Origin of the sequence: Psychrobacter urativorans, assembly GCF_904846695.1 — a bacterium.
Classification (GTDB): Bacteria; Pseudomonadota; Gammaproteobacteria; order Pseudomonadales; family Moraxellaceae; genus Psychrobacter; species Psychrobacter urativorans.
In genome coordinates this window covers 115,344-166,989 of record NZ_CAJHBR010000005.1, presented here as the reverse complement: position 1 = coordinate 166,989, position 51,646 = coordinate 115,344, and the positions used below count along the sequence as shown (strand labels likewise).

Below are 51,646 nucleotides of genomic sequence, written 5' to 3'. Positions count from 1 at the left end.
GCTTCTGCTTCTTTTAATATTGATACTATTTGGGTCTCAGTCATTCGTTTGCTCATATCAAAACTCCTTATGGGTATTTTATAAGAAATTCTACGTTTGAGCTGTGTTAGTTTAGGGGATAGTTACAATACGCCTTACAATTACAGGATTTATAGTAATGCTAGGGTTCTTCTTGGCATTTATTGCTACGATGGGTCCACCTATCGCACCTCATATTTGGAATGGGGGTCTGGATGGCGGTATTAGAATAAGCACTATTGTTATCGGCTTGGGTTCATGTGCTGCTATATTGCTTTGGTTTTTCTGGACATTATGTTGTGATATTTATCGTCTTATTATTCGTACCACATAAACTATCAGTGGGTTGACTTGTGAAAGAAGGATTACAAAATGCGTTTTTTATATCGCATGCCTATTTTGATCATACTATTTTTGTCGATGCAAACGGTATGGGCTTGTATACCGCATTCACCAAATGATGTATTTATTGCTCGTCTGCAATCATCTCAGCCCACACTAATGGATAATCAGCAAAAAGGCTTCGACTTGCAATTTAGCAATCCACGCTTTGTCTTTCGTACCCTTAGAATGTGGTTTTTTTACTCTAAGCCTGAACATTGGCAAAGTGATTTTGAGTTAAAAAATATCAAGACAAATGACTTGATTATTGGCTTGGCTTATCCTACAAGTGATTTTAAGTCTACAGATTACGCATTAGCATCACTAGCGACCTTAAGCTGTAAAGACGATAAATTAATAATTGGCAAACCTTTAGTGTCTTTTTTAGCATGGAACCGAGAAAACGGCAGTTGTCGCCATGATAGCCACGATGGTATCGGCATATTAGATGGGTTTATAGGAGAGGATCAGGAATATTATTTACAGAAGCTGCAAGCCAAATATCCTACCTGCAATAAGCTGAACGCTGCGTTCCCTAGCGGCGCTGATAAAAGGGGGTTGAGTAATAGTACCGATTCAGTTAATACTCATAGTACATCCAAACAAGACAGCCATCCTCAAATATCATTTTGGGAAAAGGTTAAGTTTTGGTTTAGGCAGTGGATATAACGCCCCATATTTAACGACAGACTGTGAAAACGTAAGCTATATAAAATAAGGAGCTGCAATGAATGTTCTATATAAAGTAACAGGTTTAATGATACTTGGGTTAAGTTTGATGTCTTGTGATGCGCTATACAGTAAGAGTACAGCTAAGAGCGCATCAGAGGACAATCATCTTAATACAGCCACGAGCGGATTAGACCAATCACTTGCCGCAACAGATATGAGCGACAGTGATTTCAATAAGTTAACCCACGGCATAAGACCAAACTTTTCAAATAAGCCGCTGCCACAATCTGACTTAACGTTGGCAGATAAGAACAAACGCTCTGATTGTGGTTTTGATATGCGCGTGGCTGATAAAGCAAAGCAGCTGACTTAAAGGGATCTGTTAATCTAATACCATTGCTGATATAGTCGGTCTTTCATAAATAAGATACAATCGTTTTAAAACTGATGAGATGCCAGAACAACACATGACCTATTCAGCAGATTTTGAGCACAAGTGATTAAAAGTGTCGAAAACAAGGATATGAGTATTCGTCAGGCTTGTACTTTCTATAATATTAGTAAAACCACATTACAACGTTGGTTGGAAAATCAGGTTATCAAACAAACTCGGGATAAACCACCAAATAAAATAACGAATAAATTACTTCTTAAAGAAGTCACGCAATATCCGGACGATTACATGTACGAGCGAGCACAGCGTTTAGGCTGTAGCAAATCAGGCATTGAGATCGCGCTAAAGCGCCTTGGCATCAGTCAAAAAAAATACCTTGGAACATCCAAAAACGTGTCCGATGAAAAAAGCGACGTATCAAAGTAAGTTTGATAGCTTTACACAGCAAGGTTATCCCATAGTGTATATGGATGAAATTGGCTTCGAAGCCGAAACTATTCGTCCTTATGGCTATGCAGCGATAGGCAAACCCTATATTTACAGCTACAATCGGCAAAAAAAAGCGAATTAACGTTATTAGACCTCTTGCAAAAGTGATAAGCCAAGCTCGAAATTAACGATACCAGCGAATAGCTTCATTCTAAGATCGTAGCGCTGACGACGGTTACGATATTTATGGGCGACGATTTTGAACCGTTTGATTAAGCCTATTTTGTGTTCAACCATAATGCGAAACTTAGCGAGATACTGATTGGCTTGTTTGCAGAGCTCTAACAATTGACCCCCACGTGGCTTTTTAAAGGGGGTGAAGCTCTGTTCATGTAACTTTGCAATGCCCTGATAGCCACTATCTGCTAGTAATTTAGCATTGTCAGGAAGCCAATAAGGACAAGTATCTTTATACAACTTAAAATCGTGAATAGAGCCTTTAGACGTTTGAACATCTAATATTAAGCCTGTTTTCCAGTGGACGATCACCTGCGCTTTTAAGGTGTGTTGTTTCTTCTTGCCGCTGTAGTAGTTTCTTTGGTTTTTTTTGGACGCTCAATAGGGGTTTCGGTTGCATCGACAATGACGACTGACCAATTAATATCGTCATCAACTCTACTAGGGAGCTTTTTGGGCAATTCAAACTTGCCTGAATTGATAAGAATATATTCTACTTTACGAATAATACGGCTAGCAGAATACTCATGAATACCAAAGTCCATACTGATGTGGTACAGCGTCCGGTATTCACGCCAATAAGTAAGGGCTAGTAATATCTGTTCCTCAAGACTAAGCGCGCTTGGTCTACCTTATTTGGTCTTTTGTGCTTCATGGCAGCTAACATTTCATAAAAGGTGGCTTTATGAATGCCCGTGTAGCGTTTAAAGCCTGCATTGCTTTGTTTGAGAAGCTTATCTATGTTTGGCATGGTTCCTAGCCAGTTGTGAATGTATTGGTTATTGTAAAATTCTCTGATACTTTTGCAAGAGGTCTATTGGTGTGCTCTATAAAGAAATGCTGTTTGCGCCTGATTACTTTGAGCAGAACATCAACAGCAGCATATTCTATGATTGGTGCAAGTACACGTTGATTCCAAGCCTTAAGAGAAAATGTGTGATTGTTATGGATAATGCCCGCTTTCATAACAGCAAGCGTATTCAAGAATTACTAAATAGGTACGGTCATCGTATTTTATGGCGGCCACCCTATAGCCCTGATCTGAACGCTATCGAGAAAAAATGGGCACAGGTAAAATTTCTACGCTAGGGCTATATGGAGAATAATCCGCCTAAACTCTTTAAGGATATGGGTTGTATCTCTTTTATTGCGAATTAACTATACTTTCTATGCCTATGATGCAATGAAAGCATAAACCATAGGCATAGAAAATCCTGATTTCTGCCGAATTATTATTGAAATGGCAGTTTCAAAAATGCTAATAATTCTAGAGTGGCTTAGCCTATTATCATACTCAGCTATTTATGATGAGAGTTTTTTATATGTATACCTATCGAATACTTCTAAGGCATATCAGGCACCTCATGATTAAATGAGTCAATAGAATCATACCTATCGTAACTGGTAAAAAAAGAGAACTTTGTACCACCGCTTGTGCCGCAGTCAATTCGACCTCTTCCATACTAACCGCATACCAATTAATCGGATAAAAAATCTCACTAATCAGAAAAATTATCGCAAAGGGTAAGGCAAATAGTAAGCCATAGACAGCTGTATATTGATAAGACGACGGAGATAATTTATCAATGACACAATATACTATGGAGACCAAGGCTTGGTACAGCGCTGTAAAGATTAGTGCCAATGGCCACCAACCTTTAACGTCAACATTATTAGCGATTGTCATTTCATAAATTAAATATACAATATAAATAACCAGATACGGCATAAAAATCATCATAAATTTTTTAAGTGGCATGAATTAATCCGAGTTATTTAGTGATTTTTTATTCTAATCTTTTCCGCATAGATCACGAATAGAATGTATGTACACCTTGAAGTACACTGCGACTATTTCAATGAGTTAAAACGCTGATACTATTAGCCTACAGATTCACATTCAAGTCCTAACTAGATAGCAGCCGTTCCAAAATCTTACTCAAACCTAATTAATATTAACTATTGGTTAGGTTTGATGTTTTTTTCTGCTTCATTGTCACGCGCTACCTCTCGTTTGAGACTTAGACTGACCACGACTCCACAGACTTTTTTAATTGGCGATGGAACTCACCGTCCAATAAAAGGGGGTTATGCGGCTGTTAAGATGACAGTCGCATTATTTAAAATATTGATGCTGGCGTTGAGGTCGCGGTTATGAGAAACCTGACATACAGGACAGATCCAATCGCGCATTTTCAACGTTAGCTCATCTTTACCAAGGATATGATTGTAGTTTGAACAGGTTTTTGAGCTGGGATAAAGGCGCCCAACCGATTTAACTGTCTTACCTTGCTCATCGGTTTTGTAAATAAGCTGTCGCTCAAATTCGAAGAAACCCAAATCACTAATGGCCCGTGACAATCTGCGATTTTTAACCATGCCTTTGACGTTTAAATCCTCAATTGCAATCACATCAAACTCTTTAACTAGCTTTGTTGTGATCTGATGGAGAGAATCCTGCCTAATACACCTGATTTTGTAGTGCAAACGAGAGAGCTTAGTTTTTGCTTTTTCTCTGTTTTTGCTACCTTTCTTGGTACGATTTAGGTTTTTATTGAGTGTTCTTAGTTTTCTTAAATACCTACCCAATGGTTTTGGTGCTTTGATTTTAGTACCATCTGATAAAACCAATAAATCAGTAATACCAAGGTCAATACCCACGCTTTTACCTGTCTTTTTAGCAGGAAGTGCGACTTCTTGCATCTCAACGGCCATGCTGACAAACCATTTGCCGCCACGCTTAGAGATGGTGGCCAACATAATCTTACCGTCAAAACGTAGCAGTTCTTTTATACGAACCCAGCCTAAACTGGGTATGCGAATGGACTTGCCTTTAATGGCAAATTGGTCATTGGATAAGCTAAACCTATCGTCATGTCCTTTCTTGCGAGCTGTTGGATATTTCGCCAAGCCCTTAAAAAAATTATTATAAGCATCACCCAGTTGCATGATTGCCAGTTGCGGAGCACATTTGGTCACTTCTAACATATAAGGGAATAATTCGCGCTTAATGGCATTCAATTCGCGTCTGAGCTTCGCCTGTGAGGGCTTATTTAGCTTTTTAGTATCAATCTATATGCCAGCCGCTAAACACGCATCACGATACGCCTTATCAAGCGCATACTGCCGTTGCCACTCATATAAAGCCCAGTTATAGGCTTTTCTCGCCACACCACAAGCACGAGCAAAGTGATTCGCCTGTACGTTGTTTGGTTTGAGTTCAATGATATGATCACGGATCATAATGCTTGTTTAGCCTCTTTTTATTGATATAGAAATTACTTATTTTGATAATAAATGGCTAGGATTAGATATATCTTAGGTAACTGTTATCGAACCCTTCTTCCCATAACAGACGTTATGGAAAATAACGTTAGATAGAAATATTGGGTTTCATTGATTCCCTATACAGACATCGAACTGTAGGCTATAACCTTAATTTTTTAGAAAGTATTTAAGTTTTATATATCTATTTTTGATAAAGTCTTCGATACTCAGCACAGGCAAACTGATATCCATTGCTGCAAGACTTTTGATACCATTCTAGCGCTTTGTTTTTATCCTGCTGTACATTGATACCTTTCTCATAGAATACTGCCAGCCCTGATTGAGCCATGGGAAGATCTTGCAAAGCTGCCTTGCGCGTCCACTCAAAAGCCTTCGCATCACTTTGAGTTGTACCTTTACCTTTAAGGTACATATCTCCAATTTTTGACTGGTATAAGTCAATACCGTCATTGGCTAAATCTTTATATAACTCAAACGCTTTAGCATCGTTTTGATCCACGCCTTGACCCTTCTCATACATCAATGCCAGCATCCCCTGCATTTCTTTGTCTCCATGGTTAGCTGCTTGTTGTAACCAATAAAATGCTTTTGAATAATCTTGAGGAACGCCTTTACCATAGTAATATATAAGCCCTAATTGTCCTTGGCTTGAAGCGTCTCCTAGATTAGCTTGTACTGTGAGATCTTCAAAATCCTTCTCAACATCGGATTTCACGGTTGGAACATTGTTTTGAATGCTATTCATCTGAGTATTAGTGGCTTTATTACACCCTGTCAGCATAATGCTAGTAAGCAAAAATACTGCTAGTTTCTTTTTCATAACGGCTTGTCCTTTTAGTTAATCAAGGTAACACTAACCTTTTTTAACTGCCTTTGAGTTTGGAAATATCGTAACTATTATTAATACAATGCTAGCTACAACTAAAATTAATGGACTCAATTGCAGAATATGGACTGAACCAAATATAAGAAAATACATACAAACCGCTATAACCTGAAAATCGTAAGTATGGTTTTTAAAGAATTTAAATATAATAATTAAAAGAAGCGCTATACCTACTATGAGGAAGAAAGTTCCATCAAGAAACATGTCTTTCATAAAAAAATAATAGATCAAAGCAAATATAATATAAATGCCTAAACCAATTTTTCTATGAATTGAGTTTTTCTGTGTGGACTTAGTATTTTCTAATTCATCTCTCATAAAGCTATTAACCCCTATCACCTAACATAAAAATATAAATTAACAATTTTTACTGTTGTTGGAATACGTTCGATCCCTATATAGGTAACCAAACCAGTGAAAGGGTCTAATTGGTTATTTTGACAAATTTTTCATGCCCAAGACTATGCAATATAATCACTCTCATTGGTATACGTTGGCTGCCTCCTATGTAGGCGCAGTTTCTATTGCACCAGCAACAGCACAACCCTGATATGTTTTGCCTGCATAACTTAGTGTCGCAGTAAATTCATTTTGATAGCCATTATCATCGATACAAATGTTTTTTAGTATATTCAAAATAATAGGTTGCCCATTTACTGTACTCGCGTATTCAACACCTTGAGTATCGGTAGAACCAGAGCCCACGACCATAACGGTTGTTGGATTTAAGAAATCTGCTTCTACACTTAATTTATTTCCTTCAACCACTGTCCGCCAACTTTTTTCTTTATTGCCAAAAGCGGTAAATGCCGCTGACGCTACCGGTACTTCTATTGTCGGTTGCTTATTATTATCGGTGGTGTCGGCTCGATAGTTACTACAAGCCATTAGAGCTAAACTGCCCGTTAAGCACATTGTCGTTAGAAGCAAAGAACGCATAATTTTCCCTTTAAATATAATAAGAGAACACTGCTATATAGCAGTGTTCTCTTTTTTACGTGATGAAATTCAGGTTTCTACTACCATAGTTTGGTTTGCAGTAGGCTATTAGCTAGTGCATTGATTCATACTATTCAGTACGGGTAGCTCTAATTAGTACCTTACAAACATACCCTTTATGTTAGTAGTGCTAATGTAACATATCTATAAAATTTAACAGTGTAAAGTAAGTTAAAATCGGTGTTTTTTATTGCTTGGGTGTTTAAAATATGAAAAACTTAACTGCTGCTATCCTAATTGCGCTTCCTCTTCTAGTGGTAAGCCCTACAGTCATGGCCGCATCTTCAGATGCAGTGGCTAAAACTGTTGATGTTCAATTTAAAAAAGGCGCCAGCTCAGCTAACTATTATGGGAAATTAAAGGGCAATAAGTATGATTCCTATACATTTTATGCTAAAAAGAATCAAAAGCTTTCTGTCAAAACAACGGGAGGGAATGTAGATCCTTATTTATTCCATAAGAATTTAGCAGACTCTGTTAACGTAGGAGAGTCTGCGCCTGAAGTGGATGATCAAGGTTATTACACGCTCCCATATTCAGGTAAATATGAATTACGTATTCTTCAGCCACGTTCTCAAGCTTCTAGAGGAAAAACACCTGCGTATTGGCTAGAAGTATCTATTTTATAGTGATATAAGCTTAAATTGTGATACTGAGCTACGCTATCAAATATATAAACAACAATAATAATCAGCATGAGTATTGTTGCCTGTATAGCGCATCGAAAACGACTAGAATATGTATGGTAGGTACATCACGAAGTACACTGTGGCTATTTTAGCGAGTTAAAACATTGATACCATTAGTTTAAAACCTAATGTCTAAGTCCTCACTAGTTAACCTAAATTACTGAATAAGGTAAGACTTATTGGAGGGCTTTAATTGAGTTAAATCCCTATACTGGTATCGAACTGCTAGTGTTAGATATAACGTTAATAATTATGAAATCGACAGCATAAATCAAAAAGCGCTATGAACACATTTATGATCAGCAGGCTATTATTGATAATAGGTATACGTTGTTAGATTCAGTAATTGTTCTAGGTGGTTCTGCGAACTTCTTCGTTAAGTTCTGAATTGAGCACACTAATAATCAGCTGTCTCAGCCAATTATGCGCCGCATCGCCCTCACGGCGTTGATGCCAAAGTAATTTAAAGTCGAATGATTCAATTGGAAAAGGCGGTTCAAATATTTTAACCTGTGAGTTGCTATCAGTCATATCAAAGCTACGCCGCGCCGCTGTCAAAATCAGGTCAGTACCAGCCACTAATTGATTAGCAATTCCCCAATGTGGCAAAGTCATTACAACATGGCGACTTAATCCTGCGCCACTAAGTGCACGTTCAATCTCATTATTGGCACCTGATTGCATCGCAACGAGGATATGCGGTCGAGCCAACCAACTATCTTGATCGAGAATACCAGTCTCTGGCAAAGTTTTTTTGTCTGCTAAACAAGCAAAAGACTCAACAAACAGGGTGTGCATACAAAGCGCTTCTGGCACTTTATCTGAGAAGACACCGAAAGCCATATCAGTTTCACCATCGAATACATCCGCCATCATCGCTTCGCGGCTTCCTTGACTCACCTCAAGCTCAATGCCAGGCGCAAGCATTCTTAATGAGCGCACTAAACTGGGCATAAATACACGCGCACCATAGTCAGACATAGCCAGACGAAATACTCGCTTCGCACTGAGAGGATTGAATTCTGGGGTCTCAATCAACGCACCGAGCTGCTCTAGAACATCAGTCAACGGCAGAATTAATTCGCTCGCTCGCGAAGTCAATTCCAATCTTCCTGAACGTCGAACCAATAGAGGGTCATCAAATAGGGTACGTAAATGGGCCAGTGCGTGGCTAACTGCCGGCTGACTTTTATGTAACCGGAGAGCGGCTCGTGATACGTGCTTTTCTACTAATAATGCGTGCAACGTCACGAGCAAATTAAGGTCAATACGTCTTAAGTTATTCATATAACGAATAGTGAAGTAAAAAAACAATAATTTCAATTCAAATTTTTAATATGAAATAATTCCTCTAGAGAATTAAATAAATCTGGAGCAAACGTATGAATCTATCACTTACTGGCATCTCTTTTGCCATTATCGCCCTAGTTGCCGGCGCTTTAGTCCCTCTCCAAGCTGCAAGTAATGCTGAATTAGGCCGTGCTCTTGGACATCCTCTTTGGGCAACGGTAGTGTCGTTATTGGTGAGTGTACTTATAGCGATACCTGTCATTCTTTCTCTGCGTGTCCCTACGCCCATATTGAGTGAAATCGGACAATTACCAATGTGGGTCTGGTTTGGTGGCATAGCTGGCGTTATCTATATTACGTCCGCATTAATTCTAGTCCCTCGTTTAGGCGCAACTCGCTTTATTGTTTGCGTGATAGCGGGTCAAATGCTCATTTCATTAATATTAGACCAATACGGTCTTATGAATTTACCAGTGAAAGAGATAAATGCTGGGCGTTTAGTTGGTGTCACTTTCGTTCTAATAGGCATGATTATGGTGCTGTGGCTTACTCCTTCATCTCCCAATTTAGGTGACGTTAAAGCTAACATAACGGACAATTTAAATACGACAGAAAGTACGTCGACAAGCAGCGCTAATTCTGTTTCTCATTTTGAAAGTTAGTGATGCCTAGCTCAAGGCATAGGCAATGGAGATTAATTATTCAAATACTATTTGGTGATCTTGTTAAGCTTGTATTTGAAAAAAGATAACAGCCATTTAGTGAGCGTATTAAAGTTTTTGGATTGTAATGAATACAGTAGATAGGTCGATACCTGTACAGTAAAACAATCACGGATTAATGCAAGTTCATACGATCTTCAGGAAATTTCGAGCGCACCAAGCCTAATAATCAGTCTCATTTGAGCATAGCCAACTACTCAAGTCCCAACTAGAGAGCCACACATTGTCCCCACAAGAAACGTTATGGAAAACGCCTCTAAACATAAGAAATAGCCTTATCCTCTGCCATAAAATCAGAAGGACGTTGACCAAAAAAATCTTTAAAAGCGGCGCTATAGGCACTATGGCTATTATAGCCAAACTGGAAAGCGATATCGATGATAGGAAGCCCTTCACTAAGGGCTTCTAGTGAATAGAACAGTCGCGCTTGTTGTCGCCATTTCCCAAAGGGGATACCTGTTAACTTAAAAAATTGACGTTCAAAGGTTTTAGCTGAGATATGGAGCTCATTTGCCCATTGAGGAATAGATCGAGAGTCGGTGGGATAGTGTATTAGGTATTCACAGATGTTGTGATAACGGGCATCCTTAGGCCAAGGAAGAAGTAAGTTTAAAGCAGTATGACGTTTTAGTTCTTCTAACAACAGATTCACCAATAAATTGGCGTAAGTATCTTTTCGATAATCAATGGGAAGTAAAGTGGCTGCTAATATCAGCTCTTTAAGTAGTGGTGATACGTTGATTACATAACTCGTATCGGGTAAGTCCGTGCGGATAGCATCAGTTTTAATAAATAAACTACGCACCTTGGTATGACTACGCATCACAACGGTATGCTCTTCTTGAGCTGCTAGCCAAACGGCGCGATTTGGGGGGATAAGCCATCTTCCTGCGTGGGTTTCAACCAGCAGAGTACCAGAGATAGCGTATAAAAGTTGGGCACTATTAGTATGGATATGCGGCGCAATAACATGCCCTTTTGAATAATCTACTGCTATACCATGTAAAGGCAATTGTGACGATTCAAATTGGTTAAGTTTTTTTAGATCTTCTACTGTTTTGCTCATAAATGTCTTTTTCTCTACATATATAGCTCTATTATAGATAGTAGGGCGGTCATGTAAACCTCTAACATATCAATCTATCTTTGATTGTTAGGGAGTTTGCTATGTTGATGGATCCTAGTCATAAATATGTTCCATATCCTCGTGTTCAGTTAGTGGATCGTCACTGGCCTGATCAGAGAATTACAAAGCCTCCAATTTGGTTGTCCACCGATTTAAGGGATGGGAACCAGGCTTTATTTGAGCCAATGAATCTATCTAAGAAGCACCAACTTTTCCAGGAATTGGTTCGGGTGGGGCTTAAAGAGATAGAGGTAGGGTTTCCTGCAGGCTCACAAATTGACTTTGATCTTTGCCGGCAGTTGATTGAACAAGATTTAATCCCTAGTGACGTAACTCCTATGGTTATGACTCAGTTACGCTATGATTTAATTGATCGTACAATAGAGAGTATGCGTGGTGCTCAGCGCGTTATTGTGCATTTATATAATGCCATTGCACCTGCTTGGCGTGAGATGGTTTTTGGATTATCTGTAGAGCAGATTGAACAGTTGGTACGTGAGCATGTCAGTTATCTAAAAAGACGAGTAGCCGATTTTCCAGAAACAGAATGGGTGCTACAGTATTCGCCAGAGACGTTCTGTATGGCAGAATTAGACGTATCTTTGCAGATGTGTCATGCGGCGATGGATGAATGGTTAGAGAATGACACTCAAACCATGATTATTAATTTACCTACTACGGTTGAAGTCAGTACAGCAAATGTGTTTGCAGATCAAATTGAGTGGATGCATCGCAAACTACAACGTCGTCATCAAGTGGTTTTATCCGTACACCCTCACAATGATCGTGGAACTGGGGTTGCTTGTGCAGAGCAGGCTCTATTAGCGGGTGCTGATCGCGTCGAGGGCTGTTTATTTGGCAATGGTGAGCGTAGTGGTAATTTGGATCTAGTGACGATAGCCTTGAATATGTATACACAAGGAGTGCATCCAAATTTAGATTTTTCTGATATTTCAGGGTTAGCATTAACTGTAGAAGAATGTACGGCTATTGCCCTACATCCACGTCATCCCTATGCTGGGGATTTAGTGTTTACTGCTTTTTCAGGCTCTCATCAAGATGCAATAGCCAAGGGTTTTAAACAGCAAAAAGCCGATGCAGTGTGGCGCGTTCCGTATTTACCTATTGATCCTAAAGATATAGGGCGTACTTATGATGGTATTGTGCGTGTAAATAGTCAATCGGGTAAAGGGGGCATCGCTTACCTATTAGAGCAAGACTACGACATTCAGATGCCTCGTCGAATGCAGGTTGAATTTAGTTCAATAGTACAAAAACTAGCAGATAGTGCTGAGGCTGAGCTATCAAGCCAACAGCTTTGGGAATTATTTGCTCAAACGTATCTACATCCTGAGTTGTCTTCAGGTATCTATGGCTATCAGCGACACTCATTGTTTGAAACCTCATCAGGTCAAGAAATTGTATTAGACTTGAAGTCTACACAAGGTGAGTATAGGCAAGTGAAAGGTCGAGGAAACGGTCCAATTGCCGCAACACTTAATGCCTTATCTATGCAAGCATCGGTAATGTCTTATGAAGAACGTAATTTGAGTCAAGGTAACGATGCCGAAGCCGTTACAATCATAGAGCTGTCAGTCGCGGATTTACCTGGTTCTTATTTTGGTGTGGGCATACATACCAATAGCACCACAGCAGCTATACTTGCTATTTTAAGTGGATTGGCGCGAATTAATAATTAGAATTAAAATAGTAGTAGGCTGCTTGGAAGAATTGAGGATATTAATCATATTCTTCTGAGCAGTCGTGCTTAAGCTGCTTCTATTTTCTGCAGCTCATTTGACAGCTTTACTTTCAATTCTTACTGTAACTTTGCATCCTCTTGGTCATGTGAGCTACTTATTGATTCGTTAGTTTATCTCTACAGTTTCTTCAGCATAGCTCACAATCGCTTGTTAAAACAACAATTTATTAGTCGCCAAAATAGCTTTATTGCTACACTCTTCAAAACCTAATTAGCCACAAATATTTCAGACAGTGAATAGACATCATGAAAGATACTGAGTTAATAAACCATTTATTTATCAGAACATATGACAGCCAGTTGGAAGGTCATACTCATGATTACCATCAAATTCTCATACCATTAATGGGTGACATTAGAATGATAATTGGTGATCAGGCTATTAAAGTTTCTTATGGAGAGGCTTTAGTTATTAGAAAAGGTGTTTATCATCAATTTCAGGCAAGAGAAGACTTTCGTTTTTTAGTAGCAAATATAGAGAATATCGAATTTCTACAGATGCCACTAGACGAGATTCATTTTGCAATGGACGAAAAAACGTTGTTATATATCTCTTTTGTTGAAAAGCAATTGATTTCTGCTCACAACCAAAAGATAGAAGGGATGATGTTTGAGTTATTAAAAGCCCTTTTTGGAAATATGCAGATGAGCAAACGATTAGATACTCGCTTAACTGCGGTCATTCATACTTTAAAAACGAATATTGCTACCAACCATACGGTGAAATCACTTGCTGAAATCGCCTGTCTGAGTGAGAGTCAGTTCAAATTCTTATTCAAAGAACATATTGGCTGTACGCCTAATGCTTATATTACCGACCTTCGTATGCAAGCTGCTCTTGGTCTCATCCTAAATACCGATACACCTATTACGATTGTGGCTGAGAGATGCGGTTACGATAACGTGTCTGCCTTCATACGTCGTTTTTCTACTGTCTATCATCAGACGCCGTATAGACTTCGCTGTCATAATCAGAATATGAAGCACCCAACAATCAGCTGATCAGCACATATTTCAATCTATTTTGGCAAACCTTTGAACGTCAACTTTATTATCATAGCCAGATGATATAAATATACGCTAGGTAAGGAATTGCCATTGAATATTCATAGCCAATCAAAGCAGGACATTGTAAATATTGCTGCACCTATAGGATTCTTAGCAATATGGAGTGGTGGTGCCATCTTTGCAAAAGTTGGTTTGCAATATACAGACTCTTGGAGCTTTTTATTTTTAAGATCAGCGATCGCTTTGTCACTACTTTTAGCCATATATCTAAAATCTACCCATAAAAAAATAGCTATCACTGAGATTAATAAAGATCAGCTCAAAGACATTATATTTTCAGGTCTGTTGCTACAGGTATTCTATTTAACGTTTTACTTCTCCGCTATTAATACGGGACTATCCCTCGGCATCATTATACTGGTGCTTGGTATACAGCCGATTATAACGTCACTACTAAGTGCAAACACGGTTAGCGTTAAAAACATTATCCTATTAGCATTTTGTTTTTCAGGCTTGGTTCTGTCCACACTAGGCTATCATAGCGTTGATAAAATCAATGTATCAGGTATCGTACTCTCCGTACTTGCATTACTCTCTATCACGTTTGGTACTATCGCTCAAGCCAAGGTTAAAACGCCTCCTATTTTAACGCTATTAATCCAGACTATATTTTCATTTTTGATATTCTCAATTGTGATTGTTTATCAAGGATTGTCTTTTGAAGTCAATGCTTACTCTTTGCTGTCATTGGTATGGATGGGCGCAGTGGTTTCCGTAGGGGCTTATTTATTATTGATGCTTATGCTCAAATATAGCTCCGCAGATAAAGTAAGCACTCTATTCTTTTTACTACCTTTGCTGACGATGATTTTGGAGAGTCTGGTCTTTGACACTACTTTGAGTACATTAACTATTTTTGGTGTCCTATTAGTCTGTGCAAGTTTGTTCATTTATCAGACTCAAAAATCTTCTTGAAATAGCAAATAATATATTTGAAAAACTGCATACCTAGAATGAGCTGACATTAAATCTTTGAAATTCGAGTAGGGAGCTTTTTAAAATGTGAATGGTCCTTTTTTAAGGCGGATAACTATCTCAGACTCTCACATACTGGGGTACGTCTAATCCAAATAGTGTCGAAATATTACAACATAATTGTTGTTTGCAATTCAGAGTTCCATAGACTGCATTTTGCTATTCAGCATCTCTTTTTTTAACCAATCTTTAAACAACACCTTTCTCTCATCTTCGTAAAAAGGGTGATAAGACCATAAGTGATAGGACGAGTTGTCTGCCACGGGAGGATGAATCAAGCCCCGACTTTTAGGAGGTCACCTGACAAATATTATTATTAGCAATTTGTAGTGCAAGCTTTATATAAGCAGGTTTAGATGGATTATCAATATAGCGTATTTATATTTTGATTAGTAATCAATATATCTATAAATGCTATCTGTAGACCCGTAATATTGTAGGTAATGGCATTTAGTAATAATTGACTCATAGATATAAATTAATTCTGTAGAAGTTTATTATTTCAAAATCACCTTGCCAGCCGCACCATCCATTCGATAGTCTTTAATGTCCCCGGCGATAACCAGATTAATGGCTTTCTCAATCTCATCAAGGGGAACGTTGAACCACTCTGTCGCATTGTAGAGGTTATCGTTTGCTGCTTTTAAGGATACTTTGACTCTTTGATCATAGAAGAAGGCATGCAGTACACCCTCCACGCTCCGAGCATTGGCATCATAGATCTGCCACTCAGCAATGATATCTACGGGCTGTTGCAAGAAAGCGGTATCCCTAATCGAATGTTTAGTGCGCGCCTCTCCTGTAAGGGTTGAGAAGCCAACTTTATGCAGGTGTTTATAGTGCGCTAAGTTGTTTGGCGTATCAGTCAGCTTAGCAACATAAATGACACCAGTAAGCTGTCGATCATCTCCGAAGTTTTTTGCTAATTCATCGTCCATCCAGCCAGGATCAGTAATTAATAATTGATAGCTGTTTTCATATTTATATTGAGCGGTAGCCAATGAGCGGATGAGCATATTGGACTCAGTACCGTTAGCAAATACCAAACGAAGTCGCTGCTGGTTACGCTCATTCTTTCGATTCTCTGCTTGGTATATATCTGCTACATAACATAAAATCCCGTTTAAGACGAAGACGCTGCCAATGCTGATGTCTTTCACTGATGAAAAGTTAGTTTTAGTAAAAGCCCCCGTTTGAATGGCTTGAGATATACGCTCAAAGGTTGCCTCAAACTTATAAAAGTCCTTACATTCAAAACGAGTTGCTATTTCTTCATCATCGTACTGGTCATAAGTAGTGCGAGAATTGAGCTGACTATCACTGACTAAGATTTCAGAATGAATGTTGTCAAAAATCCCTAGGTCATCGCTGTTAAAGATATCATCTAGACTATTAATAACAGGTGGCTCGCTAACAGCCTCGTTGATCGCCTTTTCAGACCCACCACTATTATTGCTCATACTCTTGCCTGAAAGTGTCGGTTTGCCGTCAGATAGGGTGGATGCAGTACGTTGAGCCGTTAGTAAACCATGCTTATCTAAAGCTAGCAGTTCTTGCGAGTTTGCGTGGTTGGTTTGTATGGTAGCTAATAGGCGAGCATTTATCTTTTCACTGATATCGTTGGCACTGCTACTAGGCACGCGTCCCTGTTGATCGATAAAAAGGTTGATAGTGTCAAACTGCTGCGCTAAAACGCTGTTATTCGCCAAGCTTTTGGTGACAGGCTTTATATCATCTAATAAACCGGTACTGTCATTAGAAAAGATATCTTCTAGTGTCTTGTACTCACGACTTTGATAGATCTCATCAAGTTTAATCATGACTATTGGCTTCTCGCTTGGCTTTTTGGTTTCTGACATAGGAGATGACTTCAGTCATACGTCGCTCGATAGCATCTTCTGAGTTTCTATTAGGCTGACGCCCTTTATTCTTGATAAACGCAACTATCTTTGGCCACATCAATACCGCTTCTGCCTCAGTGACGGTCGAACGGCTGGCATGCACGACGTCATTGATGGTCTGCAAGACTTCTTTATCGACGGTTCTAGAGAGGACTTCATACGCATCATGAAAGGGGTTGACTGATTTAACAAGGTCGATGGGAAGGTTGTTTACATTGACAAACTTGCTGCCAACCTTCACAAAGCCGTTGCTAGGATTTGAGTCATTGCTACTGCTTGATTTGGTTTTAGGGTTATATATTTTTGCGTCAGCTGGCAGGTGGCGCTCTTTAATAATGTCGTTTTCATTGAGCTGACTTTTTCGTTCAGCATTTAGATTAGCGATATCTACATACTCAGTGCCTTGCTTAATGAAACAGCGTTCATTTTCGATGATGGCATCTTCAGGAATATTCTTACCTTCAACCACGCCGCCTTGGCGGTTGATGGCCATATACTGCATGACGCCTTCTTGTACTTGCCGTACTTCATTGGCATCTAGTGATGGATACTTGCTACGAATAATACTTGGGATGACGGTATCGGATACAGCCTCGGTCTCGACGTTATTGGTTTCGGCGGCGATATACTTTTTTATATGATCTGCGTTCTGGCATAGCTGAGCCAATATCTCTTCACGGTCTTGGTTAAGTATATTCATCACTCGATCAGAGGGAGGATTGACAGTATCATCAATAATAATAGTACCTGCCGGCAAGTCGAGCGTCCCTAATATGTCTAGCTCACTACGACGTTTAAAGTTGATATTAGGTTTAAGTACTTGCTCCATAAGCAGCGATAAAGTAATGGCTTTTAATAACTCATTGACAGAGCTTGTTACCTCAGACTTATCCGCTTCTGGCTCAGCGATTAGATTGGTAAACTGAGCATGGTGTTTGCCCGCGCTGTCACGTGTTGAGCGTCCAATAATCTGCACTACCTCGGTTAGAGAGCCGCGATAGCCAATGGTTAATACGTGCTCACAATACTCCCAGTCAAAGCCCTCTTTTGCCATCCCAAGAGCTACGATGATATCCATCTGATCGCGAGAGGTAATATCAGCCAAGTAAGCCTGTGTATTCACTCGTATGGCGTCATCAGTGACTAGGTCTGCGAGTAGTAAGCGTCTGCCATCATGCGTACGTATGGTAATAACGCCAGTATTCTCATCACGAGATTCACTTTCACCGATAATATCTATAATACGACCAACAGTCTCATACTTGTCTGTCTCAGCGGTTAGGCTATTGACGTTAGGGATGTGAATGATGGTCTTTTTGCTAGTATCTAAGCATTCATCTAAGGCATCAAAAAATGACTTCTTATAAAAGTGATAGCCGAGTCCTAATGATTTTAGGTGCTCATAACCATTCAGCTGTTCGTAATAAGTGTAAGTTACCTTATCGAACTTTTCTTCATCGCTATCTGACAAGATAGGCACTGAGTCACCACGGAAATAAGAACCCGTCATTGCCACAATATGCGCGCTAGTCTGCGTCATAATGCTATCGAGTATGGCTCCCAAGCGGTTAGAGTCATCTGCTGATACATGATGGAATTCATCAAACCCCGATAATTATCATATTACCTAACAATTTAATAAACCCTTAGAAATAATTAAGAGCTATATCATACAACGATTTCGGAATTCTGAAGTCATAGAACTAGAGGTAATAAAAACCTTAAAGTATATTCTTCTGAGCAGACTGATACTATTAGTTTTACAGGTTTTTATACCTAAGATTTTCTGAGAACACAGTTTATTCAATCATTTAATCTATAATAATTTTTTAATAACATCCTCCTGACTCAGGTTGATACGTTTGCAGTATAAGGCTTCAATTTCATTTAAAGCATCTCGAAGTTGGCGCTGCGATACTTGAATGTATTGTAATGTCACATCATCGCTAGACTTCGCCTCACGATGATTTAGTAATCTTTTTAGTACAGGGTAGTTCACGTTTAAACTATTAGCCACTGTTCCAAATGTACGGCGCAAATCATGCGGTGTAATATACAAGCTAGCCTTTTCAGAGATAGCTTTGTAACTACCGCTTAAGTCTTTGACATGATCATTACTTCTTTTCAAGTCACTTGGGAACACCCATTCTTCACCACTACTGAGTCTTTTACGCTCTTTTAAAATAGCCTGTAGGATGTCACCTGTAGGCATGTGATAATCAGAACCGTTTTTTGTGGCCTTAAATACAATACGGCCTGCATCAAGATCAACATCCTCCCATCTTAATGTTTGGGCTTCATTTAAACGAACACCAGTAAACATGAACAGTAATAGTATGTCACGGGCATTATTACTGTAAGGTGCCTGCTTGAAAGAGCCACCATCCCTATGTTCAATTAGAGTTTGGAAGTATGTACCAAGGTATTCTTCCTCGACATGTCGAGTTCTAGGTTTGATTTTATTCCAGTCTTTTTTTGCATTCAGAATACGTATAGGCTGATCTTTGATGATATATTCTTCATTTTCATCTAAAAAACTATCCTGACAATAGTTCCAAACTGAGCGAAGAGCCCTCATAGTAGCATTAGCTTGTGCTTTACTATGCTTACTAATTTCCTTATGTTTTTCACTAACCATAGTTTTGGTAATATGGTTTAGGGACAGCTCAAGCCAATCACTAAGCCGACCCAGTATTTGCTGATCATATGTGTCGATAGTACGACTAGCAAGATTTGGCTTCATAGTTTTAAAGTACTCATACGCCTCTCTTAAAGTAGGCACGTCAGCGTTTGAAGGAGGTTGTTCAACTGGACCAGCTTGATAGCCATCATAAACATGCAAACCTTTCTTGATATTAACCATCATGGTACTGGCTTTTTCACGAGCTTCAGTCAAAGTGATTAAATGTGTCTCTTCTACTTCCTCTCTATAAAGCTTACCGTTGATTCGCTTATGTAGAGTATATTTTTTAGATTGCTTGCCTACTCTTAATGCGAAACCTGTCAATACTTCATCCATATAAATATCGGTACCATTTATTGCATACTTAACAGAGTCTACAAATCGCTTAGTGAGTTTAACTTTCATACTGGCCTCTTAATAGATCTTCTAATAGAACTATCATACGGTAATAGGCAGGGGAGGCAAAGTATCAAGATAGTATCAAAATTATTTTGTTACAGGTTTTGATACTGTGTGGATGATATAATTTATAGGCAAGAAAAAACCCTCACAGACTATGATCTGTAAGGGTTTTTAGTATTGGTACCGGTGGTCGGACTTGAACCGACACGCTTTTAAAGGCAACGGATTTTGAATCCGTCATGTCTACCAATTCCATCACACCGGCGTGTTAGGTAATAATGTCGTTGCTGCTTAACATTATTGAATTGGGCTACAGGGTTAACTGTATAGGTGGCGTATTATAGCAGGCTATTTTTAACCGTCAAGCTATTTTTATCACCTATTATTGATTTTCACAGCATTATTGTATAAAAGGTTTGTCAAAACAATATTTTAGCCAGTTTTTGATTAGCCTACAAAGGCACGCTCAATAACATAATCGGCTTGTACGCCCATACGTGGCGATAAAGTCAGACCAAAGCCATCTAGTATCTTGGCGACATCAGCATTGAACGGCATACTACCGCAAATCAATACACGGTCATCTTCTTTGTTAATAGGAGGTAGCCCTATGTCACTAAACAGCTTACCTGATTCCATTAAGTCAGTGATGCGTCCCGTATTGCGGAACTCTTCACGTGTGGTGGTTGGATAGTAAATGAATTTTTCGCGGTACCATTCACCAAACAGTTCATCATTAGGTAACTGCTCTTCGAACATCTCACGATAGGCCAAATCATCAACGTTACGTACAGCATGGACTAAGATGATTTTTTCAAAGCGCTCATAAACTTCAGGGTCACGAGCTAAAGACAAGAATGGCGCAAGGCCAGTACCCGTAGATAGCATATATAAGTGTTTGCCTGGTAACAGATCATCGAGTACTAACGTCCCTGTGGGCTTTTTACTAACCAACAGCTCGTCACCGACTTTGATGTGTTGCAAGCGTGAAGTGAGCGGACCGTTAGGTACTTTTATCGAAAAGAACTCTAAATGCTCTTCGTAATTGGGACTAGCAATTGAATAAGCACGTAACAGTGGTTTGCCATCAATGATCATACCGATCATCGCAAACTCGCCATTTCGAAAGCGCAAGCCATCATCACGAGTAGTCTTGATACTAAACAGAGAGTCATTCCAATGATGAACTTCGGTAACCGTTTCAGTGCGCAATTTTGACATAAAGTCCTCGTTACTGTTTATTTTTATAAAAATAGTATTATAAATGATTATAACGCTAGCTATAAAAAGCTATTTTTTTTAAATATTTAATCAAAAAAATGGCATTATAACCAGTCAAAGATTGGCTAAAAACTATCTGTATAGCCAATTATATAGATGCAAGTTATTCTCAATATATAATCTTGGCTATGATAACAAACTTTAAAGTAAAAATCCGCCTAACCAGCTAGCGCTAGCATGATAAAATAGAATAACGTTAGTAGATAATTATCTATGCTGGCTTAGTTGGTATCGATTGCTTAGGTTTTATAACCTTTTAATAGACTGTTTTCTCTGACATCCGAGGATTTTTTATGGCTAAGCAGCAAGGCTTTTGTAGATGAAATGTATTGATGAACAGCAATTAACTCATGTAGCGCCGATTATAGGCTATCACCGTGCGCCGCTATCGCAGAAGTTCGGTGCCCCGCGTCAGCCTAATTTAGTAGCCTTGCTTAGTGTCATTGAGATGCTCACCCCTTATGCTAATCCAGCAGCTTTTGCAGGCTTAGAGGCATTTAGCCATATTTGGCTCAGTTGGCAGTTTCATCATAATTATATCAATAAAAAAAGTGTCCATAACTCTGAGAAAGACCAGCAAACTAAAGCGGCGCCTGCTGCGGATAAACCTGCCTTTCGACCTCAAGTAAGACCTCCTAGACTCGGTGGCAACAAAAAGCTTGGCGTATTTGCCAGTCGCAGTATGTATCGTCCGTCAGGTTTAGGATTATCAGTAGTCAAGCTTGAGGCTATCGAAGTGCTTGAGGGTAGGGTGTTATTATTGATTAGTGGCGCTGATATGATCGACGGTACTCCGATCATCGATATCAAGCCTTATGTTAGTTATAGCGATGCCTATAGTGACGCTGCTAGTGGCTTTGCTCCAAGCGCTCCTGAATCATTGATAGTGACGATGTCTGAGCTAGCGGAGCAGCAGTTCGAAGCGCTTATTGATATAGAGCCGATAGATTGGGAAGATGAAACAGTGGCGGCTAAGGTTTATAGCTTACAGCAGCAATTAATAGCAGCTGATAAAGTATTAATAACAGCCTTGATAGCGCAAGATCCGCGGCCTGCTTATCGTCGTGAGGAGCTAAATAGTAGCTTTGTTATGCGTTATAAAGCCGTTGATATTAGCTTTACACAAATAGAATTGGGTACCTTACTGATTAATTCAGTCATAAAAGTCTACTAGATCATAGCTTTAAAGCGTGCAGGTTACTAACGTCGAAGCATTGTTGCATTGTTGCATTGTTGCATTGTTGCATTGCGGCGACAATACTAACCTTGATGCTAGTAATCAGCACTTATTTAACCTAGTCGATTGGCTAGTGTTACAGCGCTATTGAAAAATCGCTTTACTAAGGCAATAGTCATAACTTAACGACATTTTTAATTTATAACTTAAACACATTTATAGCTTGTAAAGATTTCCAATACATTTGCCCTAGCAAATTTAAATTTATATAGCATGACCAATATAACGAGAGTATCTATGTTTACTGATAGCCATTGCCATCTTAATCGTCTTAATCTAGAGAAATATGACGGTCAATTGTCCGGAGCGATTGCCGCTATGAAGGAGGCCAACGTCACCCGTGCGATGGCAGTCATGTGCGACTTTGCTGAGTATGATGAAATTGCCAATATCGTTAATACTTATAGCGACGACACACTGAACTTAGGGATGAGTGTTGGTATTCATCCTTGTGAGGATATTGCTGTATTGCAGTCTGCTACAGTTGAGCGGCTGATCGAGACTGCTAGTGGCGATCAAGTTTGGGCAATAGGTGAGACGGGGCTGGATTATTACTGGTCAACTGAAAATAAGCTAGCGCAGCAAGCTAGTCTAGCTCGTCACATTCAGGCAAGTCAGCACCTCAAAAAGCCGCTTATCATCCATATGCGTGATGCTAAAGACGACACTATCGATATCCTAAAAAGTGAGGGCGCTGAGCATGGCATTATTCACTGCTTCACTGAGGATTGGGATACTGCTAAACGTGCTTTGGACTTAGGGTTTTATATCTCGTTTTCAGGTATTGTAAGCTTTAAGAGTGCACAAATGATTCAAGACGCTGCCAGAAAAATGCCTAGAGATCGTTTGCTTATCGAGACCGACAGCCCTTATTTAGCGCCAGTACCTAAACGTGGCCGTCCCAATGAGCCAGCTTACGTACCGTATGTCGCCAGTTACTTAGCTGATATGTACGGCTGTAGCAGCGATGAGGTCGGAGAGTTGACTGCAAAAAACTTTGTAAATTTACTAGCGCAGTATCATTAAAATCGTTATGCTATGACCAGTCAGTCATTTGTTAAACAGGGTAATTGTGGATATAGACGGTACATTAAGTGGTCAAAAATAGTGGCCATAAGTGTGATGATCTACCCATTAAAAACCCTTAATTAATAAAATTTATTAACAAATGTAAGCACATTCAAACTTACGTAGTAGTAAGCACAATAGGGAAAATTCGTGCTTATTATTAGGCAGTTAAGATTGTGTGTTTAACCTTATTGGGTCTTAGGAGAAGTTATGAGTCGTCAGCACCAGTTCAAAGTACGCGAAGAAAGCATCTTAGCCATGGCTGAGCAGTTATTATTAGAATCTGGTAATGGTGATATCACTCTCGACAGTTTGGCGGATCAGCTAGATTTAGCTAAAGGTACTTTGTATAAGCATTTCTCTAGTAAAGACGAATTGTACTTACGTATTATTATTCGCTATGAAGAACAACTGTTTGTGATTAATCTTATCGATGACTGCCCTTCGGCAGGGGTGGCTAGAATGATTTTTCAGCAGCTACTCAATCCACAAAAAGCCATGTTGCTCAATCAGATAGAGGAACGTTTAGCCGCCTCTTCGACTGGTCTTAACCGTCTGTTTGGTGAGCTTTACGATATCCGTCGTCAGCGTATGAAACGTTTGATCGATATCATCAGCGCTCATCTAAAAGATAAGCACAGTAGTATGAGTACCAGAGATTATCTATCCTCTATTTGGGCGATGGGTCAAGGCGGTGCTGGCTTATTGAATTCTAGCTTTTATCAGCGCTACTTAGGGTGTCGTGAGACGCTACGCTATGCTCTGATTCAGCAGATGTTGGACTTACCAGGTCATTACCTAAGTAAAGATATTGATGAGAGTGCACTGGATGAGGATATGCAAGAGCTGGTCGAACAGATTGATACTGAATCAGAAGAACATCGCAATACTACTTATTAAAAAGTTAAACTTGTACGATTCGCTGCTATAACACTTCTTTATAATAGGTGCGCCATGCTGGTTACTCGCAAGATTATACCTCGTTTGGTGGTCACCTATTTTTTATGCTTACGCTGTTTATCACTACTAATTCATCTATTAAAGCGCAAACTATTGACCCCTCTGCTCAGCCATTACTCATCAAATAATCCTATCGCAGTCAACCCTTCCGCTACCAATCAACTATCGATAAGCCATTCTGTGCTACTAACTAGGCGACAGCCAACATTGTCACGCTCACAAGTAGGCTTTACCTTAGTCGAGATTATGGTAGTTGTCGTTATCCTATCGATATTTGCAGGCATGATGAGTCTATCCGTTGGCAGCAGCGACTCACGAAAAAACCGTGCTTTTTATGAGCACCTCACTGATTCGCTAAGCTACGTACGGCTACTGTCTGCCGAGCGTATGCAACCGATGGGATTAATCCTACAAGCGGATAAGCAAGGCCAAGTCACCCCCGTTATTGTCACCTTATCCAATCCTTATCTAAGCTATCAGCAAGCGGCTAACTCTACTGCTGACAGCGGCAAAAACTCGATGGAGCTCTCAGCAGATATTTCAGGGTTATCCGCCTCCGGTAATGAGCAATCCCCAACACCGAGCTGGACAGTTGAGCCAGAGGTGAGCTTGCCAACTATGCCTGTTGGGGTCAGTTTAAGCATTGCCAGTTTAGATAGCGCTGATAGCAATGAGGAGGAAGGGCGAGTGTTGCAGCCGTGGTTTACGGGTCAAACTGTACCGCAAGTTTTATGGTTTGGTACCGGACAGGCAACCCCTGTCACTATAGAGGTGCGTCATGATTCGCGCTTAGTAGGTGAGGTAATCACTATTTTACCTGATGGCAGCATGAGCGTTGGACAGGAGTCGTTATAGATGAGGCATTCTTTATCTAAGTCTCAAAGCGGCTTTACTTTAATAGAAGTGATGGTAGCGCTGGCTATCTTAGCGGTGGTTGCGGTAGCCGCTAGCCGTGCCAGTAGCGCTTATCTAAATTCAGTCGATACCCTGCGTACTCGGACCTTAGCGCACTTTGTGGCACAAAATGTAGCTGCCGACTTACGAATACAGCAGACAGTATTGACGGCTAATAGTACCCAAACTATCTCTTCGCAAGGGCGTGAGTGGCAAGTGGCGATGACTACTAATGCAGCTTTGGCTCCTGGCTTAACAGCGATCAATATCAGCATTGCGCCTATAGTAGATGGACAAACGCGTGCCCCCGTGACCGATATCGATGTGTTAATGAGCGATACTAATACTAATACTACTGGTAATAAGCAACGGCGGGGTCAATCGTGAGACAGCAGCGAGGCTTTACGCTATTGGAGCTGATGGTGGCGATGGTGATATTCGCAGCGCTTGCCATTTCTGGCTGGCAAGTATTCGACAGCGTTAACCGGGCTCGCGAGCGTGCCCAGCTACAAGCTGACAATCTAGCAGTACTGCAGTACGCTTATCTACAGTTACAGCAGGATATGGGTCAAGTCATCGCTTATCAAGCGGCTAGTAGCCAAAACAGTCAGGTTGCTAGTAACGCTAATAACGCTAATAACAATAACAATAACAATAACAATAATAGCAACAACAACGCTAATGACACTAACAACGATAATCCAGCAGCTGATGAACAGGCTGCCGCTATGCCTGAGCCATTTATGAGCTTGAGCAATGAGCAGGTTAGCTTTATGCGTTATGCTGATCCCGACCCACGCTATCAAACTAGCCCTAGCATCCAGCGTGTTGAGTATCTGCTCAGTGACCAGCGTTTGATACGTCGGCAATACACTAATAATGAAAAAGAAAGCATTGGCCTAGATAGCGTCTTGCTAGAAGGGGTGACAGAGGTAAGCTGGCAAGCGTATTTACCAGAGCCAGTGTCCAAGTTTCCGGATGCCGACAGTCGAAATAGCCCCAATGGCAATAATAGCTTAGGCCAAGCAAATAACACGTCTAATAAGCCTAAAGTACGGCTACTGCCTAGAGGGGTTAGTCTCAGTTTTACTTACCAACAGCTGCCTATCACTTGGCAATTTGCTTTAGCAGCACAGCCAGCGCCTAATACTAGCAAAGCCAAGAGCGATGATGTTAGCAATGGCAATGGCAGTAACAATAACAATAATAGTAATAACGGCAGCAATGACAACAACGATAACAATGGCAGTAATGGCAGTAATGGCAGTAATGGCAGTAATGGCAGTAATGGCAGCAACAGTGATGCTGTAAATAGACCAAGCGCTCAATAACTAGGAGAAGTGTATGCTTGCCTCAGCAAACTCTCAGCGTGGGGTTGCGCTACTGACGATATTGTTATTAGTCGTCAGCATCACTATTGTGGCAGGCTCAATGCTGGCTAGTCAAAAAGTGGCCATTCGTCGTAGTGGGCTGCTATTTAAGCAGGATCAATTATTACAAGATATAGAAGCCGGTCAACAGCTAGCGATGACGGCTATTCGCGCGGACAATAATCTAAATCAGACTGACAGCACGCAAGATGTTTGGGCGCAGCCACTACCACCCTTTGAGTTAGGCGGTCATAGTATCAGTGCTGAGCTGCGTGATGAGGCCAGTCGATTCAATATCAATAACTTGTATCATGACGGCGCTACTGATGACGCCGCCCTAGCAGTGTTTCAGCGTCTTTTGACTCAGCTAGCGCTAGAACCCGAGATAGCCATTGCCATATTGGACTGGCAAGATACGGATAGTGAAGTCTATAAAGATGGTGGTGATGAGGGCAGTGTGTATAGTCAGCAATCTCGTACAGCCGATCAGCGCTTGGCCAATCAGCCCTTTGTGAGTGTTGAGCAGTTAATAGAAGTACGTGGCATTGATGCTGAAGTGTTGGCCAAGCTACGTCCTTATGTCAGCGCCGTGCCTTATTACTTGCCGATCAACGTCAATACTGCCAGCCCAATTCTGCTTGCCGCTTTAATGGATGGTGCTACTAGCGAACAGCTGCGCAGCTTAACTGATAAGCGTAGCACGCAAGTGTTAGAGACTATAGCCGACCTTTGGCAGCTGCCTCCTTTGAGTACGCTTAGTGCCGAACAACAGCAAGCGCTAACGCCATTATTAGCCGTCGATAGCCAAGCCTTTATGGCGCTAATCACAGCTACTGATGGTGATGATCAACCGACGGCTAAGCAGCGCTTCGCTACGGTATTGATCAGCAAGACTATTGACGACAACTCTGCTGCTGTAAGCAATAACAATCCTAATGCCGATACGGCTGACAATAAAAAACCCAAACAAGTAACGGTTATCAGCCAGCGACTTTGGGCATTTCGGCCTAATTTTTAATGAGTGTATTTAATAAGGAGTAATATCAGAGGGGAAGGTTTTTAATATTGCTGTGATGACAGTCTCTATTGGTGATAATAGTCTCTATTTAAGTTTGGTATAGCGTGGGTATAAACCCACGCCATCATTAGGTTTTGTAGCAATATATTTAGGTATTTAGGTATTTAGGTATTTAGGTATTTAGGTATTTAAGTATTTAGCTACTTGATTATGATTTGCCAAGATGGGATTTATTACAAGCACCAGTCTCAGATACGGCAAGCTTTATTTCGTCCAGCAGACCTTTGTTTTCATCATTAGTATAGATTTGAGTTTTTGTTACTATATTTTTGATGCCTAGAGGATTTTTAATTTTGGCAGGTTATGATTACCGTAGAGCAGGCTGTTTGGGTCGCAAGCTCCCAGCGCTTTTATCTAAGGTTTAATCATTAATCATCGAGCAAAGTTTCTTCGCTAGATTTCCAGTTATAAGCCCCATAGAACAGCATCTGTGCTTGGCGGGTGCAATTGTGTAGCATCAATTGTTTGCGCTCTTCAATAGCGGTTATATCAGCTTCGTCATCATGCGCCTCAGAGTAAGTCAGCTCTAGCCAATCAATAATCCAAGAAAAGAACATGTTTATACCAGCTTCAGAGAGTAAGCGTAGATCATAATTATTGATATGAGCGAAAGCGGGTTGTAACGCCAAATCCTCAGCCAAAATTTCTGTATGCATCTTGATCAATTCACTAATCGCTTTACGTACAGACTCTGAGCCACCGAAGCGTTCGCTAACTAAAAACTGCCAATAACGTGGCTGCTCACTGACGGTCTGCAAGAACAGCTGAATACTTTTGGCAATTTGTCGATCGTAGCTGCGTTTTCGGCCAATTTGCAAGCCGTCACGTAAGGTTGCTAAAGTGTTACCCAATTCTTCAAGTACTAGCGCTTGACCCAGTGATTCCATATCGTCGAAATGTCGATAAAATGCGGTCGGTACTACGCCAACTTCGCGAGTTACTTGGCGTAAACTGATCGAGCTAAAGGCTTGACCAGTGATACACAAGTCTAATACTGCATTAAAAAATGCGTGCCGAGTTTGAAGTTTCTTTTGTTCACGACTACTCATAATCATTCAGAAATTGCCTAGTTAAGGGTCATCATACTCATTTCACTCTAAGAATACGAATAAAAACCACAGTTATCAGATAAAGAGCTTATTTATTTAAACCATTGTACCCCAATTACCCTGCAATTCTTGCGCCAACCGATAAGCTTCATGGTCATTCATCCCAGTGATAAAGTCCAAGATATTAAGAATGTTATGATAAGTATCTGCTGTCAATGAGCGCCGATGCTCATTAAGATGGGGCAATAATAAGCTTAACAAGCGCTGATGCTCAAAGGGTTTTGGGGCCTTGCTCACCGCTGTCCAAGCCAACGGCATAAAGGCATCTAGTAGCCGATGCAGACATTGATTAGCCATCAGTTCCATACGTACTTTGGTAGGATGGTTGAATATTTTTTCACGAGCCAACTGTTTGGCTTGCATAATACCGTTTTGAACAGGCGCATCGCAATGGTCAAATAAGCTGCCTTCTAGTGTTCCTGCCAGCATCGCTTCACTATTGGCGACGAAAGCATCAGTGACGGTATTGACTAGGCGCATCATAGCTCGGGCTCTGAGCGAGGCGAGACTCTGTCTTATTGAGACTTGGGTCGGTGCAGCAATAGCCTCAGGGCGCTCACCAATCAGCTCATAAAATATAGCCGCAACCTCCGGATAACTGAGCATATCTAGATGAATACCATCCTCCAAGTCTATTAGCGCATAACAAATATCATCCGCCGCTTCTAGTAAATAGGCAAGGGGGTGGCGACAAAAGCCGTCATGCTGCGAGGAGTAAGGCAATTGCAAGCAAGCGGCCAGTTGCTCCAACTGTTGCGCTTCACTAGCGAAGCAGCCGAATTTTTGTACGCTAATTATTTTACTATCCGCCTGATTGTCAGGGGATTTCCCAAGGTCATTATCAGCAGGGTTGTCACTGCTGTCAGAGCCGTTAGTAGATCGTACTAAGCTTTGGTCGGCCAGCCAAGGGTACTTCATAAACGCCCCTAAAGTTGCACAAGTTAGGCGCATGCCGCCCTTATCAGGGTGATGCTCGTTACTAACTAATAGTCGAAAGCCTTGCGCATTGCCCTCATAGTTGGTGATATCTAAACGCTGATTGGTAGTTAGTTTTTGCAATACGCTGTGGCGATCAGGATGCAAAAACCAATCTCGAATGGCGTACTCACCAGCATGACCAAAGGGTGGGTTGCCGATATCATGAGCTAGGCATGCCGCTTGTACTATGACGCCGACATCAGCTGGCGATACACCAGCTGGCAAGCCATTAGCGAGCTTGTTATGCAGTTTTTCAGCGGCCATCATACCTAATGAGCGACCAATACAAGACACTTCTAATGAATGAGTCAAACGGGTGTGAATGCCTAACTGGTTAGTCAAAGGGTGTACTTGGGTCTTTTGATTGAGCTGACGAAACGAGTGGGAAAAGACTAGACGATCATAGTCTTTATGAAACGAGGTACGAGCGCTGTCTTGTGCGGGCGCTTTTTTGTCACTGCCTAGGCGTTGAGCGTTGAATAATCGGGTCCAATGTTCAGCAGTATTTTTTGGCTTAGTGAATGGCGTGCTCATAGATTATTATCCCTTATTTATTATTGTTGTTTTAAAGCGGCTACCTAGCTATAGGCTGTTAAAGACTATAAACAATAGCGCTGGGTTAATGATACTAGCATTCACAGTCAGCCTACAGTACTGCTAACTATGTAAAGTGAGTTTACCTAAAATCATACGCTATAAGTTAATATTTAATGGCAACAGCACAATCCTAGACTAAAATAAAACCCATAAAAAAGCCAGCATCGAGGCTGGCTTTAGTTATAGGCTAAAGGGGTTAAAATAAGACGTTATATCATTGGTTTAAACGTTAAAGCGGAAATGCATCACATCGCCATCTTGCACGATATAAGTCTTGCCTTCTAAACGTGATTTGCCTGCAGCTGCTGCACCTTTTTCACCGTTATGTTCGATAAAGTCGTCATAAGCGATGACTTCAGCACGGATAAAGCCACGCTCAAAGTCAGTATGAATTACGCCAGCTGCTTGTGGTGCAGTGGCACCAACCGCTACAGTCCATGCCCGAACTTCTTTAACACCAGCGGTAAAGTAAGTTTGCATATCGAGTAGGTCGTAGCCGCCACGAATCACTTGGTCAAGACCAGCTTCTTCCATACCCATATCAGCCAAGAAGTCTTTTTTATCATCCTCGTCAAGTTGTGCAATTTCAGATTCAATTTGATTGCACAAAGCAATCACGATAGAGTCATCGCCAGTGGCATAATTGCGCACAGCGTCAAGATAAGGGTTATTCTCAAAACCATCTTCAGCAACGTTAGCGATATACATAGTAGGCTTAAGCGTTATTAAACCGTAGCTTCTGATAAGTTTTTTCTCATCGCTATCTAGGTTAGCGGTACGTGCTGCTTCACCTTCTGCTAATATAGGCTCAATTTTTTTGAACACATCTAGCATAGCTTGGGCGTCTTTATCGCCGCCCTTGGCTTTTTTGCCCAAGTTATGAATAGCCCGCTCAACCGCTTCTAGATCGGCCAATGCCAATTCAGTATTGATAGTTTCGATATCATCAATCGGGCTTACGCGACCATCGACGTGTACGACGTTATCATCATCGAAGCAACGTACCACATGGGCAATCGCATCGGTCTCACGGATATTAGCTAAGAACTGGTTGCCCATGCCTTCGCCTTTTGAGGCACCAGCGACTAAGCCTGCGATATCGACAAATTCCATAGTAGTCGGTAACACGCGCTCAGGCTTGACGATATCAGCCAATTTCTTTAAGCGTGGATCAGGTACTGGAACGATACCAGTGTTAGGATCTTTAGTACAAAAAGGAAAGTTTTCAGCGGCGATTCCCGCTTTGGTCAAGGCATTAAATAATGTAGATTTGCCCACGTTTGGTAAGCCGACGATACCGCAGTTAAAACCCATAATGGTCTCTCAAAGTAGTGATGAAGCAGTTAAATAATATAGAAAAAATTGGCGCTATTGTAGCAAAGTTTAGCTAATAAGGGGCGCATAGATATACTAATTTCTGAATAACGCCTTTAAAGTAATAATACATATCCAGAGGGAGCTAGGCGTAATCTGAAAGTCCAAATAAATGAGTATATAGCTAGGCAGGTTGCCCATTTGGCTAGGCAGAAAAATCCCAGCCGTATGCGAGCATTTGCAAAAATGACTAGCAATAGATTATACCACTCTAAATTATGGCTAAAAATAAAGCTCTATAAGGCTTTTATCAAGCAACAGTGGATAAAATTATTCACGGGAATACAACTATTAAAGCAAGCTAAGTCCAGCGTTATGGGTTAAAGATAAATAACTCCTTAATTCCAGCGTCTACTGCGTTACGGATTATCTGCTACTACACCAATGATGACCCCCATATCTTTTTTATCGTGTTTATCGATACTAGGGGCATAGAGAGCTGAGGCAATACCTCCATCCAAAAACAGCGCATTTGGGCATTGTAGCTGGTCTTTAAATAAACTGGCAAACTGATAGAATGAAACGGGCTCATCACTATTTACAAACTGCATACTGCCATCCGAACAAACCCCAACTCCATTGCGGAACTTTAGTGAAGTACCATCAGCATTAAACTTGGGATGAATCTCATTATTGATGACCAGCATAGGCCCTGACTGACTGGCATACCAAGGCTGTGCTTCCCCAGTTTTAAGCTGAGCACTCAAAGCATTACTTTCCGTAATCTGCACTTCCCCTTGTTTATTCCACCAAATCACCCCGTTCGGTAATAAGTGAAAGTTGCCGCCGCCGGGTTTTAGATTCAGTGACTTTATCTCTTTACCTTTAATCACAGTATAGCCAATCGGTGCATAATGCCCATTATACATTCCAGCATTCATGGCAAAGGCCAACTGTTGATTAGAGGGTAAAGTGGCCAGTAACTTATCAAAAGTAAGCAAGGGCTGATCGCTATCAGGTTGCTGCCAAAATAGCTGCAATGAATAATCAGAGCCTTTTAGAGCCGCCTTATCAAGGTGGCAGACACTATAACTAAAAGGCGAGTCCTTAATCTCACAAGACCAAGCACTTGATGAATCGGCTTTGTCTGAGCCACTAGGCTGACAAGCACTCAAGCTGAGCATCAATAAAGACATAACAGGAACAGTAAAAATAGAGCGTAGCATGAATAGTTTCCATTACACCTTAATAGCGACTAAGGCAAAGAGTAGAGGGGTTATAGCCGATACCGAATAAAATAGACATATAATCTGGTTAAAACAATCAAAGCCACGAAAGGTGATACAAATAGGGCGCATTAAATGATTAATACGCCCTAATAAATTTTTTCATAAGTGCTTTTAGCCGCGGTGTTAAAACGCTTTTAATAAAAGCTAAGACGCCGCTTCATTGACAAAAATTTATAGCACTTTTTTCGCAACAGCCTATTATCAGAGCGTTGGCAAGTCACGGAAGGTATGGTTTGCATTGCCAATCAATCTACCGTTATTATTTTCATCTACCACGCTATCATGAGAATCCAGAGTGGGCGCTTTGGTCTGTTTGCCTTTATCACGTGAGTCTTTGTTATAAGCAATCAAGGCATCGTTATCCGCTAAAAAGCTAGCAGGATTGGCCATAACCCACATTTGATTAAACACATCAGCGCGTGCACTATGATCTAACAGTGCGCCTTCATCAGTGAAATAAAAGAACTTCGACAGTAACTTGATTTGTCCATCATCTAAACGGCGCGCAATATGATAAGGCTGTAGCTGGCTTGGATGTTGTAATCCTACCGCACCAACGATACTGGCAAGCGACTTAACGGTATTTTTATGAAAGCTAGCCACACGCTCAGCTTTGCTAGGAACATCAAGTGCCTTTTGGCGATGCGGATCTTGAGTGGCAACCCCAGTTGGGCACGTATTAGTATGGCATGAGCGTGACTGAATACAGCCGACTGCGAACATAAAGCCACGTGCTGAATTACACCAGTCTGCCCCTAAAGCAATCATGCGTGCAATATCAAAACCTGAGACTATCTTGCCACTAACGCCAAGCTTGATCTTATCCCTAATACCAGCACCCACTAGAGTATTGTGCACTAGCAAAAAGCCGTCGACCATCGGCATGCCAATATTGTCCATAAACTCGACTGGAGCCGCACCCGTACCGCCTTCAGCGCCATCAACGACGATAAAGTCTGGATAGTTGTCCGCTTCAATCATCGCTTTGACGATAGCCATAAACTGCCAAGGCTGTCCGATGCACAGCTTAAAGCCTACTGGCTTGCCCCCTGATAATTCACGCAACTGCTGCCAAAAAGCAACCAACTCACGCGGATTATTAAAAGCGGTATGAGTGGCTGGAGAAACACAATCCTGACCAAGTGGTACTTGGCGAGTATCAGCAATCTCTTGGGTAATCTTCTCGGATGGCAATACGCCACCTTTACCAGGCTTTGCGCCTTGCGATAGTTTGATCTCAATCATTTTTACTTGTGGATCGACAGCTTTTTCTGCAAACGATTGCGGGCTAAAATGACCATCAGCATCACGGCAACCGAAATAACCAGTCCCTAATTCCCAAATCAAATCCCCACCGAATTTACGATGATAAGGACTGATAGCCCCTTCGCCAGTATCATGAGTAAAGCCGCCCAGTTTTGCGCCTTGGTTAAGCGCCATAATGGCATTAGCCGATAGACTACCAAAGCTCATCGCTGAGATATTAAACACTGACATATCATGAGGCTGCTGGCAACGCTCACCACCCACGCTAATACGGAAGTCGGTATTCTTTAACGGCTGACTAACTGCTGACTGCAAGAACCATTCTTTACCATGAGCATATAAGTCATCTAAAGTACCAAAAGCATTAGTGTCACTGACGTTTTTAGCGCGTTGGTACACTAAGGCACGTTGCTGGCGTGAGAAAGGAACTTGTTCTTTATCATCCTCTAACAAATACTGACGAATCTCAGGACGAAAATCCTCAAGCACGTAGCGAATATGACCGGCCACAGGGTAGTTGCTCAAAATGGCATGCTTAGACTGTATCAAGTCATAAATGCCTAGCGCTACGCCAAAGCCCCCAATGATGATGAGCCACCATTTGAGCAGTAATATCCCAGCTAAAAATAGTAAGATAGCGGCGCCAAAAGTGCTATAACGCAGTAGCAAACCGACCATATAAGGAGAGTCTTGTTTGGGCTTAGGATTAGGATTAGTACGAGATTGGGGCATGGCAAGGCTCGGCTCAGCAATGAGAATTTGGAAGAGTAAAAACGCAATAAAAACCCCGCAATAGCAGGATTGATCGCTGCTAAAGTCAGAGTCGACATTATACCCTTATAATATCATGGCTAAGCAAGAATTGAGTAACGGCTTGCTAATATAGTAAAGCGCTGTTCAGCAGAATCACTTGATTCGACCAGCTGACTGTATACTTGATACTTGCTCATCAGGCAGCAAGGCTATAGCTAATCTCACTAGCAGATAACTTGCACTAGTATTTGATTATCCGCCAAAGTCTCAAAAGTAATCTTAACTGGCAAAAACTGCTCAATCAGCCAAGCTTGGGTTTCGGTGTGCTGACTAATAACTCTAGCGCTAAATTTGCCGCCACCAGCTAGTGCTAACGGTAATAGTAGCTGATCGGTTAAATGTTCATCGACTAAGGCCTCGCTGGTAGACAAATAACGTTTAACCAATCCGGCTAAGCGCTTACCCATTTTTTCAGCAGAAGTACGCTTTTCTCCGAGCAAAGTAAATACTTCGTGATGTAGATTATGGCTTTGCTGGTATTGAAGATATGGATAGGTTGGCTGGCCTGCTTGAGCATCAGTTGTTGTAGGTGTATTTTTAAGTTGGTGAGTGACGATGGTATAACAGCTATTACCTTCACCGACACCTTGTAGCTTATTAGACTGAGTAGTTATAAGTCCATCATAAATACCTGCTTCGATGAGGGCTGCTTTGCTACTGGCAAGCTCACGAGTACAGATATCATAATCGAGATTAAGGATGCTGGCAATCAGCTCAATGTGCAGTAGTTTGTCACGCTCAGTTAGCTCAAAAGCTGCAGTATCGGCACGGCGCATAAAGGGGCTTATGGTAGCGGTTATCACTCCGCCACCGACCGGCGCAAAACCTGCTTGTAATAATTGGATATCGACTTGCATGCCTAATTTAGCCAATGCTGGCAAGAATGCTTGGGTCAAAAAATCGGTAGTCGGGGCCAACGGATTATGAGTACCCCCTTTGATAGTGACGGTCGATTTTGCGCTACTATCGCTATTGGCGAACAATAGAGCCGGGAGTAAGGTTTGTAGGACTAAGGTGGTGCTACCTGCTGAACCAATATCGAACTGATAGTTGCCCGCCTTGACAGCATTAGGCGTAAAGCTAAAAGCCGTACTGCCTAAATGCGCACCTGTCACTTTGGCATCTGATATCTGTTGCGAGGCTTGCAGACATACTAAATGCTGACGCATCAAACCAGATTTGGCGCGACCTGCGCGAATATGAGTAATCTCAATAGGTATGCCGGTCAGCATGGATAGCGATAGGGCAGTACGGATAATTTGTCCACCGCCTTCACCTGTGCTACCGTCGATTTTTAGGGTTTTATTTTTAGCTGTGGTCATAATGATTTTCTTTATTATTTGATGATATCTATAGCATGAGTATAAAATTTTTATAGGATAATGAAGAGTATTGAAAATAAATTGAAACCTGAGAGCTGTTAAAACAAAGCACTGCTTTGTTAAGCTTGCAAGGAAAATTCTTTAAATAGAATTTCCAGAGGTAACCTCAATAAATAAATTGAAAACGACTGTCAGTGTCTGGTAGTAAGGTCTAAAGTGTACCTTGTGAGCTGTGACGTGTACGGGGCATTAATAGTAAAAAATACGTCTGCCCGCAACGTGTAGCAGCCACTGCAGTATATTTTCAACCCCCTGCTGTGGAGATGTGGGGTCTGACACTCGCTCAGTCGTTTCCAAAGCGGTAGTCTATGCTGTTAAAAGTGGGCATAGAAAATTCTAAAATATAAGGTTTAAAATAGTGGTTGAATGGATGAGAGTAGGCTGGGTTTTTAACCCAGCTTCAAGGCTCTGCAAGATTAAAATGCTGGGTTAAAAACCCAGCCTACGACAACTCTCAACGTTATTCAATAAGGTCAATCTGCCAGTTATTGGCTTGAATGACAATATTAATCTTACGTAACTTCATGGCGATATCATCGGCTTGCTTTTGTAAACTGGCGACTGATATCATCACATGCCATTTGATCTCACGAGGGCTATAACGATCCGCCTCAGTTTGTGTCGCTTCAATGGCGTCAAGCAACAGCTTATGGCGCAGCTCTAAAGTATCGCGCTCAACCAGTAGCGTCAGCATCGATTGACCTTTATCGGTCTTAGCAATGGCATTGGTACGGTGAATACGTTCAATCAATACTGACAATTCGGTAATAATTTGGCTGGCATCGATCATTAGCGCATTAGGATCTTCACTCGGCGTATCGCCTTCTTGAACCCTTACGTTGGCTTTGATACGACCTTTTAGCTGAGCCAGCTTCTTTTGCATATCGCTACGGATAAGTAGGGCTTCGGCTAGTTTCATTTGCGTTCTCTCTTATTTTTCAAAAACTTGTTCATGAATTGATGTAAGAAATGCTTCAATTTGATTTATTGTTTCATTAATATAATCGTCTTTAATTCTTATTTCATTGAACATATTCAGTGATAAGTTTGGTTCGTTTTTAATGATTCTATCAATTTTCTCTCTATCACTTTTCCCTGAATTATGAACAATACTATTCCGAATTAAATTTAAATTTTTGATGCTTGCCCATTCAGAATTTATTTTATTAAAGTCTACACCCACTATCTTATCTAGATACAATCTTGCACGAGTAATTCCTTTTCCTTCTAAATCAGTATATTCAACTTGATAGCTGTTTAGTTTGTGAAGACATCCACATAAATGATTTAGAAAAGACTCTAAATAAGAGTAGAGTGTCACTAAGCAAGATTTCCTGTGAATATCTATATGGTGAAGTTCGATATTGTAGTACTCATTATATAACTCGTTGAATTCATCAAAGTCTACGTTGAGAATTGAGTCTTGCTTCTCTTTAATTGTATTCTTATCAGTATAAAATTTTGTCTCAATTTCTTTGAAATACTGTTTAAAATTAGATAAATCGACTATAAATTTACCTCCTAATCCAATTCTTAATAAATTTCTATTCAACATAAATTCATCCTTATAATATTAAAAAATTAACAAACTTTTTAAGCAGTTTATAAGATCACGTATAGATTTTTCTAACGCTTCTCACCCTTTAACACAAACCACCTGACGAAGCGTATGTACCACTTCTACCAAATCACGTTGAGCGTGCATGACATCATCGATATTTTTATAGGCCGCTGGAATTTCATCAATTACTGACGCATCTTTACGGCATTCAACGCCTTCAGTTTGCGCGATTTGGTCGGCTACGGTGAATTGCTTTTTCGCTTGGGTGCGTGACATAACCCGACCGGCACCGTGCGAGCAAGAGCAGAACGATTCCTCATTACCTTTACCTTTGACAATAAAAGATTTGGCTCCCATCGAGCCGGGAATGATACCGTACTCACCAATGCGGGCACGTACTGCGCCTTTACGAGTCACAAAAACCGATTCGCCGTAATGCTCTTCTTTTTCCACATAGTTGTGGTGACAGTTCACCGCTTTTACTGCCGCATCAAAAGGCTTAGTAATGATTTGACGGAGTGCTTTGATAGCATTCTCCATCATGATTTCACGATTTTTGAAAGCAAAGCGCTGCGCCCAACCCACCGCAAACCAGTAATCATCAAAATGCTCTGTGCCCTCGCTAAAGTAGGCCAAATCTTTATCCGGCAAATTGATAAACCACTTGCGCATATCCTCACGAGCCAACTCGATAAAGTAGCGACCAATAGCGTTACCTACGCCACGTGAGCCTGAGTGCAGCATAATCCACACCTGATTAGTCTCATCCAAGCATACTTCTACAAAGTGGTTACCCGTACCTAGCGTTCCCAAGTGTTTAAGGTTATTAGTGTTCTTTAGCCGTGGGTGCTTTTGACATAGATAATTAAAATCATCAGCTAGCGTTCCCCAACCCTTCAATACCGTATCGTCAGGATTGGTCCAAGAGCCTGTGTCGCGGCGACCTCTTGGCGTCCTTCCATGTGGAATAGCTTTTTCCAATTCTGTACGTAGAGCATACAAGTTATCGGGCAAATCATTGGCGGTCAGCGTGGTTTGCACTGCCATCATGCCACAACCGATATCGACACCAACCGCCGCTGGAATGATGGCTTCTTTAGTCGGAATTACACTACCGATAGTGGCGCCCATACCCAAATGCACATCAGGCATCACCGCCATCCATTTATAGATAAAGGGCATTTTTGAAGTATTGATCAGCTGCTCGCGCGCTTGGTCTTCGACAGGCACACCTTGCGTCCATAGACGAATCGGTGCTCCACCTTCTTGTATTACATTATGGTTAGATGGTTGCATGAGTTTGCTCCTTAGCTTTTAAAATAAATTTATGAATGAATAGTCTTACTTTATATAATGCTAAAGCTGTGCCAAGTTTTATAGATTTTCTATATTAATTTATAAGTTATTGATTTAGTTAAAATAAATATTTATCAATTAGATCGAAATAAGTTAGGCTAAATTTATATAAAATTAAAATGTTAGATATATTTCTATGATGATAGAATTATATATAATATATTACCATCGTAGGCTGGGTCTTTAACCCAGTATTTATACTTTGCAACGCTCTAACGCCGAGCTAAAAGCCCAGCCTACGCAAACTATCGTGAGTTAGCTACGAACTAGAACATCAATTAAAACAATTGATTGTAAATATCAAAACTCGGAACAAAAAACTATGTCTAACAAAACTGCCGTCATCGGCTTCCTCGGTACCACGCTAGACAATGGCTTTAATGACAAACGTTGGCAGCGTTGGCGGCCGACGGTCAGCTTAGCTCTGCATGATGATTTGCTCGTTGATGAGTTGCATATTCTTTATAGCACCCGTGATAAGCGACTATTTAAGATAGTTGTCGATGACGTGGCAAGAGTCAGCCCGCAAACGCAAGTTATTGGCCATCATGTGACGCTATCAAGTCCATGGGATTTTGCTGATGTTTATGCTGAGCTTTATGACTTTGTAGCGGGCTTTAATTTCAATGCGCAGACTGATTATCTGCTGCATTTAACCACCGGCACTCACGTGGCACAGATTTGCTGGTTCTTGCTAGTAGAAGCAGGATTTATCCCCGCTAATTTTATTCAAACATCCCCTTGCCCTAGGCCGGATCAAGCTGATCCGCAAGGTCGCTATCAGATTATTGATTTGGATGTGTCGCGCTATGATAGTTTACGTGCCCGCTTTGAGGCGGAAAAAGCGCAACATTGGCAGACCCTACAAGCCAATCTAGTGACCCAAAATGCCGCTTATCAGCAACTGATTTCTAATATCGAAAAGGTGGCGACTCGTTCCACCGCACCGATACTATTAATGGGGGCCACAGGGGCCGGTAAGTCGCAGCTGGCGAGCCAAATCTATGCGATCAAAAAAGCCAAGTCCGATAACGCTACTCAAAGTAAATATGCCCTTGATAACTTCGTTGAAGTTAACTGTGCCACTTTGCGCGGTGATACCGCAATGAGTGTGTTATTCGGTCATGTTAAGGGCGCCTTCACTGGTGCAGCAGCCAACCGAGAAGGGTTGCTTAAGTCAGCGGATGGCGGCTTATTATTCTTAGATGAGATTGGCGAGTTGGGCTTAGATGAGCAGGCAATGCTGTTAACGGCCTTAGAGGAGCAGCGCTTTTATCCACTCGGTAGTGATACATCGATTGAGGTTTCATTTCAGCTGATGGCAGGGACGAACAAGGACTTACGCCAAGCGGTTACTAACGGAGAGTTCCGAGCAGATTTATTTGCACGGCTTAATACGTGGACGTTTTTTTTACCGTCACTCAAAGATAGATTAGAAGATTTGCCTGCCAATATTGATTACGAGCTGGCACGTTTAGGTAGCGAGCAGCAGCAGCAATATCGCTTTGAGCCGAATGCACGGCAAAGGTATGAAGACTTTGCAATGAGTAGTGAGGCCACATGGCAAGGCAATTTTCGTGATTTAACCGCTAGTATGATTCGCTTAACCACGCTGGCTGATAGTAAAGTTATCAGAGTAGTCGATGTGCAAGCTGAGATTGAGCGCTTAACTAAGCTGTGGTCATCATCGGCAGTCATACAATCCAAAAATAGCCTAAGTAATACTAAGTCTGAAAGTAGATTTGATAGTGATTTAATGGAACAAAATAGCGATAAAGTTTTGGCCCAATACCTTGATGAAGAAATGCTGGCTACGATTGACCCCTTTGAGGCGATACAGTTGGCCTATGTGATCGAGGTTTGTATTAGCCACAAAAATCAAGCAATAGCAGGGCGTTATCTTTATGCTAATTCGCGAGATAAGCTAAAAAGTCCTAATGATAGTGACCGTTTACGCAAATATTTAATGAAGTTTGGATTAAAGTTTGATGAGTTGGGTTAAGGTTTTATAGCTTTTTTGCTGATGCAATACTGAAATAAAAAGGAATTTAGGTATGAAAGGTATCAAGTTATTAATGCTATTAGCGCTGAGTTATAGCCATTTTTCTTATGCTAGTATGGAAGTTGAGTATTGTAAATATCCACCCTTTGAGTCCAATCGATATACTATCAAACTTTGTATGCAAGACGGTATGTCCGTCGTTGAACGTGTTCCATATTGGGGAGCAGTAGATATAAATGGTGTTGAAGTTATTCCAACTCAATACGATTTGATTGATTCGTTTTCAGAGGGTTTAGCAATAGTACATGACTTTGAGACTGGAAAAAAAGCTTATATTAATAACAAGGGTGAATTTATCACTGATTATATATTTGATAATGCAACCGATTTTTCTGAAGGCTTAGGAGCTGTATATAAAGGAGATCAGCAAGTATTATTTGCTCCTGGCAGCGGAGTCTCTGGTTTTATTAATGCTCAAGGTAAACTACAAATTCCTCTGGTGTACCAATTTGCGTTTAGTTTTAAACAAGGATTTGCACCAGTCATACGTGATGGCAAACAGGGTATGATTGACAAAAATAATAATATTCATATACCTTTTATTTATGAAAGTTTAGGGCATTATGACAGCGGTAGAGTAGCTGCAGAAATTAATGGTAAATCTGGTTATTTGGATTTAGCAGGCAAAGTTGCTATACCATTTATTTACGATCAAGCTAATGACTTTCAAGATGGTGTAGCTATCGTAAAACACCACAATAAATACGCCTTAATTGATACTGCTGGTAAGCCGATTACAGACTTTATTTATGACGAGATAGAAAAGTTTTTTGAAGGTGTTGCTAGGGTAGAGGTTGATGGTAAATACGGTTTTATTAATGCAGTAGGCAAGCTGATTATTCCGATTGAATATGAAGGCGCAAGTATCTCTTTTGAAGGCCTGATCGCCGTTGAGAAAGATGATAAATGGGGTAGTATTGATCAGGATGGACAATTGGTTATTCCTTATCAGTATGATAGCTCTTTCAAGTTTTATTCTGGAAAAGCCTCCGTTAATATCGATAATGACTATTTTTATATAGACCGTGCTGGTAATCGATTGAACTAATAAGTTTGAATTCTCTATAAAAAAGAAACTAAGACGTTATCTGTCTTACCCGAGCTATGGTTACAAAATTACTTGTAATGCTATTTATAAAAATAGCAAAAAATTATAAACCGTAATTATATTCTCAACTTAACCCTACCCAAAGCGCAGCCAATTTATGAACAACTCTGCTAATTTTACCCCGAATGATGACGACGTATTTGGTCGTATTGCCAACCGCTATGATAGCCTGTGTGACTTATTTAGTTTAGGCATTCATAGGCTGTGGAAACGTAGAGTGGCACAGATTATTGCTAATGCGCCTTGGCAGAATTTATTGGATGTCGCCTCAGGCACTGGTGATATCGTTTATCGAATTTTGCAGCAGCGCCTAGCTGATAACAATCTGCCTGATAAAGCTATCGATAGCTCGCATCAAATTATTATCTCAGATATTAGCTTGCAAATGCTCGATAAGGCTAAGGAAAAAGTAGCTGATCATAGTGTCAACGCTGTATTTATGCAGCTTGATGCAGAAAACATGTGGCAGATTGCTAGCGCTAGCCAAGACGTAGTATCTATCTCGTTAGGACTAAAAATATGTGACAGGCATAAGGCCTTGCAAGAGGCTTATCGGGTATTGAGAACTGGGGGTAGGCTAGTTATTTTAGAGGCCTCCAATATTCCTCTAAATTGGCTGCATAAATTGTATTTAGGCTACATGTCAGTAGTGATGCCACTGATTGGTTGGCTAGCCACTAGTGGCGATAGCTCGGCGTATCAGTATTTACTCAAAGGAGTAAAAGACTTTCCCAGTGCAGAGAATTTAGCGCAAGAAATCGGTGCTATTGGTTTCAGTAAGGTTAGTTTTGAAAGATTAAGTTTTGGTATTGTCGCCATTCATACGGCGCACAAATCTTAAGCTACGCACAGCCTTGCCCTAATTGCATCACTGATAGTTGCAACGCTGAGCAAGGGAGCAGTTAGCAGGCTAGTGATGGCTGCGCTAGTATATAAATAAGAGGGTGGATAATACTGGCAGCTTATCGATATATTGTGGGAATTCTTGCTTAGTGGCGATTTGTGCAACACTAACATTATTGTCACCTGCGCCATTAGCGGGAGTTGGCTTATTAGTTTGAGAACTAAGGTCAATGTTATCGCTATTAGGCTAACAGCCGTTAAGGGCTAAGACTAAGCCCAAACCGACACTCAAAGATAAAGTTGCTGGCAATAGGTTTTTAGCACGATTATTCATAAATTTTCCCAGTCAAACTTCATGGTGTAACTCAAATTTAATGGTGCAATATGCCCTATTATCATACGTAGATAGTTTGCTATTTCAATAATCTTAAATAAATAACTAGTAAAATACAGTGGGCATTAAACCCCAGCGCCAATCTGCTCAGCCAGCGCTTGTAGTTTAGGTACAATCATTGCCGCATATTGCTCTGCATTCCAGTTTGATCTAGGCACACTAGCGTTCAATGAATAGCCATAATGTCCTGTGGTCACATCAAAAACCCCAACCGCTACCGCTAAAATATCTGCTGAATATTCACCGTCAGAGAGAGTGTAGCCGTGGCTTTGGTAATATTGCGCTGAGTCTAGTAAAGTCGTTGTTGCATCAAGATAATCCGCTGCACTAAGTCGATCTTGCAAATTACTATCAATAATCTTCTGTCTAGTAGGCGAGCTTACCGCATAAAAAGCTCTACCAATGGCGGTATCTGCAATAGGTACCGCCGAGCCCACTTGTAAGTTTACCGAGAGCCGAGCTGGGCTACGACAACAAGCCAAATAGCGCATCTCTCCTTCGATCTCTGTCGCTAAATTTACGGATACTTCATGGTCTAGCGCGAACTGACGTAACAGCGGTTGTGCAAAGGCTACTAAGTCATGCTGGCTCCAAGCCGTAGCACTCAAACGAATGGCGCTACTACCTAGCTGATATTGTCCCTGTATGGTCGTACGCAAGAATCCAAGGGTAGTCAAAGTATAGATGAGCCGTGTCACGGTAGCTTTGGGTAGCTGCGTCATCTGACATAACTGCTGATGGCTGAGCTGTTCATGCTGCTCAAACGCTGCTAATAGCGTCAATCCACGTCCAAGCGCTGTGACGAACTGTCGATCATCAACAGCTTTACTTTGTATAAGCTGGTTAGTCATCCGCTCTAATAAAGCGGTAGGCGCAGTAGTGTTTTTTATCATTTTATAGCCATAGTTATCAATAAGGGTTTACAGCAGTCTATAATTCTGCTTAAATGGTTTCATAATATGAAACTAAGTTTCGCACAGTGGAACTTATAAATCAAGTCACTTATTCTTGATATTTTCAGCTTAAGATTGTAGGCCTACTAGTTACAATCTCATAGCGGACAGTTGCACACTAAAACCCTTACACCAGCACATCGAGCAAACCAGGAGCATGACATGACAGAACCTACTAGCCTACGTACCAATAGCAGCCCAAGTTTTGATTGGGAAGATCCTTTTTTATTGCGTGATCAGCTCACTGAAGAAGAACGCATGGTTACTGATACAGCGCATCAGTTTTTTCAAAAAGAGCTGATGCCAAATATCGTTACAGCCAATCGCAATGAGCATTTTGATCGCAATATTATGCGTCAAATGGGTGAAATGGGTCTGCTAGGCGTGACTATTGAAGGTTACGACTGTGCGGGTCTATCTAGTGTCGCTTACGGTCTGCTGGCCAAAGAAATCGAAGCGGTCGATTCAGGCTATCGCTCAGCGATGAGTGTGCAGTCAAGTCTAGTGATGCATCCTATCCATGAATACGGTACTGAGGAACAAAGAGAAAAGTTCTTACCTAAACTGGCCTCTGGTGAGTACGTAGGCTGTTTTGGTTTAACAGAACCAGACTCCGGCTCAGATCCTGCTTCTATGTCGACGCGCGCGCGCAAAGTCGCCGGCGGTTATGAGATGACTGGTAGCAAGATGTGGATTACCAACAGCCCTATCGCTGATGTTTTTGTCGTCTGGGCTAAGGATGACGAAGGTATCATTCGTGGCTTTATATTAGAAAAAGGGATGAAAGGCTTATCGGCACCCAAAATTGAAGGTAAGTTCTCGCTACGTGCTTCGGTTACTGGTGAGATTGTGATGGACAAAGTATTCGTCCCTGAAGCTAATGCCTTTCCAGATATACGGGGTCTCAAAGGTCCTTTTGGTTGCTTAAATAAAGCTCGTTATGGTATCGCTTGGGGCTCGATGGGGGCGGCTGAATTCTGTTGGAAAGCCTCACGTCAATACACCTTAGATCGCAAGCAGTTCGGTCGTCCGCTAGCAGCGACTCAGCTGATACAACTTAAGCTTGCCAATATGCAAACTGAGATTACTCTTGGTCTGCAAGCGGCTCTACGAGTCGGTCGCTTGATGGATGAGCATAACGCCGCGCCGGAGATGATATCGCTTATTAAACGCAATAACTGTGGTAAAGCGCTGGAGATTGCGCGAGTCGCTCGTGATATGCATGGAGGTAACGGTATCTCTGATGAGTATCATATCATCCGTCATGTCATGAACTTAGAGGCGGTAAATACTTATGAAGGGACTCATGATATCCATGCGCTCATCTTAGGTCGGGCGCAGACAGGTATTCAAGCGTTTTACTAACCTAAGTATTTGACTAATATCTTTAGCCTGTGCAAATTAGAGTGCTTATATAAGTACCTATAATCTACGTACGCTACTGTTAAGCTTTTTATATAGCATGCAGTAACGTACGTTTTTTATAGGTTAGTAACTAATCAATGGCTCATGGCTAGTGATTAGCAGCTAGTGATTGGCGACAACTGCTATTTAGCAAAAATAATAAATGTTTTAGGCAAGGAGCTATTAAAACATAGGAGATTGTGATGACTACTGACCATGATAATGAGGCAACAAAAGGCGCTCTGTACGGTATAAAAGTACTAGATCTATCAAGAGTGTTAGCGGGGCCATCTTGTACTCAAGTTTTGGCAGATTTAGGGGCAGAAGTCATAAAAGTTGAGCGACCAAGTATTGGTGATGAAACTCGGCACTGGGCACCACCAGCCTTTAGTGATGAGACCTCAGCTTATTATGCCACTATCAACCGCAATAAAAAATCACTCACCGTCGACATTACGACCCCAGCTGGGCAGGCTATTATTAAGCAGCTTATCGCCGACAGTGACATTTTAGTAGAGAACTTCAAAGTTGGCGGTCTAAAGAAATACGGTCTAGATTACGCCAGTCTAAAACCGTCAAATCCACGCTTAATCTACGCCTCATTGACGGGCTTTGGTCAGACTGGCCCTGATGCTAAGCTGCCAGGTTATGACTATATTATCCAAGGTCTATCAGGGTTGATGAGTATCACTGGACCGAGCGCTGGCGAGCCGCATAAAGTAGGAGTGGCAGTAGTAGATTTATTCGCCGGCTTGCAGCTGACTATCGGTATTCAAGCAGCGCTATTGGCTAGGCAGCGTAGTGGACGCGGACAGCATGTCGATGTGGCCCTTCTAGATAGTGCGCTGGCGATGCTGGCCAACGTCGGTATGAATCATCTAGCCTCAAATAAAGTACCCCCTAGATTGGGTAATCAGCATCCCAATATCGTCCCTTATCAAGTGTTCGAAGCTGAGGGTGATCAGCACTTTATCTTAGCTTGTGGTAACGATCAGCAGTTCGTTAAGTTGTGCGCTATGTTACAAGTTGGTTGGGATCAAGATCCTCGCTTTACCACTAATCCTGCCCGAGTAGCAAACCGTGAAATATTGTCTGCTTGGTTAAGCGAAAAATTTGCTCAGCAGTCACGTACGCATTGGCTGCGACTATTGGCTGAGACAGGAGTGCCTGCTGGGGCGATTCATAATGTCGCTGAGGCTTTAGCGATGCCGCAAGCGCAAGCTCGGGAAATGGTGGTTGATTTCAAGGCTCATAATAGCCCTGTGAGAGTCTTAGGTAATCCTATTAAACTCTCAGAGTCGCCAGTAAGTTATCGATCGCCGCCTCCACGCTTAAGCGAGCATACTGACAGCACCCTTGCTAGTCTTGGTTATGATAGTGAAATGATTGCTAAGCTTAAAGCCGATGGTATTGTTTAAATTTGGTTTTGCACTTAGTGTTGAGTGCTGTGTTGAACACAGCCTCAAATGTAAGGTTTAACAAAGTTTTAAAGGCGGTTTGTCAGCTTAGCATACAGGTTATGATTAAAGAGTAGGGTTGAAGCCCAAACGCTGCTCTATTTGCTCAGCCAGTTCGATAAGTACTGCGCTGACTTCGCTACGATTGGCCTCATACTCAGCTTGCAAAAAACTAACCGCCATACCGGCAATAGCATGACCTGATGCGTTACGAATATAAGTACCTAAGCAATACATACCCTCGCGTAGCTGACCATCATCGAGTGAGATACGGCTTTGGTGAATAGCGGTAAGCTCAGAGGCTAAAGTAGCAAAATTAGTGACACCGCTGGGGGTCAGAGATTTAGGAAATACGCCGTCGTATAGCGACTCTATAGTTTGTAGCGGTAGAGTTGACAGCATCGCTTTACCAGTAGCAGAGAATACCGCTGGTACCCGCACACCAGCACGAAAGGTAAAGCCAAGCGGAGCGGGCGCTTCATGACAGGCCAAAAACACCACTTCACCTAGATCCAGTTTAGATAAGGTGACCGTATGTTGCAGAAGAATCGGGTACTGAACAATAAGGTCTTTGAACAGTTGGATAACCCCTTGTTGCTGCTCATATTTGCCTGCCCAGTACATCAAGTAAGAGCCTAAATAAAAGCGATTATCGATGTCCTTATAGATGACATGTTTAGTAAGTAAGCTTTGCAAAATATTATGAGTTGAGCTGCGAGGCAATTCGAGCTCTTTTGCAATATGAGCCGCTGTTAAAGGTTGGGTGCTATCGGTAATTAAATCTAGAATCTGAAAGGTTTTATCCAAGGCCGGAACAGCAGTGGTGCTCATAAGGAACCTACAATAGTCATTGAATTTAAAAAGGTATCAAAATTAAGCGATAAATTAGCACAAAGTTGATAATAAGGGTTGCAAATATATGTCCATCGTTCTTATAATGATGTTCCATATATAGAACAGGTGTTCAGCATACTGAACATTGTAAAGCGATTATGATAAATAAGCTACTAGTTATCCCTAGTTTATTAAATCATAACTTATTTTTATAAAGGTTAATTAATAATAAAATTAATAAGCTTTACCTTTAGGCTTAACGACAAGGAGCGTCTCGGTGTCAAATACATCAGAAAATACAACTTTGAATTTATCTAACCCAAGTTTACTCAAGCAACAATGCTTTATCAAAGATGGTTGGCATAAGGCCAGTGACGATGCCACTATTGAAGTCACCAATCCGTTCAGTGGCGATGTTATTGGTACTATTCCAAGCCTGACCGCACAGGACGTCAATGACGCTGTGGCTTACTCCCATGACGTACAAGTAATGTGGGCAGCTAAAACCGCACAAGAGCGCTCAGTGTTACTACAGAAGTGGGCTGATCTCATCGATGAGAATTGCGAGGACCTAGCGATCATCATGACGGTTGAGCAAGGCAAACCTATAGGTGAATCTCGTGGTGAGATCGGCTATGCCAACAGCTTTATTCGCTGGTTCGCTGAAGAAGGCAAACGGGTTTATGGCGATGTCATCCCCTCTAGCAAAGCAGAATTGCGCTATGTCATCTTAAAGCAGCCGGTTGGTGTTTGTGCGGCGATTACTCCTTGGAACTTCCCAGCAGCGATGATCACTCGCAAAGCGGCTCCTGCTCTTGCAGCGGGTTGTACGATGATTATCAAGCCCGCTACCGAAACTCCTTTTTCAGCGCTAGCCATGGTGGCTTTAGCTGAGCAAGCAGGCATTCCAGCCGGCGTTATCCAAGTGGTTACTGGCAAATCCTCAGTCATCGGTGAAATCCTAACGGGCGACGCTCGTATTCATAAGTTATCTTTTACTGGATCAACCGAAGTCGGTCGTACCTTGATGGCTCAGTGCGCGCCTACTATCAAAAAGCTGTCGTTAGAACTTGGCGGTAATGCCCCGTTTATCGTCTTCGAAGATGCTAATTTAGAAAAAGCCGCTGATGGCCTGATTGCTTCTAAGTATCGCAATGCCGGTCAGACTTGTGTCTGTGCCAACCGCGTCTATGTGCAAGACACTATTAAAGATGAGTTTTTAGCTATCTTTGTCAAAAAAGTTGCCGAGTTAAAAGTTGGTAATGGTCTGGACGAAGGGGTGACTGTAGGGCCTTTAATCAATGAAAAAGCGCTACAAAAGGTGCAAGCATTACTCAAGGATGCTTTAGATAAAGGTGCAAAATTAGTTACGGGTGGCGATAAGAATCCAGCGTCGGAATTAAGCTTTAATCCGACAGTCATTACCGATATCAGCGCTGACATGGATATCGCTAGTGAAGAGATATTTGGTCCTATCGCTTCTATCTTTATTTTCTCCAGTGAAAAAGAAGTTATCGATGCCGCCAACGATACGATTTATGGTTTAGCCGCTTATTTTTATACTAGCGACTATGCTCGTGCTTGGCGTGTTACTGAAGGCTTAGAGTACGGTATGGTTGGTCATAATACTGGGATGATCTCTACCGAAGTCGCACCATTTGGCGGTGTCAAGCAATCTGGCTTTGGTCGTGAAGGCTCAAAATATGGCATCGAAGAATATGTTGTGACTAAATATTGGTGTTCAGACATCAGCTAGTTTTATCCGCTCAGCTTAGCGGTTAGTTTTTTAGGCGGCTGAGCGCTAGGTATTACTTTAGATCTTAAAATGTATAAAATAAATAGCCATTAACTTTATAACTCTTATATTAAAAACATAGAAAAAGGACCTTCTTATGACTACTACTAAAGCAACCAATAAATCATTACTTGAGCGCCGCAAAGCAGTACTACCTACTGGACTTGGGGTAGCTTTTCCGATCTTTGCCGCTCATGCCAAAAACTCAGAAGTTTGGGATGTAGAAGGCAATCGTTATATCGACTTTGTTGGTGGTATATCGGTACTTAACACTGGCCATAGCCATCCTAAAATCACTCAGCGTGTTCATGAGCAGCTAGATAAATTTACTCATACCGCAGCACAGATGATCAACTATGAGTGCTATGTCGAGCTTGCGGAAAAACTTTGTGAAAAAGCGCCGATTAGCGGTGATAAAAAAGCTTTGTTCCTAACCACAGGCGCCGAGGCGGTTGAAAACTGTATTAAGATTGCTCGTGCTAAAACAGGTCGTCCTGGCATTATCTCTTTCGTCGGTGGCTGGCATGGTCGTACATTGATGTGCATGGGCTTGACTGGTAAAGTTATCCCGTACAAAAAAGACTTTGGCCCTATGCCGGGATCTATTTTTCATGCGCTATTTCCTTGTGAAGAGCAAAACGTAACTGAGGCGCAAGCGCTACATAGCATCGAGATGATATTTCAGGCATCCATTGATCCAAGTGAAGTGGCCGCAATGATTATCGAGCCAGTACAAGGCGAGGGCGGTTTCCATCAAGTGACTCCTTCATTTGCTAAAGCTTTGCGCGCTATTTGTGATGAGCATGGCATTGTGTTGATTTTTGATGAAGTGCAGTGTGGTTTTGCTAGAACCGGTACTTTATTTGCCACTGAGCAATTAGGTGTTGAGCCTGATCTGATGACTTGTGCCAAAAGCTTAGCGGGTGGTTATCCGATCTCCGCTGTCATTGGTCGCAAGGATATTATGGATGCTCCGCAAACAGGTGGCCTAGGCGGTACTTATTCTGGTAACCCTTTAGCTTGTGTGGCGGCTTTAGCGGTTATGGAAGTGATCGAAGAGGAAAACTTACTGGCACGTAGTATTGAGATTGGTGACAAGATTGCCGCCTTCTTAAGTGATATGCAACTGAGCAAAATTGGCCATATTCGTCATAAAGGCGCGATGCTAGCTTTTGAATTAATCGATAGCGAGGGTAACCCAGATGCTGCTGCGACTGCTAGTCTAAAAGCCAAAGCTTTTGAGCACGGTTTGTTACTAGCATCGTGCGGTATGCATGGCAATGCGATCCGTGTCATGGTGCCGTTAACTGTTGAAGACGAA

General features: G+C 41.4%; 48 protein-coding genes, 1 tRNA gene and 1 pseudogene (1 of these 50 running past the window's edge). 24 read left to right on the top strand and 26 right to left on the bottom strand.

The genetic code is table 11. The annotated features are described in order from the left end of the window. The first annotated feature begins 390 nt into the window (after positions 1-390). The 4 genes from JMY09_RS05805 to JMY09_RS05790 all read left to right on the top strand — a co-directional run bounded on the left by JMY09_RS05805 (position 391) and on the right by JMY09_RS05790 (position 2,036). A complete protein-coding gene (locus tag JMY09_RS05805; RefSeq protein ID WP_227677188.1) occupies positions 391-1,068 on the top strand; it encodes a hypothetical protein in 678 nt (225 codons plus the stop codon). A 58-nt stretch (positions 1,069-1,126) separates the two neighbouring features. Further along, positions 1,127-1,444: a hypothetical protein gene (locus JMY09_RS05800; protein WP_201622647.1), complete on the top strand. Its 318-nt coding sequence runs from the start codon at positions 1,127-1,129 to the stop codon at positions 1,442-1,444. A 150-nt stretch (positions 1,445-1,594) separates the two neighbouring features. Next, entirely contained in the window at positions 1,595-1,891 is a 297-nt protein-coding gene (locus JMY09_RS05795) for a transposase (RefSeq protein WP_265088002.1), read from the top strand. Further along, positions 1,866-2,036, top strand: a complete 171-nt coding sequence (locus tag JMY09_RS05790) for a hypothetical protein (RefSeq protein ID WP_201622646.1) — start codon at positions 1,866-1,868, stop codon at positions 2,034-2,036. The genes JMY09_RS05795 and JMY09_RS05790 overlap by 26 nt, the downstream gene beginning before the upstream one ends. A 5-nt stretch (positions 2,037-2,041) precedes the next feature. On the opposite strand, the gene JMY09_RS05785 is transcribed toward JMY09_RS05790, so the two are convergent. Both JMY09_RS05785 and JMY09_RS05780 read right to left on the bottom strand, forming a co-directional pair. Then, complete coding sequence (locus JMY09_RS05785) at positions 2,042-2,443, bottom strand: transposase family protein (protein WP_265088001.1); 402 nt, start codon at positions 2,441-2,443, stop codon at positions 2,042-2,044. Between the two features lie 8 nt (positions 2,444-2,451). Beyond that, positions 2,452-2,739: pseudogene (locus JMY09_RS05780) on the bottom strand (helix-turn-helix domain-containing protein); the annotation flags it as partial. Positions 2,740-2,953: 214 nt separating this feature from the next. On the opposite strand from JMY09_RS05780, the gene JMY09_RS05775 reads away from it, so the two are divergent. Then, positions 2,954-3,220 carry a transposase gene (locus tag JMY09_RS05775; protein WP_201622645.1) on the top strand — a complete coding sequence of 89 codons (267 nt, stop codon included), beginning with the start codon at positions 2,954-2,956 and terminating at the stop codon, positions 3,218-3,220. A gap of 241 nt (positions 3,221-3,461) precedes the next feature. Here JMY09_RS05775 and JMY09_RS05770 read toward each other — a convergent pair whose 3' ends face one another. The 6 genes from JMY09_RS05770 to JMY09_RS05750 all read right to left on the bottom strand — a co-directional run bounded on the left by JMY09_RS05770 (position 3,462) and on the right by JMY09_RS05750 (position 7,244). Then, positions 3,462-3,890 (bottom strand): hypothetical protein, encoded by a 429-nt coding sequence (locus JMY09_RS05770; RefSeq protein ID WP_201622644.1) that lies wholly within the window; start codon positions 3,888-3,890, stop codon positions 3,462-3,464. Positions 3,891-4,219: 329 nt separating this feature from the next. Beyond that, positions 4,220-5,203 (bottom strand): RNA-guided endonuclease InsQ/TnpB family protein, encoded by a 984-nt coding sequence (locus JMY09_RS05765; protein WP_227677189.1) that lies wholly within the window; start codon positions 5,201-5,203, stop codon positions 4,220-4,222. Then, positions 5,204-5,374, bottom strand: a complete 171-nt coding sequence (locus tag JMY09_RS14510; RefSeq protein WP_227677186.1) for a helix-turn-helix domain-containing protein — start codon at positions 5,372-5,374, stop codon at positions 5,204-5,206. It abuts the gene before it with no gap. A gap of 226 nt (positions 5,375-5,600) precedes the next feature. Continuing rightward, entirely contained in the window at positions 5,601-6,239 is a 639-nt protein-coding gene (locus JMY09_RS05760; protein ID WP_201622643.1) for a tetratricopeptide repeat protein, read from the bottom strand. Positions 6,240-6,272: 33 nt separating this feature from the next. Then, positions 6,273-6,623: a hypothetical protein gene (locus tag JMY09_RS05755; protein WP_201622642.1), complete on the bottom strand. Its 351-nt coding sequence runs from the start codon at positions 6,621-6,623 to the stop codon at positions 6,273-6,275. 186 nt (positions 6,624-6,809) lie between these two features. Further along, the gene (locus JMY09_RS05750) at positions 6,810-7,244 is read right to left on the bottom strand and encodes a hypothetical protein (RefSeq protein ID WP_201622641.1); all 435 of its coding nucleotides are present in this window, start codon (positions 7,242-7,244) and stop codon (positions 6,810-6,812) included. A 269-nt stretch (positions 7,245-7,513) separates the two neighbouring features. Between JMY09_RS05750 and JMY09_RS05745 the strand changes: the two genes are divergently transcribed. Further along, positions 7,514-7,933, top strand: a complete 420-nt coding sequence (locus JMY09_RS05745) for a PPC domain-containing protein (RefSeq protein ID WP_201622640.1) — start codon at positions 7,514-7,516, stop codon at positions 7,931-7,933. 411 nt (positions 7,934-8,344) lie between these two features. Here JMY09_RS05745 and JMY09_RS05740 read toward each other — a convergent pair whose 3' ends face one another. After that, positions 8,345-9,280 carry a LysR family transcriptional regulator gene (locus tag JMY09_RS05740; RefSeq protein ID WP_201622639.1) on the bottom strand — a complete coding sequence of 312 codons (936 nt, stop codon included), beginning with the start codon at positions 9,278-9,280 and terminating at the stop codon, positions 8,345-8,347. Between the two features lie 95 nt (positions 9,281-9,375). Here JMY09_RS05740 and JMY09_RS05735 point away from each other — a divergent pair, with 95 nt between their 5' ends. Next, positions 9,376-9,945 carry a DMT family transporter gene (locus JMY09_RS05735; RefSeq protein ID WP_201622638.1) on the top strand — a complete coding sequence of 190 codons (570 nt, stop codon included), beginning with the start codon at positions 9,376-9,378 and terminating at the stop codon, positions 9,943-9,945. A 316-nt stretch (positions 9,946-10,261) separates the two neighbouring features. On the opposite strand, the gene JMY09_RS05730 is transcribed toward JMY09_RS05735, so the two are convergent. Continuing rightward, positions 10,262-11,071, bottom strand: a complete 810-nt coding sequence (locus JMY09_RS05730; protein WP_201622637.1) for an AraC family transcriptional regulator — start codon at positions 11,069-11,071, stop codon at positions 10,262-10,264. Between the two features lie 101 nt (positions 11,072-11,172). Here JMY09_RS05730 and JMY09_RS05725 point away from each other — a divergent pair, with 101 nt between their 5' ends. The 3 genes from JMY09_RS05725 to JMY09_RS05715 all read left to right on the top strand — a co-directional run bounded on the left by JMY09_RS05725 (position 11,173) and on the right by JMY09_RS05715 (position 14,876). Next, a complete protein-coding gene (locus JMY09_RS05725) occupies positions 11,173-12,831 on the top strand; it encodes a 2-isopropylmalate synthase (RefSeq protein WP_201622636.1) in 1,659 nt (552 codons plus the stop codon). A 308-nt stretch (positions 12,832-13,139) separates the two neighbouring features. After that, the gene (locus JMY09_RS05720) at positions 13,140-13,895 is read left to right on the top strand and encodes an AraC family transcriptional regulator (protein WP_201622635.1); all 756 of its coding nucleotides are present in this window, start codon (positions 13,140-13,142) and stop codon (positions 13,893-13,895) included. Positions 13,896-13,991: 96 nt separating this feature from the next. After that, positions 13,992-14,876 (top strand): DMT family transporter, encoded by an 885-nt coding sequence (locus JMY09_RS05715; protein ID WP_201622634.1) that lies wholly within the window; start codon positions 13,992-13,994, stop codon positions 14,874-14,876. A 557-nt stretch (positions 14,877-15,433) separates the two neighbouring features. Here the strand turns inward: JMY09_RS05715 and JMY09_RS05710 are convergent. From JMY09_RS05710 to JMY09_RS05690, 5 genes are all read right to left on the bottom strand, one after another. Further along, positions 15,434-16,795, bottom strand: coding sequence for a GIY-YIG nuclease family protein (locus JMY09_RS05710; protein ID WP_201622633.1), 1,362 nt, complete (start codon positions 16,793-16,795; stop codon positions 15,434-15,436). Then, the gene (locus JMY09_RS05705; RefSeq protein WP_201622632.1) at positions 16,749-18,377 is read right to left on the bottom strand and encodes a DEAD/DEAH box helicase; all 1,629 of its coding nucleotides are present in this window, start codon (positions 18,375-18,377) and stop codon (positions 16,749-16,751) included. Before JMY09_RS05705 ends, JMY09_RS05710 begins: the two co-directional genes overlap by 47 nt. A gap of 276 nt (positions 18,378-18,653) precedes the next feature. Continuing rightward, complete coding sequence (locus JMY09_RS05700) at positions 18,654-19,925, bottom strand: tyrosine-type recombinase/integrase (protein ID WP_201622631.1); 1,272 nt, start codon at positions 19,923-19,925, stop codon at positions 18,654-18,656. A gap of 175 nt (positions 19,926-20,100) precedes the next feature. Beyond that, positions 20,101-20,187: transfer RNA gene (locus JMY09_RS05695), tRNA-Leu, on the bottom strand. A 182-nt stretch (positions 20,188-20,369) separates the two neighbouring features. Next, positions 20,370-21,143, bottom strand: coding sequence for a ferredoxin--NADP reductase (locus JMY09_RS05690; protein WP_201622630.1), 774 nt, complete (start codon positions 21,141-21,143; stop codon positions 20,370-20,372). Positions 21,144-21,522: 379 nt separating this feature from the next. On the opposite strand from JMY09_RS05690, the gene JMY09_RS05685 reads away from it, so the two are divergent. The 7 genes from JMY09_RS05685 (at position 21,523) to gspK (ending at position 27,750) form a co-directional block, all read left to right on the top strand. Continuing rightward, entirely contained in the window at positions 21,523-22,377 is an 855-nt protein-coding gene (locus tag JMY09_RS05685; RefSeq protein WP_201622629.1) for an SAM-dependent methyltransferase, read from the top strand. Positions 22,378-22,677: 300 nt separating this feature from the next. Then, positions 22,678-23,466 carry a TatD family hydrolase gene (locus tag JMY09_RS05680; protein WP_201622628.1) on the top strand — a complete coding sequence of 263 codons (789 nt, stop codon included), beginning with the start codon at positions 22,678-22,680 and terminating at the stop codon, positions 23,464-23,466. A 252-nt stretch (positions 23,467-23,718) separates the two neighbouring features. Beyond that, the gene (locus JMY09_RS05675) at positions 23,719-24,408 is read left to right on the top strand and encodes a TetR/AcrR family transcriptional regulator (RefSeq protein WP_201622627.1); all 690 of its coding nucleotides are present in this window, start codon (positions 23,719-23,721) and stop codon (positions 24,406-24,408) included. Between the two features lie 54 nt (positions 24,409-24,462). Further along, a complete protein-coding gene (locus JMY09_RS05670; protein ID WP_201622626.1) occupies positions 24,463-25,323 on the top strand; it encodes a type II secretion system protein in 861 nt (286 codons plus the stop codon). After that, the gene (gspI, locus tag JMY09_RS05665) at positions 25,324-25,749 is read left to right on the top strand and encodes a type II secretion system minor pseudopilin GspI (RefSeq protein WP_201622625.1); all 426 of its coding nucleotides are present in this window, start codon (positions 25,324-25,326) and stop codon (positions 25,747-25,749) included. It begins immediately after the preceding gene. Next, a complete protein-coding gene (locus JMY09_RS05660) occupies positions 25,746-26,693 on the top strand; it encodes a type II secretion system protein GspJ (protein ID WP_201622624.1) in 948 nt (315 codons plus the stop codon). The genes gspI and JMY09_RS05660 overlap by 4 nt, the downstream gene beginning before the upstream one ends. Positions 26,694-26,706: 13 nt before the next feature. Further along, complete coding sequence (gene gspK, locus JMY09_RS05655) at positions 26,707-27,750, top strand: type II secretion system minor pseudopilin GspK (protein WP_201622623.1); 1,044 nt, start codon at positions 26,707-26,709, stop codon at positions 27,748-27,750. Positions 27,751-28,178: 428 nt separating this feature from the next. Here the strand turns inward: gspK and JMY09_RS05650 are convergent, their stop codons facing one another. From JMY09_RS05650 to JMY09_RS05610, 9 genes are all read right to left on the bottom strand, one after another. Beyond that, positions 28,179-28,859: a TetR family transcriptional regulator gene (locus tag JMY09_RS05650; protein WP_201622622.1), complete on the bottom strand. Its 681-nt coding sequence runs from the start codon at positions 28,857-28,859 to the stop codon at positions 28,179-28,181. A 96-nt stretch (positions 28,860-28,955) separates the two neighbouring features. Further along, positions 28,956-30,431, bottom strand: a complete 1,476-nt coding sequence (locus JMY09_RS05645) for a deoxyguanosinetriphosphate triphosphohydrolase (protein ID WP_201622621.1) — start codon at positions 30,429-30,431, stop codon at positions 28,956-28,958. Between the two features lie 285 nt (positions 30,432-30,716). Further along, complete coding sequence (ychF, locus tag JMY09_RS05640) at positions 30,717-31,808, bottom strand: redox-regulated ATPase YchF (protein WP_201622620.1); 1,092 nt, start codon at positions 31,806-31,808, stop codon at positions 30,717-30,719. Between the two features lie 419 nt (positions 31,809-32,227). After that, on the bottom strand, positions 32,228-33,034 hold the full coding sequence (locus JMY09_RS05635) for a phosphodiester glycosidase family protein (protein ID WP_201622619.1): 807 nt from the start codon (positions 33,032-33,034) through the stop codon (positions 32,228-32,230). A 264-nt stretch (positions 33,035-33,298) separates the two neighbouring features. Beyond that, positions 33,299-35,095, bottom strand: a complete 1,797-nt coding sequence (locus JMY09_RS05630; protein ID WP_201622618.1) for an FMN-binding glutamate synthase family protein — start codon at positions 35,093-35,095, stop codon at positions 33,299-33,301. Positions 35,096-35,340: 245 nt separating this feature from the next. Next, positions 35,341-36,498, bottom strand: a complete 1,158-nt coding sequence (gene rtcA / locus JMY09_RS05625; protein WP_201622617.1) for an RNA 3'-terminal phosphate cyclase — start codon at positions 36,496-36,498, stop codon at positions 35,341-35,343. 520 nt (positions 36,499-37,018) lie between these two features. Then, a complete protein-coding gene (locus JMY09_RS05620) occupies positions 37,019-37,477 on the bottom strand; it encodes a DIP1984 family protein (protein ID WP_201622616.1) in 459 nt (152 codons plus the stop codon). 12 nt (positions 37,478-37,489) lie between these two features. After that, a complete protein-coding gene (locus tag JMY09_RS05615) occupies positions 37,490-38,113 on the bottom strand; it encodes a hypothetical protein (protein ID WP_201622615.1) in 624 nt (207 codons plus the stop codon). 81 nt (positions 38,114-38,194) lie between these two features. Further along, a complete protein-coding gene (locus JMY09_RS05610; protein ID WP_201622614.1) occupies positions 38,195-39,415 on the bottom strand; it encodes an RtcB family protein in 1,221 nt (406 codons plus the stop codon). Positions 39,416-39,797: 382 nt separating this feature from the next. Between JMY09_RS05610 and rtcR the strand changes: the two genes are divergently transcribed. The 3 genes from rtcR to JMY09_RS05595 all read left to right on the top strand — a co-directional run bounded on the left by rtcR (position 39,798) and on the right by JMY09_RS05595 (position 43,486). Next, complete coding sequence (gene rtcR / locus JMY09_RS05605; RefSeq protein WP_201622613.1) at positions 39,798-41,477, top strand: RNA repair transcriptional activator RtcR; 1,680 nt, start codon at positions 39,798-39,800, stop codon at positions 41,475-41,477. A gap of 52 nt (positions 41,478-41,529) precedes the next feature. Then, positions 41,530-42,585, top strand: coding sequence for a WG repeat-containing protein (locus tag JMY09_RS05600; protein WP_201622612.1), 1,056 nt, complete (start codon positions 41,530-41,532; stop codon positions 42,583-42,585). Between the two features lie 157 nt (positions 42,586-42,742). Then, on the top strand, positions 42,743-43,486 hold the full coding sequence (locus tag JMY09_RS05595) for a ubiquinone/menaquinone biosynthesis methyltransferase (RefSeq protein WP_201622611.1): 744 nt from the start codon (positions 42,743-42,745) through the stop codon (positions 43,484-43,486). A 461-nt stretch (positions 43,487-43,947) separates the two neighbouring features. On the opposite strand, the gene JMY09_RS05590 is transcribed toward JMY09_RS05595, so the two are convergent. Further along, a complete protein-coding gene (locus JMY09_RS05590; protein WP_201622610.1) occupies positions 43,948-44,775 on the bottom strand; it encodes an IclR family transcriptional regulator in 828 nt (275 codons plus the stop codon). Positions 44,776-44,997: 222 nt separating this feature from the next. Here JMY09_RS05590 and JMY09_RS05585 point away from each other — a divergent pair, with 222 nt between their 5' ends. Both JMY09_RS05585 and JMY09_RS05580 read left to right on the top strand, forming a co-directional pair. Beyond that, positions 44,998-46,200, top strand: coding sequence for an acyl-CoA dehydrogenase (locus tag JMY09_RS05585; RefSeq protein ID WP_201622609.1), 1,203 nt, complete (start codon positions 44,998-45,000; stop codon positions 46,198-46,200). A gap of 242 nt (positions 46,201-46,442) precedes the next feature. Continuing rightward, positions 46,443-47,657, top strand: a complete 1,215-nt coding sequence (locus tag JMY09_RS05580) for a CaiB/BaiF CoA transferase family protein (RefSeq protein ID WP_201622608.1) — start codon at positions 46,443-46,445, stop codon at positions 47,655-47,657. A 105-nt stretch (positions 47,658-47,762) separates the two neighbouring features. Here the strand turns inward: JMY09_RS05580 and JMY09_RS05575 are convergent, their stop codons facing one another. After that, complete coding sequence (locus JMY09_RS05575; RefSeq protein WP_201622607.1) at positions 47,763-48,527, bottom strand: IclR family transcriptional regulator; 765 nt, start codon at positions 48,525-48,527, stop codon at positions 47,763-47,765. Between the two features lie 280 nt (positions 48,528-48,807). On the opposite strand from JMY09_RS05575, the gene JMY09_RS05570 reads away from it, so the two are divergent. Continuing rightward, entirely contained in the window at positions 48,808-50,286 is a 1,479-nt protein-coding gene (locus tag JMY09_RS05570; RefSeq protein ID WP_227677185.1) for an NAD-dependent succinate-semialdehyde dehydrogenase, read from the top strand. A gap of 136 nt (positions 50,287-50,422) precedes the next feature. Then, positions 50,423-51,646 carry the 5' portion of a 4-aminobutyrate--2-oxoglutarate transaminase gene (gene gabT, locus JMY09_RS05565; RefSeq protein WP_201622606.1) on the top strand. It continues 48 nt past the right edge of the window, so 1,224 of the gene's 1,272 nt are visible here — the first part of the coding sequence; the start codon lies at positions 50,423-50,425; its stop codon lies beyond the right edge, outside the window.

Excerpts from the sequence above, each read along its gene's own strand:
- JMY09_RS05805 (WP_227677188.1), top strand. The coding sequence starts at position 391 with ATGCGTTTTTTATATCGCATGCCTATTTTGATCATACTATTTTTGTCG.
- JMY09_RS05800 (WP_201622647.1), top strand. The coding sequence starts at position 1,127 with ATGAATGTTCTATATAAAGTAACAGGTTTAATGATACTTGGGTTAAGT.
- JMY09_RS05795 (WP_265088002.1), top strand. The coding sequence starts at position 1,595 with ATGAGTATTCGTCAGGCTTGTACTTTCTATAATATTAGTAAAACCACA.
- JMY09_RS05790 (WP_201622646.1), top strand. The coding sequence starts at position 1,866 with ATGAAAAAAGCGACGTATCAAAGTAAGTTTGATAGCTTTACACAGCAA.
- JMY09_RS05770 (WP_201622644.1), bottom strand. The coding sequence starts at position 3,890 with ATGCCACTTAAAAAATTTATGATGATTTTTATGCCGTATCTGGTTATT.
- JMY09_RS14510 (WP_227677186.1), bottom strand. The coding sequence starts at position 5,374 with ATGATCCGTGATCATATCATTGAACTCAAACCAAACAACGTACAGGCG.
- JMY09_RS05760 (WP_201622643.1), bottom strand. The coding sequence starts at position 6,239 with ATGAAAAAGAAACTAGCAGTATTTTTGCTTACTAGCATTATGCTGACA.
- JMY09_RS05755 (WP_201622642.1), bottom strand. The coding sequence starts at position 6,623 with ATGAGAGATGAATTAGAAAATACTAAGTCCACACAGAAAAACTCAATT.
- JMY09_RS05750 (WP_201622641.1), bottom strand. The coding sequence starts at position 7,244 with ATGCGTTCTTTGCTTCTAACGACAATGTGCTTAACGGGCAGTTTAGCT.
- JMY09_RS05745 (WP_201622640.1), top strand. The coding sequence starts at position 7,514 with ATGAAAAACTTAACTGCTGCTATCCTAATTGCGCTTCCTCTTCTAGTG.
- JMY09_RS05740 (WP_201622639.1), bottom strand. The coding sequence starts at position 9,280 with ATGAATAACTTAAGACGTATTGACCTTAATTTGCTCGTGACGTTGCAC.
- JMY09_RS05735 (WP_201622638.1), top strand. The coding sequence starts at position 9,376 with ATGAATCTATCACTTACTGGCATCTCTTTTGCCATTATCGCCCTAGTT.
- JMY09_RS05730 (WP_201622637.1), bottom strand. The coding sequence starts at position 11,071 with ATGAGCAAAACAGTAGAAGATCTAAAAAAACTTAACCAATTTGAATCG.
- JMY09_RS05725 (WP_201622636.1), top strand. The coding sequence starts at position 11,173 with ATGTTGATGGATCCTAGTCATAAATATGTTCCATATCCTCGTGTTCAG.
- JMY09_RS05720 (WP_201622635.1), top strand. The coding sequence starts at position 13,140 with ATGAAAGATACTGAGTTAATAAACCATTTATTTATCAGAACATATGAC.
- JMY09_RS05710 (WP_201622633.1), bottom strand. The coding sequence starts at position 16,795 with ATGTCAGAAACCAAAAAGCCAAGCGAGAAGCCAATAGTCATGATTAAA.
- JMY09_RS05705 (WP_201622632.1), bottom strand. The coding sequence starts at position 18,377 with ATGACGCAGACTAGCGCGCATATTGTGGCAATGACGGGTTCTTATTTC.
- JMY09_RS05700 (WP_201622631.1), bottom strand. The coding sequence starts at position 19,925 with ATGAAAGTTAAACTCACTAAGCGATTTGTAGACTCTGTTAAGTATGCA.
- JMY09_RS05690 (WP_201622630.1), bottom strand. The coding sequence starts at position 21,143 with ATGTCAAAATTGCGCACTGAAACGGTTACCGAAGTTCATCATTGGAAT.
- JMY09_RS05685 (WP_201622629.1), top strand. The coding sequence starts at position 21,523 with ATGAAATGTATTGATGAACAGCAATTAACTCATGTAGCGCCGATTATA.
- JMY09_RS05680 (WP_201622628.1), top strand. The coding sequence starts at position 22,678 with ATGTTTACTGATAGCCATTGCCATCTTAATCGTCTTAATCTAGAGAAA.
- JMY09_RS05675 (WP_201622627.1), top strand. The coding sequence starts at position 23,719 with ATGAGTCGTCAGCACCAGTTCAAAGTACGCGAAGAAAGCATCTTAGCC.
- JMY09_RS05670 (WP_201622626.1), top strand. The coding sequence starts at position 24,463 with ATGCTGGTTACTCGCAAGATTATACCTCGTTTGGTGGTCACCTATTTT.
- gspI (WP_201622625.1), top strand. The coding sequence starts at position 25,324 with ATGAGGCATTCTTTATCTAAGTCTCAAAGCGGCTTTACTTTAATAGAA.
- gspK (WP_201622623.1), top strand. The coding sequence starts at position 26,707 with ATGCTTGCCTCAGCAAACTCTCAGCGTGGGGTTGCGCTACTGACGATA.
- JMY09_RS05650 (WP_201622622.1), bottom strand. The coding sequence starts at position 28,859 with ATGAGTAGTCGTGAACAAAAGAAACTTCAAACTCGGCACGCATTTTTT.
- JMY09_RS05645 (WP_201622621.1), bottom strand. The coding sequence starts at position 30,431 with ATGAGCACGCCATTCACTAAGCCAAAAAATACTGCTGAACATTGGACC.
- ychF (WP_201622620.1), bottom strand. The coding sequence starts at position 31,808 with ATGGGTTTTAACTGCGGTATCGTCGGCTTACCAAACGTGGGCAAATCT.
- JMY09_RS05635 (WP_201622619.1), bottom strand. The coding sequence starts at position 33,034 with ATGCTACGCTCTATTTTTACTGTTCCTGTTATGTCTTTATTGATGCTC.
- JMY09_RS05630 (WP_201622618.1), bottom strand. The coding sequence starts at position 35,095 with ATGCCCCAATCTCGTACTAATCCTAATCCTAAGCCCAAACAAGACTCT.
- rtcA (WP_201622617.1), bottom strand. The coding sequence starts at position 36,498 with ATGACCACAGCTAAAAATAAAACCCTAAAAATCGACGGTAGCACAGGT.
- JMY09_RS05620 (WP_201622616.1), bottom strand. The coding sequence starts at position 37,477 with ATGAAACTAGCCGAAGCCCTACTTATCCGTAGCGATATGCAAAAGAAG.
- JMY09_RS05615 (WP_201622615.1), bottom strand. The coding sequence starts at position 38,113 with ATGTTGAATAGAAATTTATTAAGAATTGGATTAGGAGGTAAATTTATA.
- JMY09_RS05610 (WP_201622614.1), bottom strand. The coding sequence starts at position 39,415 with ATGCAACCATCTAACCATAATGTAATACAAGAAGGTGGAGCACCGATT.
- rtcR (WP_201622613.1), top strand. The coding sequence starts at position 39,798 with ATGTCTAACAAAACTGCCGTCATCGGCTTCCTCGGTACCACGCTAGAC.
- JMY09_RS05600 (WP_201622612.1), top strand. The coding sequence starts at position 41,530 with ATGAAAGGTATCAAGTTATTAATGCTATTAGCGCTGAGTTATAGCCAT.
- JMY09_RS05595 (WP_201622611.1), top strand. The coding sequence starts at position 42,743 with ATGAACAACTCTGCTAATTTTACCCCGAATGATGACGACGTATTTGGT.
- JMY09_RS05590 (WP_201622610.1), bottom strand. The coding sequence starts at position 44,775 with ATGATAAAAAACACTACTGCGCCTACCGCTTTATTAGAGCGGATGACT.
- JMY09_RS05585 (WP_201622609.1), top strand. The coding sequence starts at position 44,998 with ATGACAGAACCTACTAGCCTACGTACCAATAGCAGCCCAAGTTTTGAT.
- JMY09_RS05580 (WP_201622608.1), top strand. The coding sequence starts at position 46,443 with ATGACTACTGACCATGATAATGAGGCAACAAAAGGCGCTCTGTACGGT.
- JMY09_RS05575 (WP_201622607.1), bottom strand. The coding sequence starts at position 48,527 with ATGAGCACCACTGCTGTTCCGGCCTTGGATAAAACCTTTCAGATTCTA.